Below are 57,671 nucleotides of genomic sequence, written 5' to 3'. Positions count from 1 at the left end.
GGGACATCGACGTGATCGCCAAACAGCTCTGGCGCTTCTCCGCAGCATCCTTCCGCGACGCGCTGGCCGAAAAGCCGGAACTCGCGCCCTTCGCCGACCGCCTCGGCACCGAAAAACAACTCGACCTGCTCGTGGACCTCACCGAACGACTCGACCGGTTGCCCCGCCACATCTCCATGCACCCCTGCGGAGTCATCCTCTCCGACGCCTCCTTGGGAAACCGCACCCCGCTGGAACCCAGCGGCATCGAGTTGCCCATGAGCCAATTCGACAAGCACGACATGGACCCCATGGGCATGCTCAAGCTCGATGTGCTGGGGGTGCGCATGCAATCGGCCATCACCTACACCCTGGAAGAAATCGCCCGCATCCACCCCGATGCGCAGGCGGTGGCACAGGCCGGCGGCCACGGGGGAGGGGCGCCCGGATCCATCCCCGACTACATCGATCCCCGCGGAGCCATCGACCTGGCCCTGGTCCCGCTGGACGACGAACCGACCTTCGAGCTCATCCGCTCCACCCACACCCTGGGCTGCTTCCAAATCGAATCCCCGGGACAACGCGAACTCATCGGCAAACTCGCACCGGCCGAATTCAACGACCTCATCATCGACATCTCCCTCTTCCGCCCCGGACCCATGAAATCCAACATGGTCAAGCCCTACCTGGAAAACCGCCACGGCTTCGCCCCCGAAAAATACCCCCACCCGGATCTGGCACCGGCGCTCGCCGAGACCCACGGGGTCACGGTCTTCCACGAACAGGTCTTGCGGATCTTCGATGTGATGACCGAATGCGGGCTGGCCCAGGCCGATGTGTACCGCAGGCTGCTGGGCAACCCGTTGGCCGAACCACAGGTCGAGGCGCTCTTCCGCTCCCGGGCGCTGAGTCGCGGCTACTCGCTCAGTGTCATCGACGAGGTCTGGGCAACCCTGGCGGCCTTTGGCTCCTTCGGCTTCTGCAAGGCCCACGGGGCGGCATTCGCGGTGCCCACCTACCATTCGGCCTGGCTCAAGGCACACACCCCGAGGCCTTCCTGGCCGGCATCTGGGAACACGATCCGGGCATGTACCCCAAGCGGCTGCTGGTCGCCGAGGCCAGACGCATGGGCATCAAGATCCTGCCGCTGGATATCAACCGCTCCGCACCTGGCTACAAGGTGGAGAAACTCGACGGGTTGCTTCCCCCTGCCCACGTGCCGGTGGTGCCGCGGGCTCCGGGCTCCACGCCCCCGGGGAGGTACGGGATCAGGCTCTCGCTGCGCGGGATCCGCGGGGTTTCCGAACGCGAGGTCACCCGCGTGGCCGCGGGGCAGCCCTACGACTCCATCGCCGATGTGCGGGCTCGTTCGGGGCTCAGCCGCACCTCACTGAACCACTTTGCGGCACTGGGCGCCTTCGATTCGCTACAAGCCCGGACCGGGCGTGGGAACCGGGCAGACCTGATCGAGCACCTGCGGACGCCGGCGGGCAAGGTGCTGCCGCAGCGCTATCGTCCGATCCACGGTCAGCTGGCGTTGCCGCTGGGGGACCTGGACTTTGCCAACATGGCCATCGGGGCGGCACAAACACCCTTGGATGAGGTGGTCCGCACCGAGCTGGATTTGATGTCCATCGATGTCACCGCCCACCTGATGGAATCCCACGCCCCGCTGCTGCGGTCCCTGGGGGTCTCGCACTCCCAGGACCTGCTGGGCATGCGCAACGGCACCGAGGTCCTGGTTGCAGGGGTGCGGGTTGCCACCCAGACCCCGCCGATGCGCGGCGGACGGCGGGTCGTGTTCATCTCGGTGGACGACGGAACCGGCTGCGTGGATGCCACATTCTTCCACGAGGCTCAGCAGCGTTGCGGCCCGCTGCTCTTCTCCACCCGGCTGCTGCTGATCCACGGGCTCACCCGGCGCACCGGACCGCGCGGCATCAGCCTGCAGGCGCTGGATGCCTGGGATCTGTCGGAAAAATCCGCACTGCCTGGACCCGGCTATTTGTCCGACCCCGCACGCGCCCGCAACGAGAGCTTCGGCTCCTCCACCAAGCCCGTGCGGAAAACGGGGCAGTCCCTGGCGGCACGCATGGCCGCCGAGGACCTGGACACCCGCGGCTATCTGGGTGCCTGAGGGACAAGCGGCAGCTGGTGAACAGGCGTGACAGGTATTCATAAACACTTTTCACACCTGTTCACATCGCAACCGGGGACGCGAGCATTGGTTGGCCAGGTTGGCCAGGCAGTGATGGCCGGGAGACGGACATGGATCTGATGGGTGTGCTTCACTTCGCGCTCGTGCTCGTCACCCTCAGGGCCCGGGTTTTGGCCCCCATGATGAGGGACGGGAAGCTGCCGTGCAACGAGCGGATCGGCATCAAGACCCGCCACACCCGGGCCAACGACACGGCCTGGAGCGAAGACCACCACGCCGCGGCACCACAGCTGGTGCGGGCGGGCCGCGCAGGCCAACTGGTCCTCCTCGCTGCCGCGCTGCTCTGCCTCCCGGGATGGTTCACCGTGGCCTTCGCGCTCACTGGTGCCGGCTACCTGGTCGTCCCGACCTTCCTGGTCGTTTCGGGCCAGGATGCCAACCGCGTCGCCAAGCCCTTCGCCAACGAGGCCGAACCCGTGCCCGAACAGGACCAACCTTGCCGGTCCCGTGAGCCCCGAAAGTTCGGGACTTTCGACCTATTGCCGGACGCTATACACGCGAGTAGCGTCCTATACATGAGTGCAGCCCGTGAAGACCTAACCGGTCGGGCCCGGCTGCGCGACGCCGCCATCGAGTGCTTCGCTGCGCACGGGTTCGACGAATCACTGCGCGCCATTGCCGCCCGGGCCGGGGTCAGCGCCGGTCTGGTCCGCCACCACTTCGGATCCAAGGAAGCGTTGCGCGCCGAATGCGACGCCACGGTGCTGGCACGCTACCGCACGCTGAAGAACGAAAGCCTCAAGACGCCGCCACAGCAACTCTTCGCCCGGTTCCCGTCCTCGCGCGAGGGCGGGGTCCTGCTGGTCTACATCCTGCGCTCGGTCCGCGCGGGCGGGGACGCGGGACGGGACTTCATCGAGCACCTGGTCACCGAGAATCTGAAGATCTCCCGCGACGCCGTGGAGCGGGGAATCATCGTTCCCAGCTGCGACGAGGAGGCACGCGTGCGTCTCCTGGTCCAGCAATCGGTCGGCGCCATGGTGGTCAGCTTCGCGATGCGTCCCGAGAGGCCGTTGGACGACTTTGGTGCGGTGATGGATCGCTACTACGCCGAGGCCGTGCTGCCGACCCTCGAGCTGTACACCGAGGGGCTGTTTACCACCCGGGAATACCTCGATGAATACCTGGCTTTCCTGGCCGGAACCAGGAACCCGCCCGCGGGCCTCGCGGGAGACACCGTGACACGGTAAGGAGAAAACCATGTCCACCAACACCCAGGCCATTTCGGTGACCGACTTGCACAAAAGCTTCGGTCGCACCGTTGCCCTGGCGGGACTGGATCTGCAGGTCGAGGCGGGGGAGGTCGCCGGGTTCCTCGGGCCCAACGGTTCGGGCAAGTCGACCACCATCCGCATCCTGCTCGGGCTGCTGCGTGCCGATTCGGGCAGCGTGAAGATGCTCGGCGGGGACCCGTGGGACGACGCCGTCCAGCTGCACCGGCGCATCGCCTACGTCCCGGGCGAGGTGGCCCTGTGGCCCAACCTGACCGGCGGGCAGGCCATCGGCATCCTCTCGGCCCTGCGCGGGTCAGTGGACGCCGCCAAGCGCGACAGCCTGCTCGAACGCTTCGACCTGGACCCCACCAAAAAGGCCCGCAGTTATTCCAAGGGCAATCGGCAGAAGGTTGCCCTGGTCGCGGCCTTGGCCTCCGATGCCGAGCTGTTGCTGCTGGACGAGCCGACATCCGGCCTTGACCCGCTGATGGAACAGGTCTTCACCGCCTGCATCCGCGAGGCCAAGGACGCAGGGCGCTCCGTGCTGCTCTCTAGCCACATCTTCGCCGAAGTGGAAAAGCTCTGCGACACCGTGACCATCATCCGCGAGGGTCGGACCGTGGAGGCCGGGCGCCTTGAGGCGCTGCGCCACCTGCACCGCACCACCGTCTCGGTGCTGCTGACCGGAAACGCCAACGCGCTGGCCTCGGTCCCGGGCATCAACGACTTGGTCCTCGACGGGCCCAAGGCCACCTTCACCGTCGTCGAGGAAGACCTTGGCGGCGTGCTCGAGGCTCTTTCAAGGTACTCGCCGCGCTCCTTGGTGTCGGCCCCGCCGTCGCTCGAGGATCTATTCCTGCGCCACTACGGGGGACTGCCCGCGGAGCCGCGCGAGACCAAGGCCGGGCGCCATGCCCACGCACCAGCGGGCGGCGCGCGATGAGCACCTTGACCTTCCCCGTGCGCGCCGGTGCCGGCGCCTCCGCGGCCACGGGCACCCTGGCCGGACTCGGCAACGCGGTGCGCTTCATCCTGCGCCGCAACTGGCTGCGGCTGCTCATCTGGGCCGCGGTGCTGGCCGTGATGATCCCGATGGTTTACGGCTCCCAGCAGGAGGCCTTCCCGACCCAGGCCGCCCGCGACGCCTACGCCCAGGTGGCCAACACCCCGGCCGTGGCCGCGATGACCGGGCTGCCCTACGCCGCGGGCTCGCTCGGCGGAATCCTGGTCATCAAGATCTGGATGACCCTGGCCGTGGCCCTGGGCTTCGCCTCGATCTTCCTGGTCACCCGCAACGGGCGTGCCGACGAGGAGGCCGGGCGCACCGAGCTGCTGCGTTCGGCCGCTCTGGGACGGCACGCCTACTCGGTGGCCAACTACCTGGTGGCAGGCTCGCTATCGGTGGTCACCGGGTTGCTGATCTCCATGCTCTGCCTGTCCCTGTCGCTCCCGAGCGACGGATCCTGGACCATGGGCGCCTCCATTGCCGGAACCGGATTGGCCTTCGTGGCGGTCTCGGCGATCTGCGGCCAGCTGGCGACCACCAGCCGCGGAGCGAACGCGCTGGGCGTGGGCTTGGTGGGCCTGTTCTATTTCATCCGTGCGGGTGCCGACCTGCAAGCCAACGGCACAAACCCGAGCGCGCTGAGCTGGTTCTCGCCCATTGGCTGGGCGCAAAACATGCGCTCCTTCGGGGAGAACAACTGGTGGCCGCTGCTGGCCCTGCTGGGCCTGGCGGTGCTTGGCTGCGCACTGGCTTTGCGCGTGGAATCCCGCAGGGACCTAGGCGCTGGCGTCCTGCCCGAGCGTGGCGGGCCCGCCACGGCTTCGGCTTTCATCTGCGCCCCGCTGGGGCTGGTGCTGCGCCTGCAGCGCGCCTCGCTGCTGGGCTGGTTCATCGGGGCCGCGGTGGCCGGACTGTTCTTCGGTTCGGTCGCCAAAGTGATGGCCTCGGTACTGGACCCGAACAACCCGTTCGCCAAGTCTTTCGTGGGAACCGGGGACAACATACTTGACGAGGTGATGGGCATCTTCGTGCTCTTCAACGGATTGCTGGCCGGGGCCTTCGCCATCCAGACGCTGGCCGGGGCGCGCAGCGAAGAGGAAAGCGGGAGGTTGGAGAGCCAGCTGGCCGGTTCGCTCTCGCGCTTCGGCTGGCTGTGGGCGCACGTCTTGGTGGCGGGGGTCGGCTCCGTGGTGATGCTGCTGGTTGGAGGCTATCTCTCCGGGGCATCCTCCCAGGGCGCGGCGACCGGCGGTTCCATGGCCGCGGCGTCGTTTGGGTACTGGCCGGCGGTGCTGCTGATGCTCGGGGTATTGCTCTTTTGCCAGGGATCCATTCCGCGGCCCAGCACCGGCATCGTGTGGGTCATCTACGGGCTTTCGGTCATGGCTGCGATGTTCGGCGGATTGTTTTTTCTGTCCGAGGACTTCATCAAGCTCACCCCGTTTGGTGCGGTTCCGCGGATCCCGGCCCAGGACTTCGCCCTGCTGCCCCTGGTGGTCCTGTTCGTCATCGCTTTGGTGCTGGCCACGATCGGGTTCTGGCGTTTCCGGGCCAGGGATCTGATGCCCGAATAGCCGACCGGGAATGTGCAGCTTCCCTCTCCTTACTGGGGTCTGAGCTGCAGCGGAACAGTGGTTGGCGCTAAGCCTTCGTAATTGGCTTAGGTTGGTGCCATGCCAGTTGAATTTCTCAGTGATGACCAAGTAGCGGTGTATGGCCAATTCTCCGGTCCGATTTCACGGGCCGAATTGGAACGGTTCTTCTTTCTTGATGACCGGGATCTGGAGTTGGTTGGTCGCCGCCGTGGCGAGGGTAGCCAGCTTGGCTTTGGTTTGCAGCTGGGGACACTACGTTTTCTGGGGACGTTTCTTGATGACCCGGTGGCGGTACCAAAAGCGGCGGTTGACTTCATGGCATCGCAACTCGGGATCGCCGATGGTTCCGTTTTGGGGAGTTACGCGGAGCGGCCAAAGACCCCCTACGAGCACCGCTGGGAGATAGCCCGAGCGTATGGGTACCGGCGGTTGTCAGAGCCCGAAACGGTCGCCGAATTCAAGGGCTTTCTGACGGCTCGTGCCTGGACGCGGGCCGAGCGGCCGACCCAGCTCTTCGATCAGAGCGTGGCGTGGCTTCGTGCGGAGCGGGTGCTGTTGCCGGGAGTGAGCGTGTTGGCCAGACTCGTCGCGGAGGCCAGAAGCACGGCCGGCGATCGGTTGTATTCGGTGCTGGCGCAACGAGTCTCAACGGAACTTGGTCGTGGTCTTGATGGTTTACTCACGGTGCCGGCTGATACCCGATCCTCGGGGTTGGAGCGGATGCGCCGAGCCCCAACCCGGGCCTCGGGGCCGGAGATGGTCCGGGCTTTGGAGCGCGCTGCGGAGATCGCCGGGATGGGTGTCGGCGACGTTGATCTGGGCGAGATTCCGGCGGGGCGTATCCAGGTGCTGGCACGGCAGGGCCTGTCATCGGATGCTGCGACGCTACGACGTATGCCGGAAAAACGCCGGTGGGCGACATTGTTGGCCACCGCCGGGGCGTTACAGGTATCGGCGGTTGATGATGCCCTTGACTTGTTCTCCGTTCTGATGGCGACCAAGCTCATCGGGCCTGCGGTGCGCGCCTCGGCCAAGGACCGGATGAAGTCCTTGCCTCAGTTGAGGCGGGCGTCGGTGACGTTGGCTGCAGCGGCGAAGGTGATGCTCGAATGTGCCGAGGCCCAGGGCACGGGGCTGGACCCGGCTGAGGCGTGGAACAGGTTGCAAGTAGCCATATCGAGGGAGAAGCTCATGTCCGCAGTGGCGACCGTTCAGGAGCTGGCACCCGACGCCGGGGACGACGCGGACCAAGGGCAGGCAGAACTGGTGAAACGATACGCCACCGTCCGGCCATTTGTCGCGGTGATCGCTAAAGTCTTGCCATTGGCTGCAACACCGGCGGGCACTGCGCTGTTGACCGCGGTGCGGGGCCTGAGGTGCCTGGTTGGACGCAAGCGGGTGACCCGGGCGGAGATTGTGGATGAGGTGGTGGTCGGGTCGTGGCGGCGGCTGGTGTTTCCCTCTCCGGAATCGCCGGATGAGCTGGTGGATCACCGGGCCTACACGCTGTGCGTGCTCGAGGCATTGCATCGGGCGTTGCGTCGCCGGGATGTGTACGCGGTGGATTCCGCCCGGTGGGGCGACCCACGGGCACGCCTCCTGGATGGCGAGGCTTGGGAACAGGCCCGTCCCGATGTCCTCACCGCGCTGCGATTACAGGACCCCGTTGATGCGCACCTTAGTGACCTTGCCGCACGACTGGACACGGCCTACACAGCTCTCGCCGCCCGGATCCGACCCGCTGAAGCGGGCTCGGGCACTGCCCCTCTTCGTTTGGAAACAGGCCCCGATGGTCGCACACGCATCCATCAGTCGCGGTTGGAAGCGGTGCCGGAACCGGATACGCTGACCGCGTTGCGGGACACCGTCGAGCGAATGCTGCCCCGGGTGGATCTTCCTGACGTGCTGCTGGAAGTGAACGCCTGGACCGGCTATTTGAACGATTTCACCCACCTGGGCATGACGGGGCAGGCCTCCGGTTCCAGACTCACCGATCTGGCGACCTCGATGGCCGCGGTACTGGTCGCCGAAGGCTGCAACCTCGGATTCGCGCCGGTGATCAAACACGGACATCCGGCATTGAGCCGTCGCCGGCTCTCACATGAGGCGCAGAATTACCTGCGCAGCGACACCCTGGCCGCCGCCAACGCCCGTCTCATCGATGCCCAGGCCGGTGTGCCGACGGCCCGGGCCTGGGGCGGCGGGCTGGTGGCCTCCGTCGATGGGTTGCGGTTCGTTGTCCCGGTCCGCACCTTAGACGCCGGCCCGAATCCGCATTATTTCGGTCAGGGCCGCGGCGTGACCTGGCTCAACGCCATCAACGACCAGGTGTCCGGCATCGGTGCCGTGGTGGTGACCGGCACGATGCGCGACTCTTTGCATGTCCTGGACGTGATCCTCAACCGTGACGGCGGACCCGCCCCGCAGATGATCGCGACGGATACCGCCTCTTACTCCGACATCGTGTTCGGGCTCTTCCGTCTGCTGGGCTACCAGTTCAGCCCGCGTCTGGCCGATATGCCCGACCAGCGTCTGTGGCGCCTCACCGTGCCCGGCGGGCAGGCTGTTGATTATGGTTCCCTGAACGCCGTCGCAACGAACAAGCTCTCCGCCGGGCGCATCAGGGGCCAATGGGCCGACATGCTGCGCGTGGTGGGGTCCCTGCACAGCGGTTCGGTCGCCGGCTATGACCTGTTGCGGATGCTGAGCCGCGACGGCAACCCCACCCCGCTCGGGGCGGCGTTCGCCGACTATGGGCGTGCCGCAAAGACCCTGCATCTGCTGGCCATGTACGACCCGGACGATGAGAGCTACCGTCGATCGATCCACGTTCAACTCACCGTCCAGGAATCCCGGCACCGCATGGCCCGGAAAATCTTCTATGGCCAGCGTGGGGAACTGCGCCAGCGATACCGTGAGGGCCAGGAGGACCAGCTCGGCGCCCTCGGGCTCGTTTTGAACGCGGTCATCCTGTGGAACACCCGCTACATCGATGCGGCTCTGACGGCCCTGCGGGAGCAGGGACATCCCGTGGATGACGCCGACGTGGCGAGGCTTTCTCCCTTGGGAGACGCGCACATCAATGTCCACGGCAGGTATTCCTTCGCTACCCCCTTCGACGACAATCTCCGGCCATTGCGTAACCCGGCAAATTCTCCCGACGACGAATAGCGATGTCCACAATCGGTCGTTTTCGGACGCCGTGCAGGCTTAGCGTCGGATATTCGGCGAATTCAAGCCGCCCCAGCCTCACGAACTCCAACACCGCGATGAAGAACCGCAAGCGCATCATCGGTGCGGCCCAGCCCAACCGGACCCAGGAAAAGGTGTTGTCCCGATGATGTCGGTCCCGGATGAAGAATTGGTTGACCTTGACGACGCCACGGAGGAACCAGAGGCGCAGGCCGAGCACGCAGGTGAAGGGCAACCCGCCCCGGCACTGTCCTTCACCTACCGGGATTGCGAGCAATAGCTACAGGAGTTGGCGCTGCCGCACTACCTGCGCAGGCTCTACGGCACCAATAAGTGGGCACCCAACTGGTTCGACTACCCGGCACCGGAAGCCGACCCCCCCGGTCCAGGCGCTCTGGGTGACCTGGGAACAGGTGAAGCTGGACGGACCCCAAGCGATCCTGGTGTACTACCGGGACCACTTCTACCCGCTGATGGACCGGCTCACCAGCCCCGACGGGCCATTCCACGCCTTGATGAAACCACGCACCCGCACCCGCCGGAACCATAGCCGATATTTGCGGCTCCCGAGGGACATTCCCCAGGTTGATATTTAGCCATAAAAAAGGCAAAGGGGCGACCCCCCAGTAAACTTTGTCGCACCCCCGCGCGGCTATCTCCAAAGTGCATTGGCCCTGAAGAAAATGTTTAGTGTTGGGCTTAAGTCACCAAGAGTTCTCGGGCGGACTCTGTCCATGCGGCGGCCTCAACCAGAGGCTTGACACCATGAAATTATTCGAGAGGCCAAAAACTCTAGTCTATCTTTCACTGGCAAGCGCTGCGAGTTTGTATAACAGCGAGGATCCTCGCGTCGATGAGAACCGGTTCTTGAGTGCCTTGTTCCGCGCTGCGATGTACTTATGCTGGTCATGAGAGCAGCCGCCGCATGGACAGTGAAAAATAGTGGCAACCTCGAACCTAACGAACTGAGTTTCCTGTTCCTTCAGCGTAATTAAGTTAAAGGTACAAGTGTTTCAGGGATTTTAAATCAAGCCTACACCTGCATGTTTGCCTGCATGCTGTCGACAATCTCGGATAAGCTAATTTAGCTATACAGATCATCCAAGATGTCCAGTAGGTCAAGATTGAATCGTGAGACGAATGAATAAATTAATGCGAAAAACTACAAGATATTGTGCTTTTGTTATGACTATATTGTTCATTTCAAGCTCGCTTCCTGCTTCGGCTTCCGTGACTGATATAGAACCAGTTGCGAACCAAATAAGCAGTACCGATACCCAGCATGAAGAATCAGATTTTGCCATCAAAAAAGATCGCCATGGCAATGTGGAAATTCGAGATGGCGAAAATTTGGTTGATGTGCAAGAGATTGCGTCAGCAGCATTGCCCGATTTCTTCAAAGTAGAAACCGAAGACGGTACAGCACTCCTCAATGGCTCTCTTCTCGAATCTAAGAATCCAGAAGATCGCGCAGCCGCACTTGTCAGCCCAACGAAAGTTGATCTTCTTTGGCCAGATATGGGAGCAGCAAGAACCTACATTTATCGCGATGAAGTGCTTTTGGCGACCTTGAATGGGGAGACTTCATTTGTAGACACGAGTATCAATCCTGGATCGAAATACGAATATACAGTGACTGCTGAAACGCCGCTGAGTAGGGACGAAATGAATGAATTCGTTACTTCAGATGAGGCTGAGCGCATCGATGCAGGCGAGATGGAAGTCCCAAGCGCTGGTACTACGTGGGGCATACCCGCAACGGTACCTAAAGATTCGACTGACGTCGCAGTAGTTGCCGCCGCGCAGGTTGCCGCAAAGGCTGCTGCCGCACGTACGAGCACGGAATTCCGTTATAAGACCTTTATTGCGGGAGCAACAGCACCAGCGCCACAAGGCGCTTGCACTCCGCCAATCGGCAGTTATCGATTTAAGGGAGACAATCGTAGCTGGAGCACAGGGGGATCCAATAGAACCTATGCCAGAGTTACCATGAATTGGAGCAATAAGACCATGACTTTTGGCAAGTCTGTTGGCTCAACTACCCGTCAGAAAAAAGTAAGTGGCGTATGGAAAAACGAGTCCACTAAAACTGCCTCAGCCTCCGGGATCACATTCAAAAATCAGGGCATGTCTTCAACATCAGGTACTGCATACATCAATGTGGTGGTTACCAATCCACTGTGTAACACGGCTGCAACCCTGCCGATTTTTGGCCGAATGACTGTCAACATCACCAAATCAGGTAGCTTCTCGCTCAGAAACGCCATTCGCCGACCTGTTCCGCATCACGAGACCTATATCAAGGCAAATAACCAGTCCAGCTGGAAGACGATCTTCGGTCGTACGAATAAGGGATTTGGGTGCTTGACACGCGTAAACGTCTGCAACTACGAATCGCTGAACTTCGACAATGGCAGGTACTGAATGGCGCAAACACCCGTACAATCAGGTCTAGAGAAATAATCAACTTTCAAAAGGAGATCCCGTGGCAAATCTAGCTCACGAGGTGCCAACAAAAACATTGCCGTCGAAGAGCGGACCTCTAATCGCCTTCGTACTTCTCGCCTTCTCCATCTGGCTAGTATTCATCAACGACAATACTTTTCTGCTCATCCCACCAGTAGTAATCGCGGTTTGGTGTGTCAAGGGCCTGCGAAGGAATAGGTGGTATTGGTTGCCGCTTATTCCGAGCATCGTGGGTATAGCACTTATGATGGTTGCGCTAATTATTGGGTGGACTTCGACTACATAATTTTTGAATGTTTTCAACAGTACGAATGAAGGTCCGGCCCCAGTCCAACGGGGCCGGACCTTCATTCGTACTGTTATGTGAGCCTACAGAACGCCGTCCTTGACAGCGATACCTTCGTAGTACTCCTGGGATTGAACCACATCATCGGCGTAGGGCTTGTACGAGTAGTGCTCCAGCTCGATGAGGCCAGCCGGCATGCCCGAGATGGTCAGGATAGCCCGGCCCAAAGCTTGGCCATGCCCTTCTCCCCGTAGGCTTCCACGCCCTGGTTCTAGGACTGGAAGAACATACTCACGATGATGCCCCGGGACCTGTAGTGGCTATGGGGGCGGCTTACTGGTAATTCGCCGAATATCCGACGCTAAGCCTGCACGGCGTCCGAAAACGACCGGTTCTGAGACGATTCCGGGGTCCAGCGACGCGCCGATCAAAAATCGTCCATAACCCGTCTCATAACATACTCGGTGACAGTAATGTTGTGAGACGGTTGTGAGACAGTTGGTCCATGGCAACCCAGCAATTCAATCTCATCGGTTACGCCCGCGTATCCACCAACGGACAAGACTCCCAGCTCCAGCGCGATGCCCTCGAAACCGCCGGCTGCGGGCGGATCTTCGAAGACAAAATTTCCAGCCGCGCCACCGCCCGCCCGGGGCTCGTTGAAGCGCTCGGCCATCTCCGTCCGACGGACACCTTGTGCGTATGGAAATTGGATCGCCTCGGCCGGTCGGTGAAGGAAGTACTTACCATCGCCGACGGCCTCCACGACCAAGGAGTCGGCCTGCGCATTCTCACCGGAACCCTCACGGGAACCTACAGCCCAACAGGAGAAGGGAAATTCTTCTTCGTCATGATGGCCGCGTTCGCCGAACTCGAGCGCGACATGATCCGTGAACGCACCATGGCCGGCCTCGCCGCAGCCCGAGCCCAGGGCCGCACCGGCGGCCGCCCCACCGTCATGAATGCCGATACCCTCGCCGCCGCCCGAGCCAGGAATGCCAACGGGGAAAGTCCCACCCAGATCGCCAAAGCACTCGGCGTATCCCGGGCATCCATTTACCGCCACCTGCCCATCAGCAACACTTGAACCATGTCACCCCAACAGATTACTTAGCGCCAACCACTGTTCCGCTGCAGTTCAGACCCCTTACTGGAGCTGCACCACCGGGTCGGCATAGCTCCAGTAACCCTTTACGCCGCTACTGCCGCGGCAGTAGCGTGGGCGCCATGGACTGGAAACTAGAACTGGTGTTTGTCCCCGTGTCCGATGTGGACCGTGCCAAGGATTTTTATGTCAACAAGGTTGGCTTCAACGCCGATCACGACGAACGGCCTACCGAGTCGATCCGCTTCGTCCAGCTGACCCCGCCGGGTTCCGCCTGCTCCATCACCATTGGTGAGGGGCTGACCGACGCGGCTCCCGGTTCGGCTCCCATGCTTCAGATGGTGGTCAGTGACATCCAGGTGGCGCACGATGAGCTGAAGGCCAAGGGGGTGGAGGTCAGCGACGTGATGATCCTGGACTGGGGGCACTTCGTGTACTTCGCCGATCCTGACGGGAATAAGTGGGCGGTGCAGTACCTGCCGCAGTGCCCGAACGGATAGCTGCCGAATCGGCAGTAAGTTGCCGGTTGACCCTCTTGTGTTGGATGCAACCAAACCGAGAGCCCGCTTTCGGCAAGATCTTGCCGAAAGCGGGTTTTTCATGGATCATGGGAAGGGGGAGCATCGAGAACGGCAATATTTTGCCGGTAGAGGGAGTGGTATGGAAACCGTATCGGTGTTGGGGCTGGAGATTCGCCGGGCCCGCAAAGACGCCGGGTTGACCCAAGGGGAGCTGGCCGACCTGGCCGAGGTCTCCGAGCGAACCGTGCGCGCACTGGAAACCGCCACAGGTAATCCGTCCCTGCGCGCGGTGGCCTCGGTCCTCAATGTCCTGGGGCTCAAGCTTGGCGTCGGTCGATGACCCCGGACCTCCAACGGCTCAGGTTCATCGAGCGTGCCGACGTCTACAAGAACGGCGTCCACGCGGGGGAGCTGTCCCGGACGGCTGCCGGGGGCATCCGCTTCGGCTATCTGGCCAACTACCTTGCAGAAGGCCATGCGCCGGTGGCCTTCTCCCTGCCGCCGGACACCGCCGCGGTCGAGACGTCCAACGGTGCTCTTCCCGCGTTCTTTGCGGGGTTACTTCCCGAGGGGCACCGCCTGACGGTGCTGAAGAATGCAACTAAGACCAGCTTCGACGACGAATTGACCTTGCTGCTCGCTGTGGGGGCCGATGTCCCGGGCGACGTGCAGGTCGTTCCCGCGGGAGATGTTCCCGCCGAACCCGAGGCGCTGGCCGACACCTCGAATCCGGAGGACCTGGACTTCGCCGTGCTGGCGAACTCTGTGGACCTGCACGCACTTCCAGGTGTGCAAGACAAGGCGAGCGCTTCGATGCTCACCACTCCGTTGGCAACGCGGGGCCAACGCTATCTGCTCAAGCTGGATCCCGCGCAGAACCCCCATCTGGTGGCCAACGAGGCCGCACACCTGGTCGGGGCGAGGAACCTGAATCTCCCGGTGGCGCGCAACCGGCTCATCCATGACAAGAACGGCCTGACCGGCCTGCTGGTCGAGCGGTTCGACCGCCGGAAGGGAACCGATGGCCACTGGCACCGGATGGCCCTCGAGGACGGAACGCAGGTCATGGGCCTGCCCCCGGCCGCGAAGTACGCCGTGGCAGCCGAGGACGTTGCCTTGGCCCTGGCCCGTTTGTGCGTTGCCCCGGTGGTGGCCAGCCGCAACCTCTACCTGCAGTACGCCTTTGCGTGGCTGACCGGCAACGGGGACCTGCATGCCAAGAACCTCTCGGTCCTGGCGCGGGAGGACGGCGGCTTCGAGATCTCGCCCCTCTATGACCTGCCCTGCACGCTGCTCTACGGGGATGAGACCCTGGCCCTTCCGGTCTCCGGGAAACTCAAGAACCTCAAGGCCCGGCATTGGGCGCAATTCGCCGACTCCCTCGGATTGCCGGCCAGGGCAGCGGCTTCGGCAAACCGGCTCGCACTCAAGGCCGCGGCCTCGGTGGACCTGACCGCACTGCCCTTCGCGGGTTCCCCGTTGCGCGGAGCCCAGCGGGAACTGCGCTTCCGCCGGCACGAGATGCAGGGATAGGGCCGCGTCGGCGGATACGTTGTGGCTTTTTTCCGCGCAGCGGGCTGCCCTGTGCTGGGTCGGAAACGGCCATAACCCAGCGGTGCTCCCCATGCACCAACCGCCGTATCGAGGCGCTGACGCTGCGCGAACGCGAGGTGCTGGCGCTGATGGCCGAGGGCCGCGCCAACCTAGGAATTGCCCAACGACTGTGGCTGACCGGATGCACCGTGGAGAGGCATGTGGGCAACATCCTGGCCAAGCTCGAGCTGCCATTGGACCCGCAGGACCACCGCAGGGTCCTGGTGGTCATGTCCTACCTGCAGGCGCAGGGCAGGAGCTAGGGCTTGACCGGGTAGCGGGAAGCGATCGCGACCCGGTTGAACATGTTGATCGCCGCGCTCAGCCAGGCGACGGCCGAGATCTGGTCGTCGGAAAGCACCGCCCTGGCCATGGTGTAAACCCCATGCGGGACGTGGTCCACCGAGACCATGGTGATGGATTCGCACAATGCCAAGGCCGCGCGTTCCACCGCCGTGAAGTACTCGGAGTCGGCCCACGCGGAGACCACGGCCAGTCGATCGGTACTTTCCCCGAGTTCGAGGGCATCACGTGTATGCATGCGCAGGCAATAGGTGCAACCATTGATTTGCGAGGCACGCACCTTGAGCAGCTCGCGAAGCTTGGGATCAATTCCTGCGGCATCGGCAGAATCGCTGGCAGCCTTGTTCATGGCCAACAGCGCCGCATACGCAGCAGGATCGGACTTGCTGAGATTCACCCTGGGTTCCATGACTAGATGCTAGCCCGGCTTGCTGAGAAGTTGCTAGGGGTTGACAGCCGGCCCCCAGAACCCATCAGTCCGCGTTTGGACAGATGGGCCCGCATATTCGGCGTCAACAGGTCCTCGCGATGTTCGCCAATGCGCTGGGCCAGGACTTCTGTCGCATCCGTAGGAGTCAGGTGCCCCGCGCCTGATCGTGGTTGCGACGTGCTCTTGAGATTCGTTGCCCAAGGGTAGGGTCCTACCCTTGGATAAGGGCGTCGCTAACCAAGGTTAAGGCCCTAACCTTGGATGGCGCCCGTGTAGCCGACGGTTCAGAGCGGTACTTTTCCATGACCCTGAGTCAGGCGAAGTCGTGCTCCCGGTGTGGCCCGTAGTGAAAAACGGGGGAAATCCCCCGGGTAAAAGGGCGGGCTGCCCCATGTCGCCACCTGATTTTCCGTAGAATGCTAGAGAGCGTGAACACGACTACGATGGCCTCACGCCCGGATAAAAGCGCCGTTGGCACCATGATGCCAACATTCTCAGTAACCGCACCACCTAGCTCCATATATCAGAGGGATCAGAAATTCGTGCCGGCATTTTTCAAGAGAACCACGTGGCGAGCCTTTGCCTACCACTGGGCCATGCTGTTGCTGGTTCCCTTCGGCTTCACCTATGCCATCCTGACGATTTCCTTGGGGGCATCGCTCCTGGTGACCATCGTCGGACTGAGCGTTGCCGCGGCTATGGTCATGGGTGCACGATCCTGGGGCCGGCTGCAGCGAGCCCTCGCCGGGTCGCTGTTGGAGCAGCACGTCGAGGCCCCACCGCGGCTCGTGAGGCGTCCAGGATTCATGGGCTTCATTCGCTCCGGGCTGGGCGACGCAAGTGGTTGGCGCGCCCTTGCGCACATGCTGGTCAGCTTCGCGACAACCCTGGTTGCCTCCCTGCTCAGCATCACCTTTCTTGTCACGGGCCTGGGCTGCCTGACCTACTGGTACTGGGTTCAGTGGCTTCCCCTGCAGCAAGCAACGGACGGCAGCTGGCACCGGGGGACCAGTATCGGGTCCAACATCTACGCCGAGGGGCCGACCTGGAACCTGGTGTACGTGGCCGTCGGGCTGCTATTCACTTTCCTGTTGTGGCCCGCGATCAACAACGGACTGGCGCGCCTGCAGGGCATGCTGGCCGCCGGGTTGCTGGGACCCACCGAGGCGCAACTACGAGTGAAAAGTGTTGAAGAACGACGCAAACACACGGTGCAGGACGCCGACGCCCGGCTGGCGCAGATCGAACGGGACCTGCACGACGGGACCCAGGCCCAGCTCGTGGCCATCGCCATGAAACTGGGTGATGCCAGGGACCGGTTGGCCGATAAAGACATCGAGGAAAACATCAAGTCGCTGTTGACCAGCGCGCAGGGAACCGCATCCGATGCGTTGAGCGACCTGCGGTCCTTGGCCAGCGGCATCCGGCCCGCGGTCATCAACGATGGACTGGATACGGCGCTGGAATCGCTGGTTGCAGCGGCGCCGATGCCCGTGTCCCTAACCTATTCGTTGGCTTCCCGTCCGGGCCCGGCGATCGAGGCCATCGCCTACTTCTGTGCCGCGGAACTGCTGAACAACGCGGCCAAGCATTCCTCAGGAACGCGCATCACTTTGAAGGTCGCTACGGCCAACCACGGAAAACTCCTGGTGCTCAGCGTGCTTGACGATGGCATCGGAGGAGTGGACCCCACAGCCGGAAGCGGCATCACGGGGCTCAAGGCGCGTGCAGCAAACGTCGACGGGACCTTGGACATTTCCTCGCCGCGCGGTGGCCCCACCGAGATCACTCTCAGCCTGCCGCTTTCGTGAACGGGAACGATCCGGGGGAAACTTGGGCATGAGGATTTCCATTGCCGAGGATTCGGCCCTGCTGCGCGCCGGGCTCACCGAATTGCTGACCGGCCGCGGGCACCAGGTGCTCACCGCCGTGGACAACGCCGATGACCTGCTCGCCTCCGTGGAGATGCAGGCCCCCGACGTGGTGATCATGGATAACCGGATGCCGCCGACCCACACCAACGAAGGTATTCAGGCGGCCCTGGTGCTGCGCAGAACCCACCCCGACGTCGGGGTGCTGGTGCTCTCGCAATATGTGGAGACGCGCTATGCTTCAGCACTCTTTGGCGGGACGCCCTCGGGCACCGGATATTTGCTCAAGGACCGGGTGGCTGATGTTGCCACGTTCATCCAGGCGCTGGTGCGGATTGCCGCCGGGGAAACCGTGCTTGACCCGGAAGTCGTGCGCCAACTCATGAGCGTCTCGAACCGGCCCGCGGGGCTTCAGCGGCTGACCCCGCGGGAACAGTCGGTGATCGAACTCATGGCGCAGGGTCGCACCAACGCGGGGATCTGTGCGGAGCTCTTCCTCTCGGCGGGGGCGGTGGAGAAGAACATCACCGCGATCTTCTCCAAGCTGGGCCTGGAACCATCCGGAGGCGACCACCGACGGGTGCTGGCCGTGCTCAAATACCTGGAGCACGCGTAGCCCGGACCTGCCGGACCCTCGAAACCCCGGGCCTAGGGCCGTGCGCGGTCGCGCGGTTTGGAGCCGTCGGACGGTTGAAACGATGATGTCACGATGACATGCGCGCTTTCCGATTGGTTGGCACCGGTGGGAGTCGGTTAAGCTGGGTGTTGGCTGGCTGTGGCCACCGTACGCCACAAGCCCTGAAGCCGAACCACGAAACGAGGAGCCGTAGTGCTTGAGCAAATCACACTGACCGTCGATGGCGAACAACGCGAGGTGAATGCCGGCACTACCGGGGCCGAGCTGTACTTTGACGACCGCGAGGTCGTCGTCATGCACGTCGATGGCGTACTGCGCGATTTGGCCCGCCCGCTGGAGGCCGGAACCACCGTCGAGCGAGTGACCATTGATTCCCCGGCAGGACTCGAGGTCCTGCGACACTCCACCGCGCACGTGATGGCCCAGGCCGTGCAGCAGCTGCGCCCGGATGCCAAGCTGGGCATCGGCCCGTACATCACCGATGGTTTCTACTTCGACTTCGATGTCGCCGAGCCGTTCACTCCCGAGGATCTGAAGACCCTTGAGAAGATGATGCTCAAGATCGTGAACCAGAACCAGAAGTTCGCCCGCCGGGTTGTCACCGAGGACGAGGCCAAGGTGGCCATGGCCAACGAGCCGTACAAGCTTGAGCTGCTGAATAAGGCCAACGAGGCCGATTCCGCCGGCGAAGGCGTTAACGTCGAGGTCGGTGCGGGCGAGATCACCATCTATGACAACGTCGACCGCAAGACCGGCGACATCGTATGGTGCGATTTGTGCCGCGGCCCGCACCTGCCCAACACCAAGCTGATCTCCAACGCCTTCGCGCTGACCCGTACCTCTGCCGCCTACTGGCTGGGCAACCAGGAGAACCAGCAGCTGCAGCGCATCTACGGCACCGCCTGGCCGACCAAGGCCGATCTGAAGGCCTACCAGGAGCGCATCGCCGAGGCCGAGCGCCGCGACCACCGCAAGCTCGGTGTCGAACTTGACCTCTTCTCCTTCCCCGACGAGCTCGGAAGCGGCTTGCCGGTGTTCCACCCGCGCGGCGGCATCATCCGCAAGGAAATGGAAGATTACTCCCGTGCGCGCCACGTAGAGGCCGGCTACGAGTTCGTCTACACCCCGCACATCACCAAGGGCCACCTCTACGAGGTCTCCGGGCACCTTGACTGGTACAAGGACGGCATGTTCCCGCCGATGCATGTCGATGCGGAGCTCAATGAGGACGGCACCGTGCGCAAGCCCGGCCAGGACTACTACCTCAAGCCGATGAACTGCCCGATGCACAACCTGATCTTCCGCTCCCGCGGACGCTCCTACCGCGAGCTGCCGCTGCGCTTGTTCGAATTCGGCTCGGTCTACCGTTACGAGAAGTCCGGTGTAGTCCACGGCCTGACCCGCGTGCGCGGCATGACACAGGACGACGCCCACATCTACTGCACCAAGGAGCAGATGAAGGACGAGCTCACCGAAACGCTGAACTTCGTGCTGGGTCTGCTCAAGGACTACGGGCTGGATGACTTCTACCTGGAGCTCTCCACCAAGAACCCGGAGAAGTTCGTTGGCGATGACGCCATCTGGGAGGAAGCCACCCGCACCCTCGCCGAGGTCGCCGAGGCCTCGGGCCTGGAACTGGTCCCTGACCCGGGCGGAGCGGCCTTCTACGGACCGAAGATCTCCGTGCAGGCCAAGGACGCGCTGGGCCGCACCTGGCAGATGTCCACCATCCAGCTGGACTTCAACCTGCCCGAGCGCTTCGAGCTCGAGTACCAGGCCGCCGACGGCACCCGCCAGCGCCCGGTGATGATCCACCGCGCCCTGTTCGGTTCCGTGGAGCGCTTCATGGGCGTGCTCACCGAGCACTACGCCGGCGCCTTCCCGGCGTGGCTCTCCCCGGTCCAGGTCGTGGGCATCCCGGTGGCCGAGGCCTTCAACGAGTACATGTTCGACGTGATCGACAAGCTCAAGGCCGCCGGCATCCGCGCCGAGGCGGATATCTCCTCGGACCGGTTCCCGAAGAAGATCCGCACCGCGTCGAAGGAAAAGGTCCCGTTCGTGCTCATCGCCGGCGGCGAGGACGCCGAGGCAGGGGCGGTCTCCTTCCGCTTCCGCGACGGCAGCACCGACAATGGTGTGGCCGTGGACGATGCGGTGGCCCGCATTGTCGCAGCCATCAAGAACCGGGAAGCCTAGAGCCATGGGGGAGTCCACCAACACGGGTGCGGGCGGGGTTTCGCAGCAGGCGGCTGACGCCGCGATCACCGACGACTTCGCGGTAGCAGGCGTGCCCGATTCGTTCCAACGACTGTGGACCCCCTACCGGATGGCGTACATCAAGGCAGGCCAGGGGCAGGTCAAGGACGAGGAGAGCTGTCCTTTCTGCGCCGGTCCGACGCGTGGCGATGAGGAGTCACTGATCATCCACCGCGGCAAGAGTGCCTACGTGATCTTGAACCTCTTCCCGTACAACCCCGGACACCTGCTGATCTGTCCCTACCGGCATGTCCCGGACTACACCGACATCACGGTGGAGGAGACCGCGGAAATGGCGGCGCTGGCGCAAAAATCCATGCGCGTGCTGCGTCATGTCTCGCGTCCCACCGGTTTCAACCTGGGCATGAATCAGGGCGTCACCGGGGGAGCGGGCATTGCCGCGCACCTGCACCAGCATGTGGTCCCGCGTTGGGCGGGGGACGGGAACTTCTTCCCGATCATTGCCGAGACCAAGGCGATCCCGGCGACCCTGGGTGACATCCACACGGAGTTGCGGGTTGGCTGGAGTGAAATCGACTAACTAGGCAGCGTTGTTGCCCGCTGTGGCCCCCGGGGTGTTTGCTTCCCGGGGGCCACCGTCGTCTCTGGGGTGCCAGGGCGTTCAGGATTCCCTATCGAACATGGGTTCCTCGGGAGACGCGGCGGACAGCTGCCCCTGCATCTTGCGGTTGACCATAGCGAGTAATTGGGACCAGCTGGGTGTTCCGTTGCTGCTTGCCGGATCCGGTGTGCGCAGCGCCGCCAGCTGCCGGTCGATCAGGGTCGTTGCCCGTTGGGTCCACAGCAGGTCCCGCAGCAAGGTGGCGGTGCGCCGGCGGTTTTCCGAACGCGCGGCCCGCAGCACCAACGGTGGCACCACCAGCAACGCAAGCCCGATGGCGGCCAGCGCCGCGGCGATCGCGGCCGCGTCACGCGAATCGATGGCCAACAGCAGCATGCCCGCGGCCAAGACGCACAGCAGCCCGATGCGGATCCAGTGTGTGGGGTGCAGCCGCCAGAGCCGGCGGGCAAGTGCGCGCTCGGCGGCGGGATTGCGGGTGTCAGGATGTGAGGAGCGCCAGGCGAGCACGGTTTCCTGCCTCACCTGCTGCCACGGCTCGGCACCGGGCGCGGTTCCCAGCGCGCCGGTGAGCAGGTCCGCATCGGATCGGCGCATCGCCGTGAACGCGTCGGTCATGCTGGAGCGCAGCATCAGCCAATGCTTTTCGTCCATGTGGTCGGCGGCATAGAAGCCGCGTTCCTGGTGCTGGAGCTCGTAGAGGCGTTCCCCGAGGTTGCTCGGCCGCCCGGCGCCAAACCGCGCATAGGCGTTGGCCAGGTAGGCGGCGACCACAAAGACGGCCAGCGAGAGAAGGGCGACGTTGATGTGCCGGGCGCTGGAGGTGAAATCGACCGGATCGAATTCCTCCATCAAGGTGCCGACCGACCACCCCACGATGCCGGAGACGACCAGCCCGACGGTGCCAAAGACGATGACCGGGCCAATGAGTGATTGGCCTGCAAGCCGGTCGTCGATACTGCGCGGCGTGATCCGCAACCGTGCCATTTCCCAGACGGTGGTCAGCGGCGAAAATATCCAGGTCAGGCAGAAGCCCGCCAGGGCAAAAAGGAACACTGCCAGGGCGCTGTGTGCAAGATCCTCGAACATGACTTCTCCCAGGTGTGGTGTCGGTTCCCCACACCATAGCGAGACTTGCGCATGTTAGGGGCGAACGCCGCCCAGCGTCGCGAGCCCGCACATGGAACCGGGTGAAGCGTCGAGGAGCCCCTTGCCGGTCGGCAGGGTCCCGCAGCGCTTTTCGCCACCGGGGTCATCGCCGAAACCAGTCAAGTGTTCGGTCTTAAACCCCTATATTGCGGGTAATTAGGACTAGGATGTAGGTGATAGTGCACCCAGTTTTGGTTTGTGACGACACACCCAAGGGCTTTGTGACGCGGCGGACCTACGATGATTCGCGTACTGCTGAGCTTATTGAGAGGAAACACCAGGTGTCTGAAAACGAAGGCGTCCGTAACCCTGCTGCCACCACAGGTAGCGACCGTGTCAAGCGGGGCATGGCCGACATGCTCAAGGGCGGCGTCATCATGGATGTCGTGACCGCCGAACAAGCCAAGATCGCCGAGGATGCAGGTGCTGTCGCCGTCATGGCACTCGAGCGGGTCCCTGCCGACATCCGTGCCCAGGGCGGGGTTTCGCGCGCCAGCGACCCGGACATGATCGACAGCATCATCGCCTCGGTGTCGATTCCGGTGATGGCCAAGGCACGCATCGGCCACTTCGTCGAAGCCCAGATCCTCCAGTCCCTCGGTGTCGACTACGTCGACGAGTCCGAGGTCCTGTCCCCGGCGGACTACGAGCACCACATCGACAAGTGGAACTTCAAGGTCCCCTTTGTCTGCGGCGCCACCAACCTCGGCGAAGCACTGCGACGCATCAACGAAGGTGCGGCCATGATCCGCTCCAAGGGTGAAGCAGGAACGGGCGATGTTTCCAACGCCACCGGCCACATGCGCAAGATCCGTTCCGAGATCGCCAAGCTTGCCGCCCTTCCCGAAGACGAGCTCTACGTGGCGGCCAAGGAACTGCAAGCCCCGTACCAGCTGGTCAAGGAGGTCGCCAGCACCGGAAAGCTCCCGGTCGTGCTCTTCACCGCCGGAGGCATCGCCACCCCGGCCGACGCCGCGATGATGATGCAGCTTGGCGCCGACGGTGTATTCGTGGGCTCGGGCATCTTCAAGTCCGGCAACCCCGCGCAGCGCGCCGCAGCAGTAGTCAAGGCGACCACCTTCTACAACGATCCCGACCAGCTGGCCAAGATCTCCCGCGGACTGGGCGAAGCCATGGTCGGCATCAACGTCGCAGACATCCCGGCACCGCACCGCCTCTCCGAGCGCGGCTGGTAGGTTCCGGGCAGTAGCTTGGCAAAACGACGGACCGGGTGCACCGGATCCTGCATTCCCCTTCATCAAACGGGCGAGCGCGGATCTGGGAATCGCTCGGTCCGTTGGTCGTTGGCTGCCGGGGTATGGCCCCGGGCGTGGCTGATCAGCGCATCGAATATTCGGTCGCCAAGCTCTCGGCGCCGCAGGATTCGCGAACTTGGTCCCAACCTCGACGATGCACAGGGTCTTCGGGCCGCGCGAGTACTAACGCAGCAACAGGTGGCGGCCGCGGCCCAACAGCCGCATGCCATTGGCCTCGAAGAATGGTGCCGAGCCAGGAGTTGCGGCGGCAATGAGCTCGATCTCCGTATCCTCGTCCAGGCCGAGGGGATTAACCATGCCGCGGGCCAAGCCGTTAAGCAGCGCCGAGCCAACGCCGTGGCGGCGCAGCGAGGGTGAGACGGCCAAGCCGTGTATGGCCAGCTGTCCACCGAAGGCCTGTTGGGCGAAGGCCCGGCCCACCAGATCGCCCTCCATGGTGCGTGCGGTGGCCTGTTCGATACGGCGCAATGCCGGGTGCCCTGCACTGAGCCCGGCTGCCACCGGATCCCGCCACAAGTTGGCGACTTGCAGCTCGCGCGCATCGGCACCCTTGGCCTCGGGGATCTCGGTGCCCAGACGGACTCTGCCTTCCCATGCCTCGGCTCGGGGCCGCAATTCCCCGGCATGCCAGGAAATCTGCGAGGTATCCGAGAACCCGGCCGATTCCAACGGACCAGAGGGGGCGCCGGAATTAACCCAGGCTTCCACCCGGCGGGCACCCAAACGGGTGCCCTCGGCAAGGCCAGGACGCAACCCGGCTTCCTGCGCGTGGGCCGGGAAAAGCAATACCAACCGGGCACGCGCCGGCTGCCAGGCCCATGAACAACCATGGGTGGTGAAAAGCTTCCCGCCCGTGGACATGGCCACGGCCTGGTGCCAGTGGGTCAATGCCTCTTGGGCGAAACTAATGGTTGTCACGCCGTCTTGCCTCTTTCTAAGCCGCGACGCTTGAGCAGTGGTTCGATGCGGGCAGGAGCACCGCGGAAGATCTCGTAGGACTGCAATGGATCGCGGGTGTTGCCACGCGAGAGCAGTTCGGTACGGAACCTCTCCCCATTCTCCCGCGTCAGCCCACCGTTCTCGGTGAACCACTCAACGGTGTCGGCATCCAAAACCTCGGACCAGATGTAGGAGTAATACCCCGCAGAATACCCGCCGTCGAAGATGTGCTTGAAATATCCGGTGCGGTAGCGCGAGGGGACCATCTCGGGGATCAGCCCGGCCTCGGTGAGCACCCGCTGCTCAAAGGCCAGTGGGTCATCGATAGTTTCCCCGTCACCGAGCGAATGCCAGGCCAGATCCAAGACGGCGGCGGTGAGGTATTCGGTCGTGGAGAAACCCTCGCCCCAGAGAGCGGCCGCCTCCAAGGTCTCAACGATGCTTGCCGGCATTTGTTCCCCGGTGCGGGTGTGCCGGGCGTACCCCGGCAGGACCTCGGGGTGCAACGCCCACATCTCGTTGACCTGCGAAGGATATTCTACGAAGTCGCGCGGAACGCTGGTCCCGGAGAGCGAGGGGTAGATGCCAGCGGAGAACAAACCGTGCAAGGCGTGCCCGAATTCGTGGAAGAGCGTGTTGACCTCGTCCAAGCTCACCAAGGCGGGCTCGCCGGCAGCGGGCTTGGGGATATTGAGGGTATTGGTGACCACGGGGCGTTCTTCCAACAGCGAGGAAGATTCCCGAATCGAATTCATCCAAGCACCGCCAGCCTTGGTGGGCCGGGCAAAGAAGTCACCGAGAAACAATCCCAGCGTTGACCCGTCCTCGTTGAAGACCTCCCAGGTGCGCACATCGGGGTGGTACTTCGGGAAATCGAATCGCTCGGTGAACGAGATGCCATACAGACGGCCGGCGGCGGAGAACACACCGTGCTCAAGCACCGCATCCAATTCGAAGTATTCACGCAACGACCCGCGATCGAGGGTGTAACGCTCACGGGCCACGGCAGCGGAATAGTAGGCCCAATCCCACGGCTGGATCGGGGAACCGGAAATCTTTTCCAGCTCCACGGCCTCGGCGCGCGCGTTGGCGACGGCAGCGGGAATCAATTCGGCCAAACGAGCCTGCACCGCGGCAAGATCCGGGGCAGTGGCTTCCTGCAGCACCACATCGGCGTGCGTGGCAAAGCCGAGCAAAGCGGCTCGCGTGGCACGCAGAGCGGCCATCTGGGCGCCCAACTCCAGGTTCTTGTTTTCACCGACCTGGCCACGATTCACCGAGGCCTCGAAGAGCCGGCGGCGGGACTCGGAAAGCTCGAGACGCTCCAGCAACGGCTGCCCGGTGGGAAGCACCAGTGTCAAAAGGTATCCGTCCGAGTGCCCGGCGGCGCGTGCTGCGTCGGCGGCAGCTGCCACTTGGCCCTCGCCCAGGCCCGCGAGTTCGGCAGCATCGGTGAAAAGGACTGCCGACTCGTTCATGGAACCCAGCAGCTTGCGTGAATACTCGCTGGAAAGGTCGGTGATTTCGCTGTTCAGCGCACGCAACTTGTCCTTGGCCTCAGGCTCAAGCTCGGCACCGGCAGCACGGAAGGTGCGCAGTGTCTCGGAGACCAGACGGGCCTCCTCGCCGGCGAGCTGCGCGGCATCGACGGAGGCCAAACGCGCATACAGGTCCCCGTCCAAGTGGATGGCGTCCTGGTGGCCGGAGACCATCGACTGGATCTCCGGATCGATCTCGCGCAGGTCCTCGGTGCCGTGGGCGGAGAACACCGTCCAATACGCCATCACTGCCCGACGCAGCAACTGGCCGCTGCGCTCCAAGGCTTCGAAGGTGTTGGTGAAGTCGGCGGGCCGTACATCTTGTGCGATGGCCTTCAACTCGACGAGATGTTCATCGACGCCTTGCCTGACGGCATCCAGATAATATGATGCGTTCAGGGCCGAATAATCGGGGAACTCGAAAGGCAAGGTGCTTAGCTGAAGCAACGGATTATGCATGGTCTTAACCCTGTCATATGCCCGGGTCCCAGCGAGTTTCCCGCGCCGCAGTTCACGCAGCAAGGTTAGGCTCTTAGCTATGTTTGATCGCTTTGCCGGCAAGATTCCGGCGTCCAGGGGCGCAGCCCTCGCTGCAGCCCTCCTGATGGGCTGTTCCCTTGCCGCTTGCGCACCAACACCGCCGACACCACAGGCATCGACACCGCAGACATCGACGGCGCCGTCTTCCGCCTCCTCGGCAGGCACAGCGGCCCCCAGCCAAACCGGCCAGCCACCGGCTCCTGCAAGCAGCAACTCCGCTGCGGCTACACCTCAAGACACGTCCTGCCCGGGGGATGAATGCCTTGAGGTTGCCGTGGCCGGAGACATCCTGTTGCACCCAGCGCTGTGGGAACAAGCTGAAAAGGACGGCGACGGGAAGCTCGATTTCGAACCGATCCTGGCCGGAATCGCCCCGTACCTGGCACAAAGCGACCTGGCCCTATGCAACCTTGAGACCCCCGTCGCCGCAGCTAAGGGACCTTTCAGTGGCTACCCGATGTTCATCGTCCCGCCACAAATCATCCCGGCGTTGAAAGAAGTCGGCTATGACGGTTGCACCACCGCGAGCAACCACTCGATGGATGCCGGGGTCCCGGGAATCAAGCGCACCTTGGATGCGCTCGATGCCGCCGGACTGATATCCACCGGTTCATACCGCAGCAAGGCCGAAGCCAAGAAACCGTTGCTCACCGAGGTCGGTAACGCAAAGATCTCCGTAATCGCCGGCACCTACTCACTAAACGGGGTCAAGGAAGACGCTCCGTGGCGTGTAGATGACATCGACAAGGACTCGATGATCGATCGGGCCCAGGAAGCCCGTGCCGCAGGCGCCGACATCGTCATGGCAGCGATCCACGACGGAGCCGAATACACCAATACGCCGACCGATTCGCAGCTGGTTTTGTACCGGGCATTGGCGGACAGCGGCGAATTCGATTTCATCTACTCGCACCACACCCACTCGGTGCTGCCCATCGAAAAGCGCAACGGCACCTGGATCGTCTACGGGCTGGGAAATTCCGTGGCCAAACACGCCACCAAGACGGTGCTGAACAAAGAAGGGCTGACGGTGAAGATGCAGTTCGTGCGCACCGGCGATTCCTGGGCGCCGGGAGAACTGGTTTGGGCGCCACACATCATGAAACCGTCACCCTTGCGTTGGTGCGCACTGCCCGCCGCAGGTGACCCCTGCACGACCATGGGCCAGGACGCCGCGTCCCTCAAACGCACCACCGGGACAGTGAACGCCATGAATGCCAAGGACAGCGGGGCAAAAATGTGGACACTGGACGACCAATAGGACTCGGCGCGGCCCGTCGTGTCGTCATAAAAATATCGAGCCGGGGGTCGACGGGTTTATTCTGAGCTGTCCACGTACTTCATCGCGGTGCGCGGCACCTACCCCACCCGCGCACTACGAGAAAGCGATTGGCCCCTGGTGCTAAGAATTGGAGTCCTTGGCCTGCAAGGTGATGTGCGCGAACACCTCGAGGCCTTGGAATCGCTTGGCGTGGCGGCATTGCCGGTGAAGTCCCCGGATGAGTTGTCGGGTCTCGATGGGTTGGTGCTGCCCGGCGGTGAATCAACGGTGATCGACAAGCTCTCGCGCCTGTACGGTCTGGCCGCGGTGCTCAAAGCCAAGATCGCCGACGGTTTCCCTGTCTACGGATCGTGCGCCGGCATGATCTTGTTGGCCGACACGATTGCCGATCCTACGATGAACCTGCGGGGTGAACCCCAGCAAAGTTTCGGGGGAATCGACATGGTGGTCAAACGCAACGCCTTCGGCCGGCAAGTCGACTCCTTCGAAGTTGACCTTGAGATCAAGGGGCTCGATGGGCTTGCAGGGAGCACTCCGGGCGGTGCACAACCCCCGGTACGTGCTGCATTCATCCGCGCTCCCTGGGTTCAAAGCGTCGGCGATACCGTGGAGGTATTGGCATCAATACCCGCCGAGAACACGCCAAAAGGCGTGGACGGGACAAGGACGGCTAGAATTGTTGCAGTACGTTCTGGAAAATTGTTGGCGACTTCCTTCCACCCTGAGGTGGCGGGGGAGCGCCGGATCCACGAACTTTTTATTCACATGATCAGAGGAGACGCGTAAGCATGGCCGGCCACTCCAAATGGGCAACCACCAAACACAAGAAGGCAATCCTCGACAGCAGGCGCGCCAAGGCGTTCGCCAAGCTGATCAAGAACATCGAGGTAGCAGCGCGCGCCGGCGGTGCAGATATGGCCGGAAACCCGGGTCTGGAAGTCGCCGTCGCCAAGGCCAAGAAAACCTCGGTTCCCAACGACAACATCGACCGTGCCGTGAAGCGTGGCGCTGGTCTGACCGGCGAGGTCATCGACTACACCGAGATCATCTACGAGGCCCGCGGCCCGCAGGGTTCGGCGCTGCTCATTGAGTGCCTGACCGACAACAAGAACCGTGCGGCCTCCGAGGTCCGCCTGGGGATCACCCGCAATGGCGGCACCGTCGCTGACCCCGGGTCGGTGGCCTACCTCTTCTCCCGCCAGGGGGTCGTCGGTCTGCCGAAGAATGACCTGACCGAAGATGACCTGCTCATGGCCGTGCTTGATGCCGGGGCAGACGAAGTCAAGGAATCAGGGGAGCACTTCGAGATCCTTTCCGATCCCGCAGACCTGCGTGCGGTAGTCACGGCTCTCGAAGAAGCAGGCATCGAATACGAAACCGACGAAGTTGAATTCGTCCCCTCGATGCAGGTCCAGCTCGACGCGGACTCGGCGCGCAAGTTCCTGAAGCTTGCCGACGCCCTTGAAGAGCTTGATGACGTGCAGAACGTCTACTCCAACGCGGACATCACCGCCGAGGTCATGGCAGAACTCGAAGAGGACTAGTCCCTATATGTCCCTGCGAGTGGTCGGCGTCGACCCCGGACTGACCCGTTGCGGCCTGGCCGTGGTCGACGTCGAACCCAACCGCCGCGCCACGCTTATCGATGTCACGGTGGTGGGCACCCCGGCAGGAACCCCGTTGGATCAGCGACTGCTGGCCATCGCCGATGGCATCGATGCGTGGCTCGATGAGTACAAACCCGATGTCGTGGCACTGGAACGGGTGTTCAGCCAATTGAACGTCAGCACCGTGATGGGCACAGCCCAGGCCTCCGGCGTGGTGATTGTTTCGGCTGCCCGACGCAATATTCCTGTCGCGCTGCATACCCCGACCGAGGTCAAGGCGGCGGTGACCGGATCGGGCCGCGCCGACAAACAGTCGGTGGGCAAGATGGTTGCCAAGATCCTGAGGTTGGATGCCCCGCCGCAACCTGCCGATGCGGCCGACGCCGCTGCCCTGGCGATCACCCACGGGTGGCGTGGGGCGGCTTTCGGTGCCGCGGGTGCTGCGGCCTCGGCCTCGGCACCGCGCCCGGCCGGCGGATCCTCGGGATTGACCCCGGCCCAGCGGGCCTGGATTGCCGCCGAGGCCAAGGCGCGCTCGGTCAAAGCGCGGTAGCTGCGCGGGCCGGGCCGCCGCGGTCCCATCTGCGGAAGGTGGCCGTGGAAGCTGTAAGCTGTTCGTAGATATATTCGTATGGCTTGCGTGTTCGAAGAACCTTGTGCGCGGCCCGTCACCCCGGAGGAAACCCCCAGATGATCGCCACGCTGCGCGGAACACCCCAACAGGTCAACCTGAATTCCGCCATCATCGAGGTCGGCGGCTTCGGCATGCTGATCCAGGCAACTCCGCAGACACTGGCCACCTTGCAGGTGGGCCGCGAAGCCCTCGTCCATACCTCCATGGTGGTCCGCGAGGATGCCATGACGCTCTTTGGCTTCGCCTCCGGGGAGGAACGTGAGGTCTTCGAGATCCTCACCGGGGTTTCGGGTATCGGCCCGCGCACCGGCCTGGCCATCCTCTCGGTTCACACCCCGGAAGAAGTGCGCATCGCCGCCACCACAAAGGACACCAAGGCCTTCACCAAAGTTTCGGGCATCGGACCCAAGGGCGCCCAGCGCATTGTGCTGGAGCTCAGCGGAAAGCTCGCCCCCACCGGGGCTCCGGTGGGCTCCGGCGCCACCGCGAGCGCTCCGGCCTGGGAGCCGCAGGTCCTCGAGGCCCTCACCGGGCTGGGCTGGATCGAGCGCGATGCCACCAAGGCACTGGATGCCCTGGCCAAAAACGAACCGGAGATCGTTGCCACCGGCAGCGTCCCGGAGATCCTGCGGGCGGTGCTGCGCTCCCTGGGACGCGGCAACCGGCCGGGAAACTAGGAGTAGCAGATGTCCGAAACAGGTGCACTGACCGACTCCGGCTCCGAGCCCGAGGAGCGGGTCCTCGAAGCGGCGCTGCGACCGAAAAACCTTGACGACTTCGTGGGGCAAGCGCGCGTACGCCAACAGCTCTCCTTGGTTCTGGAAGCCTCCAAGATCCGTGAACGCACCGCGGACCACGTGCTGCTCTCGGGTCCGCCGGGCCTGGGCAAGACCACGCTGTCGATGATCATTGCCGCGGAAATGAATGCGCCGCTGCGCATCAGCTCCGGACCGGCCATCCAACACGCCGGGGATCTGGCCGCGATCCTCTCCTCACTTTCCGAAGGTGAAGTGCTCTTCCTGGATGAGATCCACCGGATGAGCCGCCCGGCCGAAGAAATGCTGTACATGGCCATGGAAGACTTCCGGGTCGACATCATCGTGGGCAAGGGTGCGGGAGCCACCGCCATCCCGCTGGAGATCCCGCCCTTTACCTTGGTCGGGGCCACCACCCGCGCCGGCCTGCTGCCCGGACCGTTGCGCGACAGGTTCGGGTTCACCGGGCACCTGGAGTTCTACTCGGTGGCGGAACTCGAACTGGTCTTGCGCCGTTCGGCGATGATGCTCTCGCTCTCGGTCAACTCCGCCGCCTTTTCCCAGATCGCTTCCCGCTCGCGAGGCACCCCACGTATCGCCAACCGGCTGCTGCGTCGCGTGCGCGACTGGGCGCTGGTGAACCGGCAGGAAACCATCGACGAACGAGCCGCCTGTGCCGCCCTTGATATGTATGAGGTCGATGAGCGGGGTCTGGACCGCCTGGACCGTGCTGTGCTCTTCGCCTTGTGCAGCAAGTTCGGTGGGGGACCGGTGGGCCTCTCCACCCTAGCCATCGCCGTGGGTGAGGAAACCGAGACCGTGGAAACCGTCGCCGAGCCGTTCTTGGTTCGCGAGGGCCTGCTGGGTCGCACCCCGCGCGGCCGCATTGCCACCGCCGCGGCCTGGGCCCACTTGGGCTTGAGCATGCCGGCCGACGCGATCTTCGCCGGGCAGGGCGGCATCGAGCTCGACAGCGAAAGCGACGATTAGCGCCCGCAGCGAACAACGATTCGGCGCACCGCGCCGGATTCCTAGGACATTGGCAGGCCACATCGGCCCGAAGGTCGGGGATTGTGCCGAAACTCCCTATAGTATGGGATGGCCCACCGGTGCACCCGAGTACTATCCGTGCGCCGCTGACAATGACTTAGGAACAGGTATCCCCACGTGACCGAAAACGTTTTGGCCCAAGCCGCTGAAGGCGGAAAAGCCGCTTTCGACCCGACGATGCTGATCATGCTTGCCGCCTTCGGCCTGCTGATCTTCATGATGATGCGTGGCCGCAAGAAGGCCGCCAAGGCACAGGAGCAGCTGCGCTCCAACCTTGCCGTCGGCGCCGAAGTAATGACCCAGTTCGGTCTCTTTGGCACCGTCCACAGCATCGACACCGATGAAAACAAGATCGTCCTGGAGGTTGCCCCGGGCAGCTTCGTCACGGTCCACTCGCAGGTCGTCGCCAAGGTAGTCGCCGCCGAGGAAGCCCCGTCGGTGGAAATCCCCGACGACGCGTCGTCGCTGACCTCGGCCGCAAGCGCCGATGAGGCCGCCGGCTCCGAGAACGAAACCCCCGAAGAGACCCTGCGCCGCCTGAACAACGAGGGCAACGGCCCCAAGGCCTGATCCTTTCGGTGCCCTCGGGCAGCTCAACCCAGGAGTGAACGTCGGGCGGATTACCGTGTCCCCGTAGGGACTCGGGTGAGCGATCCGTCCTTCGAACGACCTTCACCATGCGGCCCGGAGCGGAACCCCTGACCCACACCCTTGCGGGTGCGTCGAAAAGGGGAGCCTAACTCCGGGTTTTCCGCGGAATCTTCGACCCCCGCCGCAGGGGCGCCGAACAATCAGAAAGCCTCACGATGTCATCTACTGGTCCGATCAAGCAGGCGCGAAAATCCCTGCTCTGGCTCGGCGTTATCTTCCTTATCTCGGCAGCCATCTTGATTACCGGCGTGCTCAGCGGGAAGGCAGCACTCGCCCCCAAGCTTGCCCTCGACCTTGAGGGTGGCACGCAAATGATTCTCGCGCCACGAGTGGCAGGCGGTGACGCCGCCACGCAGGAACAACTGGACCAGGCGGTGGAAATCATCCGCCAGCGTGTGGATGGTACGGGCGTCTCCGAAGCGGAGATCACCACCCAATCCGGGCGCAACGTCGTGGTCTCGATGCCCGGCATTCCCGATACCCGTACCCGTGAACTGATCCAGGCCTCGGCCAATATGGAGTTCCGTGCGGTGATCCTCGCAGGTTCCTTCACTGCGGTTCCCGAGGACCAGCGGCTGGCCAAGGCCGATCTGCCTAAGCCGACCGCCAAGCCGGAAAACGGCTCGGATGTGAACTGGGTCGACGCGGCGCTGTACCAGAAGTTCGAGAAGTTTGACTGCCCGACCGAACTCGGCCAGCGCTCGGACGAAGAACATGAGGCCGACGAGCCGATGATCTCCTGCGACCCGGATGTGGGCCAGAAATACATCCTGGGTCCGGTCGAGGTCCCGGGCGCCGACATTTCCGATTCATCCTTTTCCATGGCCCGCGGCCAGCAGGGTGCAGTCACCGGCCAGTGGGCAGTGAACCTGGAATTCAACGCCGACGGCACCAAGAAGTTCGCCGAAGTCACCCAGCGCCTCACCGCGCTGGAAGGCGCGCAGAACCAGTTCGCGATCGTGCTCGATGGAACCGTCATCTCCGCACCGCGGTCCAACGCGGTGATCCCCGATGGAAAAGCACAGATTACCGGCAACTTCACCGAAGAAAGCTCGAAGGCCCTGGCCGACCAGCTGAAGTTCGGTGCGCTGCCGATCAGCTTCGAGATCCAGTCCGAACAGCAGATCTCCGCAACCCTGGGCTCCGACCAGCTGCGCAGCGGTCTCATCGCCGGCATTATCGGCCTGATCCTGGTTGCCATCTATTCCATCTTCCAGTACCGCCTGCTGGGCGTGGTGACCATCGTGTCACTGCTGGTCTCGGGCGTACTGACCTACCTGGCGCTGGTGCTGTTGGGCTGGTCAATGAACTACAGATTGTCGCTGGCAGGTGTTGCGGGCCTGATTGTCGCCATCGGCCTGATCGCCGACTCCTTCATCGTCTACTTCGAACGCATCCGTGACGAACTACGTGATGGGCGCCCCCTGCCCTCCGCCGTGGAGATCGGTTGGAAGCGCGCCAAGCGCACCATCCTGGCCTCCAAGGCCGTGAACATCCTGGCCGCTGTGGTGCTCTACATCGTTGCCGTGGGCAACGTGCGCGGCTTCGCCTTCACCCTGGGCCTGACCGCCGTGGTTGACATCATCGTGGTCTTCCTGCTCACCCACCCGATCCTGCAGCTGCTGGGCAAGACCAAGTTCTTCGGTGAAGGACACCGCTTCTCGGGCCTGGATCCCTCGCTGCTCGGCGTTGTTCCGCTGTACCGCGGTGCGGGCAAGGTCCGCAGCTTCAGCCCCGAGGCAGAAGGCGCCCGCGGCAAGAAGAACGCCAAGGCAGCTTCCGAGGCCACTCGCCGGCAGACCATCGCCGAACGCCGCAAGGCCGCGACCAGTGTTTCGGCGCCCACCACACAGGACGATAGCGCCGATAAGGATTCAACAAATGGGTAATCTCGCAACATGGGGCAATGAGCTCTACACCGGCAAACGGTCCTACCCGTTCACGGGCAAGCGCAAACTCTGGCTGTCCATCTCGGCGGTCCTGGTGCTGCTGGCCATCCTGGTTCCGGTCGTCAAGGGCGGCTTCACCCTGGGCATCGAGTTCCGTGGTGGCTCCGAATTCACCATTTCGCAGGTCGAGCACACCGAGGTGCCCATCGGGGAAGAAGCGGTGCTGGCCATCGCTCCGGACCACCAACCCCGGGTGACCAACATTGCGCCGAACACCATGCGTGTGCAGACCGATAAGCTCACCGACGACCAGACCCTTGAGGTCGCCGAAGCCCTGTCCGGGGCTTACGGTGTCACCAAGTCCGAAGTGACCTCGACGTTCGTCGGCCCAACCTGGGGTGCTGACATCTCCAAGCAGGCGTTGATCGGCCTGGTGGTGTTCGTGCTGTTGGTGGCGCTGCTGATGGCCGTGTACTTCCGCACCTGGAAGATGTCCCTCGCCGCGATCATCGGCCTGCTGCAGGTGGTGGTGATCACCGCCGGGATCTATGCGCTCTCCGGCTTCGAAGTCACCCCTTCGGCGATCATCGGTTTCCTCACGATCCTGAGCTACTCGCTATATGACACGGTGGTGGTCTTCGACAAGGTCCGCGAGAACACCGCCGGGTACGAGGGGCAGGTTAAACGCAACTTCGAGGAACTGGTGAACCTGGGCGTCAACCAGACCCTGGTGCGTTCGATCAACACCTCGGTGGTTGCCGTGCTGCCGGTGGCCTCGATCCTGTTCATCGGTTCCTACCTGCTGGGAGCCGGTACGCTGAAGGACCTGTCGCTGGCGCTGTTCATCGGCATCATCGTCTCGGCGCTGTCGACGCTGTTTGTGCAGGCTCCGCTGTACTCGTGGCTGCGCGACGGGGAGCCGGAAATCATGCGTCACAACAAGAAGATCGATGAGCACCGGTTGGCTCACGCGTAGTCACCGAGCTCTCGCCGGGTTTCCCGGTTGACTCGACGGCGGGGGTCTGGAGCACTGCTCCGGGCCCCCGCCGTCCGTCATGGGCCCCGAAGTGCTATAACCTAGCAAGAAGGAAGTTGGAATCGGTCTTCGGCCCGCAAGGCCCGTGAGGCACTGGGGGTTGGAGCGAATCCACCAGCGACGATTTTTGCCGTGCCAGCGCCAAGGCGACGGACCCCGATCGAAAAGGAGGCACCCCGATGGCCGAGAACCATGGTGTCATGATGCCAGGGTCCCCGAATCCCGCACCCCGACGTTCAACGATTTCCCGGCTGGTCAGGCTGACCGGGCGCGGTTCCACCGCCACCCCGCCGACCCTTGAGCCGTTGCTGCGCACGGTACGTGCGCAGAACCCGCGGGCCGACCTCGATTTGCTCTCGCGCGCCTACACCGTGGCCGAGCACCACCACGAGGGCCAGAAGCGCAAGAGCGGGGATCCGTACATCACCCACCCGGTGGCAGTGGCCACCATCCTGGCCGAGATGGGTATGACCGGGTCCATCCTGGCCGCAGCGCTGCTGCACGACACCGTCGAGGACACCGAATACTCTCTGGAGCAGTTGACCCGCGAGTTTGGCGAGGAGATCGCCAAGCTCGTCGACGGGGTCACCAAGTTGGACAAGGTCCAATTCGGGGATGCGGCGCAGGCCGAAACGGTGCGCAAGATGGTCATCGCGATGTCCAAGGACATCAGGGTGCTGCTGATCAAGCTCGCCGACCGCCTGCACAACGCCCGCACCTGGCGCTATGTCTCCCCGGAATCCAGTGCCAAGAAGGCCCGCGAAACCCTGGAGATCTTCGCTCCGCTGGCCCACCGGCTGGGCATGAACACCGTCAAGTGGGAACTCGAGGACCTTTCCTTCGCCGCCCTGCACCCCAAGGTGTACGAGGAAATCGTGCGGATGGTCGGGGAACGGACCCCGGAACGCGAAAAGTACCTGACCACGGTGCGCGGGGCCATCGCCGAGGACATCACCGCTGCGCGGCTCAAGGCCACCATCAGCGGCCGCCCCAAGCACTACTACTCGATCTACCAAAAGATGATCGTGCGCGGCAAGGACTTCGACGACATCCACGACCTGATGGGCGTGCGCGTGCTGGTGGACACCGTCAAGGACTGTTACGCGGTGCTGGGGCTGATGCATGCGCGCTGGACCCCGCTGCCGGGTCGATTCAAGGACTACATTGCGCTGCCCAAGTTCAACTTGTACCAGTCGCTGCACACCACCGTGATCGGGCCCGCCGGCAAGCCGGTGGAGATCCAGATCCGCACCAACGACATGCATCAGCGCGCAGAATACGGGGTGGCGGCGCACTTCAAGTACAAGCACGGCGCCGGATCCGGGAACCGGAGCGTCGAAGAACAGGACATGGACTGGCTGCGCAGCCTCATGGACTGGCAGAAAGAGACCAGCGACTCCAACGAATTCCTGGACTCGCTGCGCTACGAGATCAACACCGCAGAGGTCTTCGTCTTCACCCCCAAGGGGCAGATCATCTCGCTGCCGGTGGGCGCCACCCCGGTGGACTTCGCCTATTCGGTGCACACCGACGTCGGACACCGCACCATCGGGGCGCGGGTCAACGGCAAATTGGTCCCGCTGAACTCCGAGCTGCACCACGGGGACATGGTGGAGGTCTTCACCTCCAAGGCCGAGAACGCCGGACCCTCGCAGGACTGGCAGGGCTTTGTGAAGTCCGCCCGAGCGCGGAACAAGATCCGCCAGTGGTTCACCAAGGAACGCCGCGAAGAGGCGATCGAAAAGGGCAAGGAGCAGCTGACCAAGGCGCTGCGCAAGAACAACTTGCCGTTGCAGAAGCTGATGACCCACGATGTGCTCTCGGCCGTCGCCCAGGAACTGCGCCACCACGACATCTCCGCGCTCTACGCGGCGGTCGGCGACGGACACACCAGCGCGCAAAACGTCATCGAGCACCTCACCGCCCTGGTCGGCGGGGAAAACGGTTCGGTCGCCGAGGTGTTGGAGGAGACTCCGATCTTCGCCACCGCGGCCAAGGCCACCGAGTCCGACGCCGGGGTCATCGTCCCGGGCGCGGGGGAGGTGCTGGCCAAGCTGGCCCGCTGCTGCACCCCGGTGCCGCCGGATCCGATCTGCGGGTTTGTCACCCGGGGCTCGGGGGTCTCGGTGCACCGCACCGACTGCGTGAACCTCAAGGAACTCGAAAACCAGCCCGACCGGCTGGTGGAGGTGCAGTGGGCACCGACCAAGTCCAGTGTCTTCCTGGTGGAGATCCTGGTCGAGGCGCTGGATCGCAAGTCCCTGCTCTCGGATGTGACCCGGGTGCTTTCGGAGAACCACGTGAACATTCTGGCCGCCAGCGTCTCCACCTCCAGGGACCGGGTCGCCTTCTCCCGCTTCGCCTTCGAGATGGGGGACCCGAAGTATTTGAACCACGTGCTGAACGCTGTCCGCCGGATCGACGGGGTCTACGACGTGTACCGGACCTCCGGGGGCTCCCGGCGTAGTTGAGGCCGGTAGTGGAGCGTATGTAGCTGCCCGTGGCAGGCCTGGTTCAGGCCGCTGCGGGCAGCCGTGTTTCCATCAAGCGACTCAGGGCCATCAAGGCCCGGCGACGTCCGGGCCGACGTACCTGGCCGGTGATCGATTCGAACATCTGGGTATAGTTGCAGCGCAGCCTCCCCGTGGCATTGATGGCTGCAAGCACCGGCATCGAGTCGATGATCTCGAGGTTGAAGGCGATGTCCATGGCGGTGCGCAGCGGGGCAGTGACAGCGATTCCGCCGACGGTACAGATCTGCTCGTCGTCGATGACACCCTCACTGAGCCGTAGCACCATCCCGGCACGCGGGGCACAGGGCCGGTGGTAGCGAGGCAGCACGATGTCCAGTTTCGTCGGCATCGGGGCGCACCCGTAGATCCAGGCCGCGGTGCCTTTGCACAGGGCCCGGCCTGGCACATACTGCTCGCCTGCCACCGCCGCTGCCACATGCGCGCGGATCCAGGGTGCATCTGGCTGCCCCGCGGGGACATAGGCGCCGGGCAGCACCTCGCGTACCGAGCCGCGCAGCCGCATGGCCGCCAGCTCATTGCGCGTGAAGGGGTCGCCGACCTGCAAGACAATCAGTGCCGCCGGTTTCGCGTCGCTCAGGTTCTCGGAGTGCTGGGTGTTCTCCATCCATCCACTCTCACAGCATCGAGGGCCCCGCGACAGGGGGGATACCCAGATTGTGGATAACCTCAGTGGGCATAAAAAACGCCGGGCGGGATGCACCTCAAATAGATGCGCATCCCGCCCGGCGTCTAGCAGCGGCTGCTACTGGAAGTCGGCGGAGGACTTCTGCAGGGTCTCGAGCCAGAGGCGACGGGCGTCCAGGGCTTCCTGGGCATCCTTGATCTTCGACTCGACGCCCTTGGCCTGTGCCTTGGCGAGGTCTGCCTCGAGGCCGGCGATGGCGTCTTCGAGCTGGGTCAGCATCGAGTTGGAACGGGCTTTGGTCTCCGGGTTGGAACGACGCCACTGGTCGTCTTCGGCGGAGCGCACAGCATCTTCGACCTGGCGCAGCGAGGACTCGACGCGCTGCATGTCGGCGCGCGGGACCTTGCCCGCTGCTTCCCAGCGGTCGCGGATCGAATCGAGCAGCTTCTTGGTGGCGGCCAAATCCTTGATCGGCAACAGGGCCTTGGCTTCAACGAGCAGGGCCTCCTTGACGATCAGGTTCGCACCGAATTCCTCGTCGATGGCCGCGTTGGTTGCTGCGCGGGCCTCGAAGAATACGTCCTGGGCGGCGCGGAAGCGTGCCCACAGGGCGTCGTCGTCCTTGCGCGAGGCGCGCTTGGAAGCCTTCCACTCATCCATCAGGCGGCGGTACTCACCGGCGGTTGCACCCCAGTCGGTGGAGTTTGAGAGCTCCTGGGCGCGGACGATCAACGCTTCCTTGGCGGCCTTGGCCTCGGCGTTGGTGGCGTCCAGCTGGGAGAAGTACGCACGGCGGTGGCGGTCAAAGGTGGTCCGTGCCCCGCGGAAACGCTTCCAGAGCGTGTCTTCGGTGTTGCGGCCCAAACGCACGCCCGACTTCTGTGCCTTTTTCCAGGCGTCGAAGAGGTCGTTCATCCGGTTACTGCCCTGTTTCCACTGCACGGTGGTCGGATCAAGGGCTGCCAGGGCCTCGGCCTCGGCCACGATGGCTTCGCGGACCGCCAGCTCGGAGACGCGCAGTTCCTCATTGGCCTTGCGTTCGACGGCGGCCAGCTCGTTGACCAAGGTGCGTGCGGCCTCGATGCGTGTTTCCAAGGCGGCGATGTCCCCGACCATGGCACGTTCGGCAACCGTGGCGGCCAGGTGGTCAAGGGTCTTGTTCATGTCCGAGCTCGGGGCCTTGGCGGCGACGCGCTGCTCCAGGAGCATCAGCGAGGACACCACCTCGTCGTGCTTGCGCACGAAGTAGGCCAGCGCCTCTTCGGTGCTGGCATCCGGGTACTGGCCCACGGGATGCTCGGTGCCGTCGATGATGACAAAGACATGGCCGTCCTCTGACACGCGGCTGATTTTTGCTGCTTCGGCGAGATCAGAGGTGAAGGTCGGGGGAGCGGCAACCGGGGCCGTGACCTTGGCAGCGTGCTTTCCGGCCGGGCGCGGTGCGCCGGGAACAGGAACGACTGCAGCAGGGGTCGGCACTGCAGACGGAGTAGGAGCCGGGGCCGGGGTTGGCACGGCTGCGGGTGTAGCCGCTTCGGCCGGTGCGGTGGCAGACTCTTCGGCCGGGGCTTCCTGGGCAGGGGGCCTCTTCGGCCGGGGCTTCCGGAGCAGGAGCTGCTTCGGAGGCTGCTTCAGCTACCGGGGCTTCCTGGGCAGGGGTCTCTTCGGCGGCTGCTTCCGCTACCGGGGCCTGCTCGGCCTCGGTCACCGGCGCGGCTTCGGCCGTCTGGGAGGGCGCATCGGTGCCTACTGGTTGCTGCTCCTCGGCCGATGCTGCTGGCTGGAGATTGTCGTCGGATTGCTGACTGGTGGTCACCGCTGAAACTCTTTCGCTAAGGTTCGGCCCCGGGAATTGGCGCCCGGGACTCAACTGTCTCCGCCACTTTACCTGCCGGGACCCGGGCATTGGAACTTTGCAACCCCGTTGGGCCGACGTAATCGCGTCGTTTCGCCCTCGGCGCAGTGCCACCCCAGTAGACTTGTTCAGCCACCTGCCATTTTGACGCGCCCTCGGCGCGGGCCGAGAAGGGTCCTGACCTGCGGCAGTCACGGCATGTGGCAACCACCTAACGCTTTCCCCCTTTTACTAGGAGTACAGACTTCATGGCACGCAAGGCCTCACTATCCGGTTTCCCCGAATGGCTCCCGCAGGAGCGTGCGGTGGAGCAGCACGTACTGGACACGCTGCGCCGGATCTTCGAGTTGCATGGGTTCGCGAATATCGAGACCCGCGCCGTGGAAACCGTCGGCCAACTGTTGCGCAAGGGCGAGATCGACAAAGAGGTCTATGGCCTGTCCCGTCTGGCCGCCGAGGAAACGACCAAGTCGGATCCCAATGCGCTGGCACTGCACTTCGACCTCACCGTTCCCTTCGCCCGCTACGTGGTGGAAAACGCCGGACACCTGGCCTTCCCGTTCCGTCGCTACCAGATGCAGAAGGTCTGGCGCGGTGAGCGCCCGCAGGACGGACGTTTCCGCGAATTCACCCAGGCCGACATCGACGTGGTCGGAGATGGCACCCTGCCCTTCCGTTACGACGTGGAGCTCGCCCTGGTGATCGCCGAGGCGCTTTCGGCCCTGCCCATCGGAGACTTCCGGCTGCGCGTGAACAACCGCAAGCTCGCCGAGGGCTTCTACCTGGGTCTGGGTCTTCAAGACACCGCCGGGGTGCTGCGCTGCATCGACAAGCTGGAAAAGATCGGTGCCGACAAGGTCGCCGAACTGCTCAAGACCGAACTTGGCGCCACCGACGAACAGGTGGCCGCAGCCCTGGCCCTGGCACAGATCTGCACCGAGGACACTTCCTTCGTTCAGCAGGTCCGCGCGCTGGGCATCACCCACCCGCTGCTTGAGGAGGGTCTGGACGAACTGGCCCAGGTCATCGAGGCCGCGGTGCGCCGCGCCCCGGGCAAGGTCGTGGCCGATATGTCCATCGCCCGCGGCCTGGACTACTACACCGGGACGGTCTACGAAACCGTGCTGGTGGGTCACGAATCCCTCGGTTCGATCTGCTCCGGTGGACGCTACGAATCACTGGCCTCCACGGGCAAGAAGAATTACCCGGGCGTCGGACTGTCCATCGGTGTCACCCGCCTGGTCTCGCGCATGCTCGGCGAAGAAACTGCCACGGCCGCTCGCTCGGTGCCCTCCGCGGTGCTGGTCACCCTGGCCAATGACGAGTCCTGGCACGAGGCGCAGGATGTTGCCGCCGCGCTGCGCTCGCGCGGTATCGCCTGCGAGGTGGCGGCCAAGGCGGAAAAGTTTGGCAAGCAGATCAAGTACGCCGACAAGCGCGGCATCCCCTTTGTCTGGTTCACCGCCGAGGACGGGACCCACGAGGTTAAGGACATCCGCAGTGGCGAACAGGCCAGCGCGGATCCGGCCATCTGGCTTCCCGCCGCCGCGGATTTGACCAACCAGGTCACTGCCGCCGGTTAAAGAACCGTTTCGAAGCCCCGGAACCGCACCTCGCAGCACGCTCTAAACGTGAGTCAGCGCACAGCCGGGGCGGTTCCGGTGCGCCCGGTGCGCCGCTGCCGGTAAACTCGCACATAGATTCTCGTTTTCCGCACCACACCAGCACCCTTTGCACGCGCCACCGGCGTGGGCGCGGGAACGCCGGTGCAGGGCGGAATGCACCCACCTTCTGGAAAGGAATGCAGTGCTACGCACTCATCAGCTCGGCACCTTGAACGCCGAGCACATCGGAGAAACCGTCACCCTCACCGGTTGGGTGGCACGCCGCCGCGACCATGGTGGGGTCGCCTTCCTGGACTTGCGTGACGCCTCGGGCTTCGCCCAGGTCGTGGTGCGCGAGGAGGAAGTCTTCCACCCGCTGCGCAACGAATTCGTCCTGCAGATCACCGGCACCGTCGAACGACGCCCCGAGGGCAACGAGAACCCGGCGCTGGCCACCGGTCAGATCGAGGTCATCGCCGAAACGGTCGTCGTTTTGAACACCTCGGCACCGCTGCCCTTCCAGATCGACGAGCACGTGGAGGTCGGCGAGGAAGCTCGCCTGCGCCACCGCTACCTGGATTTGCGTCGCCCCACCCCGAACCGCAACATCCGTTTGCGTTCAGAGGCCAACAGGATCGCCCGCAACCTGTTGCACGACGATGGTTTTGTAGAAATCGAAACCCCGACGCTGACCCGCTCCACCCCCGAAGGTGCCCGCGATTTCCTGGTCCCGGCCCGCCTGGCCCCCGGATCTTGGTACGCGCTGCCGCAGTCCCCGCAGCTGTTCAAGCAGCTGTTGCAGGTCGGCGGGTTCGAGAAGTACTACCAGATCGCCCGTTGCTACCGTGACGAAGACTTCCGTGCCGATCGCCAGCCGGAGTTCACCCAGCTGGACATCGAGGCCTCCTTCGTTGAGCAGGATGACATCATCGCGCTCGGCGAATCGTTGGTGAAGGAACTGTGGAAGCTGATCGACGTTGAAATCCCGACGCCGATCGCCCGCATCACCTACCACGAGGCCATGGCCAAGTACGGTTCGGACAAGCCGGACCTGCGCTTCGGCCTGGAACTGACCGACATGACGGAGTTCTTCAAGGACACCGGCTTCGGCGTCTTCAAGGCCCCGCACGTCGGTGCCGTGGTCATGCCCGGCGGGGCCACCCAGCCTCGCCGCACCCTGGATGGCTGGCAGGAATTTGCCAAGCAGCGCGGCGCCAAGGGCCTGGCCTATGTGCTCTACAAGGAAGACGGCGAGCTCGCCGGCCCGGTGGCCAAGAACCTGAACGATGTTGAGCGTGCAGGCCTGGCCGAGGCCACCGGCGCCAAGCCCGGAGACTGCATCTTCTTCGCAGCGGGTTCCAAAAACGAGGCACGCTCCCTGTTGGGCGCAGCCCGCGTGGAAATCGGTCACCGCACCGGCCTGATCAAGGAAGGCGACTGGGCCTTCGTGTGGGTTGTCGACGCCCCGATGTTTGAGCCCGCCGCGGCAGCGGTTGCTTCGGGCGATGTGGCTGTGGGCACCGGCGCCTGGACCGCAGTGCACCACGCATTCACCTCCCCGAAGCCCGAATTCATGGATACCTTCGACACGGATCCAGAAAACGCGTTGGCCTACGCCTACGACATCGTGTGCAACGGCAACGAGATTGGTGGCGGCTCGATCCGTATCCACCAGGCCGAGCTGCAGCAGCGTGTGTTCAAGATGATGGGTATCGACGAGGAATCCGCGCAGGAGAAGTTCGGCTTCTTGCTCGAGGGCTTCAAGTACGGCGCCCCGCCGCACGGCGGAATCGCCCTGGGTTGGGACCGTGTGCTGCAGCTGCTCACCGGTTCGGACTCGATCCGCGACGTCATCGCCTTCCCGAAGACCGGCGGCGGATTCGACCCGCTGACTTCCGCCCCTGCTCCGATCACGTCGCAGCAGCGCAAGGAAGCCGGAGTCGATTCGAAGCCGGAGCCCAAGAAAGCCGAGTCCAACGAGGCGGCTACGGCCGACGCCAAGTAGTCTCTTCTTTGCCCCTTTGAGGGGCCTGCTGTGGGGGCGTCCACCTTTCGAGGTGGACGCCCCCACAGCTATGTCCGGGGAGGTGCCGTCCAAGTCTGCGGCGGACGGGGGATCATCTGCCCGGGGGAGCGGCCAGGTCTGAGGGGGTGGATGCCGAGTGTGTCGGCGCCTGCTGGCGTGCGCGGCTTGCGGTCTTCTGCCGGTCGGGGCGCATGCGGGATTTTGGGTCACTGCCGGGCGCAACTTCTCTTTTCGTCGCGTGAAACCACCCAGAGTGTGCACAACACTGCTATTGTTTTAAATCTAGATCAGTTTTTGACTTAGTCCGGATTTTCGCGGCGTGCGGTTCCCACGATACGCACCCTCCAGGGAAAGGCCACGACATGACGACCTCAAACGCCCGGCACGACGACAAAAGCAGCCGTGCCGGAAACAGCCCTTGGTGCCGGTCCTCGGGGGAGCGAGCATGCTAGGCGGGGGCAAAGAGTTCCCCGGGACCTGGCAGCGCGCCCTGCTGCCCATGAGCCTGCTCGACGCCCTGGAAGCCGGCCCCAACCACGGCTACGCCCTCGGCCAGATCCTCGAGGCCCGCGGATTCTCGCCGATCAAGGGCGCCACGCTCTACCCGGCACTGGTCAAGCTAGAAGCAGCCGGATACATGGACAGCACGTGGGAAGACGGCGACGGTGCCCCCGGGCGCAAGGTCTACACGCTGACCGGCATCGGCCGCGGGCACCTGGCCGCCCAACGTGAACTCTGGTCCTTCTTCCAAAACGCGGTGCTGCGACCATGACACGCAGCGCACACACCCACACCGCCGAACGCCCCACGATCACCGGAGGGACAGCATGAAACGCGACGACCGCAAGAAGAGCGTCTTGGACACGGAAGCCGAGAAATGGCCCGAGCCACAGCGCGAATGGGCCAAATTAGCTGCAGGTGCCATGATCTTCGCCGGGGCCCCCAACGAGGCACTCGCCCCGGTGCTGGACGAGGTCCGCGAATCCGTTGCCGCCAGCGGACAAACACCGAGCGAACTCTTCGGAGAACCCGTGGCATTCGGACGCAAGCGCGGCAAACAGTCCCGGCCAGCTGCCCAGATACTGGAGGGTTCCTTGCCCTTCCACAGCGCCGCCGGGGCCTTCACCGTCATGCTCGCGAGCCTCGGCTGCCTGCTGCTGGTCTTGGGGATCTGGATCGGATTCTCCGACGGTTGGATGGCACGCACATTCGCCGGCCCGGTCATGCTGCTCTTCCCGCTGATGTTCGGCCTGTGCGGATTCGCCGCATGGGGTTGGGTACTGCGCACCCGAGGCCGATTGCGCGCTCCGCTGGCCATCTGGGTGGGGACCCTGGCCGGTTTTGCTGGGACCGTTGCGCTGATGACGGCGTTGGGCGGGTTCGAGGCTCCGGGTCCGCCGAACTGGGCCATGCCCCCGATCGGCATCGTGCTGATCGTCCTCGCGTTCAAACTGCCCGAACCGGCGACACGACCGCTGGTCGACGACTCAGCGTGGGACGACGAACACTACTTTGACCACGCCGAGAACCTGCTCCGCGGCCGCTATCTCTTCACCAAGAAGCAGGCAGTGGCGGCCCTGGCCGAATCTCGCGAACACCGTCAACACCCCGGGGCACACGGCACCGCGGCCGCCGACTTCGGAAACGTTGAACGATTCGCCGCCCACCTCGCCGCGGCAACGCGCACACCGCTGAAACGCGGCATTATCCTGCGACGTGCAGGATTCAGCTTGATCGTGGTCTTCTTCGGCATCACGATCATCAGCGAGCTCATCGAGGGGCCCACCACTGCGTGGCTTATCATCCAGTCGGTGATGGTCCTCGCCCTGGCGGCCTATCTCGTCATGGCGTGGCGACCCTCCCGGATTTCCTCCGATGCCAAGGAAGTACAGGCCGAACGACGTCGTACCGCACGGTTGTTGGCCGACGCAGAGGAGAAATGATCTCGCCTTAGCTGTGTGGACCGGCGCCCCTGTAGGTGAAAAATCCGCTTAGCCGGGCAGATCGTCGGTATCAACGATGAGCGTATAGGGTCCTGAATTCACCAGCGAAACATCCATCAGCGCACCAAAGACACCCGATTCCACGTGTGCACCCAAGGCCCGCAGCTGCGCCATGAACTCCTCGTAGAGCGGTTCGCTGACCGCTCCGGGCGCGGCATTCGTCCATCCCGGCCGGCGTCCCTTGCGCACATCTCCGTAAAGCGTGAATTGGCTGATGACCAGCAGGGGAGCGGCGAGGTCTTCGCAGGACTTTTCACCGGCCAGCATCCGTAGCCGCCAGATCTTCGCCGCCAACTTCGCGGCCAGTGCCGGAGTGTCTCCGTGGGTCACGCCGAGTAACACCACCAGTCCGGGGCCCTCGATCTTCCCCACCACGGAACCCTGGACCTCAACCGAGGCCCGCGAGACGACTTGTACTACTGCCTTCATATATCCACCTTCGAATCTTGTCCGCGGCCGCGGACCTCTTCCTGGCCTCCGGTCCGTGCGTCGGACGTATCGACTCTACCTACTACGCACAGGTCCTCGCGCCAGTCCACCCGGTGGATGACGGATGGTGCGCGCAGCTGTACTTCCCCACACAATCGGTACTTTAGCCGTTCAGATCCACCACCCGGGGTCCATGCTCTTAGGCATGGGCACATTTTTATCGGCATCCCACTCGGGGCCGGCAAACACCGCGGAACTCGGCCAGGAGCTGGCTGCTACATCGCTTGCCCTGTCTGCTGCCACCGGGTCGCTGGCGCAGATGTCCCTGGATGGGGCCAGCGCCGCCACGGTGATGGGCCTGCTCGAGCGGGTTTTTCGTACCGTCGCCTACGCCCAGCTGGTGATCACCCGGCGAGCCGCCGCCGTCGAGGTGCACAGGTTGGACCCGGTCACCGCCCAGCAGATCGATGAGCTCGTCGCCGCACCCGAACACCTGGCAGCGGGAAGCGCCGCGATCCCCGCCGAAGCGCTGCGCCAGGGTATGGCACCGCACCGCAACATCCAGGCCTACATGCAGGCCCACCTGCACATTTCCGCCGCTGACGCACGACGGCGCATCACCGGCGGAAAACTCCTAGTTGCCCCGGTTCCCCCGATTGATCCCCATGGCACCATCGCCGAACCCAGCTATCCCGTCCTAGCCCGGGCCGCGGCCGACGGCAGCGCCGACGTCGCAAACCTCGCATCTGCCGCCGGGCGCCTGCAGTCCATGCAACCGCGCATTCAAACCCGGCCCGACGCAGGGGAGATCAATACTGCCATCGAGGAATCCGTGGCCCAAGAGGCACGCACAGCAGAACCGAAAATGTGCGATGCGGCATTACGTGATTGGGGTGGCTTCCTGGCAGAGAACGGCACTCCGCTGAGCGATGAGGAGATTCGGGCTCGGCGCGGCATGTTCTTCCGAGGGTTCCGCGACGGCAGTGACGAGTACACCCTGCGTTGCGACCCCATGGATTCCGAGGTGATCCTCTCCTTCGGTGAGGCCTGGACCAACCCCAGGTCGGCCAAGACCCCGCCGCGCTCCATCAGTAACACATCCCGTCCCGGGGAACCTGCGGCGCCGCCGTCCACTCCTGCAGCGAGTCCGCCCCGCGAAACCGAAGATGAATCGTTCGCACCCACACCGACCTCCGCCTCGGGCACCCCGACGTTTTCGCCGGCAGGTGTTCCCGCCCCGGAATGGGCCATACCCGCAGGCACCACCGGAGATGCCGTTCCGCTCAGCGAATTGGCGTGCGGTCTGCCGCCCGAAGGCTACGGCCCAGACGGTATCGAAGATGAATCCGCACGCACCAGTCCTCAACTCCTACTTGATGCGGTGATTGCCGCCATGGCGGGAGTGCTCAACGCCACCGAGGTCAGTGAAACCGGCGGGTTGCGGCCACGGATCGGTCTACTGATCGACTATCGAAGCTTGCTGGGCCTATGCGAGCAGGCGGGACTCACGGACCACAACCAACCCATCTCCGCAGCCAGCGTGCGCAGATATGCGTGCGACGCCGATATCCTTCCGGCCGTCATGGGGGAGGAGGGCCAAGTGCTCGACCTCGGCCGCGAAGTCCGTGGCTTCACCAAGGCCCAGCGCAGAGCCATCGCCATCCGAGACCGCGGGTGCATCATTCCCGCCTGCAAACATCCCGCAGCCACCTGTGAATGCCATCATGTCCTTCCCTGGCAGAAAGGTGGAGCCACCAGCGTGGCAAACTCGGCACTTTTGTGTGAATACCACCACACCCAAGTGCATGCCGGGTTGATCACGCTCAAATCGTTCAAGGGAATCCCCTACGTCGTTGAAATGGCGGGAAAACCCTGCAATCCACCGCAACGCAACCTCTTATGGCATCCCGAGCTTCGCACCCTCGGATACCAGCCCCGACTCTTCGAAGGGCCTCCCGGCACCGACACCGGATGACGCACTGGCCACAACCCCGAAGGATCCCATCAACGCGCCAACGTTCGGGTCCTCCACTGGAATGGCCGATCGCAGCAGATGATTGACCTTCGCCCCTTTCAGTGTTGTTGGTGAATCGTCACCCCAGACGTGCGCCGCTGCGTGTAAGCAGGGGACCGGCACCGGCACCGGCACCATGAGAGCATCGGATTCTGTGACTGCTCGTCTGAACTAGGCTGGTGGGGTGAACGATTTGCTCAGTGCCTTGGGTGACGACGAGGAAAACGAAAAAGACTACGTCCGGCCGCGTGCGCCGCTGGCGGTACTCATGCGACCGCGCACGGTGGAGGAGCTGGTTGGCCAGCAGCATCTACTTAAGGCCGGTTCGCCGCTGCGCCAGCTTGCCGGAATTGACGGCCCTGGACCATCGGGTCCTTCCAGCATCATCCTCTGGGGGCCTCCGGGCACCGGCAAGACCACCATTGCGCACGTGATCGCCCGTGCTCCGGGCCGCCGATTTGTCGAACTCAGCGCCATCACCGCCGGGGTGAAGGACGTTCGGCGGGTCATGGACCAGGCCCTTGAAGACCGCGACCTGCGCGGCTTCACCACTGTGCTCTTTCTGGATGAGATTCACCGCTTCAACAAGGCCCAGCAGGACGCCCTGCTGCCCGGGGTGGAGAACCGCTGGGTAGTGCTGGTCGCCGCCACCACCGAAAACCCGTCTTTCTCGGTCAATTCCCCCTTGCTGTCTCGTTCGCTACTGCTCACGCTGCGCCCGCTCGAGTCCGGCGACATCAGCGCGTTGATCACCCGCGCTCTGGAGGATGAACGTGGTTTCAACAACGAAATGGTCCTGGATCCGGCGGCATTTGACCACCTCATCCGCATGGCCGGCGGAGACGCGCGTCGCGCCCTCACCGCCTTAGAAGCTGCGGCAGGCGTTGCCTGGAGCGCCGCTGAATCTCGGGGACTGCTGGAAGCACGCGCCACTATGCAGACGGCCGCCGACGCGAACGAACGCCCCGCCGATGGATCCGATGAGGGACTCTCGACATCTTCCGAGACTGTCACCTTGGCGTCGGATGTTGAAGCTGACAGTCCGTCCGACGAACCCGCCACGGTCTCCTCCCTCAAGAGTGCAGAGGACGATGAAGTCGAGGATCCACTGGAGCCCCCGATCCCTGCGCAACCCGAGGGATTGAGCCCCACCGGGCAAATCGTCATCACCATCGAACACACCGAACGTGCCATGGACGCGGCGGTTCAGCGTTATGACAAAGCCGGTGACCAGCACTACGACATCATCAGCGCCTTCATCAAATCGGTCCGCGGATCCGACGTGGACGCTGCCTTGCACTATTTGGCCAAGATGCTCGAAGCCGGCGAAGACCCGAGGTTCATCGCCCGACGCATCATGATCAGCGCTTCCGAGGACATTGGGATGGCCGATCCCACCGCACTGCAGACCGCCGTAGCCGCGGCGCAAGCCGTCCAGCTCATCGGCATGCCGGAGGCGCGCCTGATCTTGGGGCACGCAGTGGTGCACCTGGCTACCGCCCCCAAATCCAACGCCGCGTATAACGCCATCAACGCGGCCGTAGCCGATGTCCGGGCCGGTCGCGGCAGGGGAGTTCCGATGCACCTGCGCGACTCCCACTATCCCGGTGCCCAACAGTTGGGCCATGGCAAGGGCTACCAGTATTCGCACGACTCCCCGCATTCGATCGCTACCCAGCAATACGCGCCAGATGACTTACTCGGCGTGAACTACTACAAGCCCACGGCCAATGGGGCTGAGCGCACCCTGGGCGAACGTGTGGAACGGGTTCGCGGCATCATTCGAGCCAAGGACCGCGGCCGCCGGTGATTCGCCGCCGTCCACCGGCGCAACTCACACGCGACTATGGCTTTCCACGTGCACTTTGAGTTGGTGCGCGGTGGTAGGATTGTTCCTTGGCTGGCAAGCTGCCCAACTGCAAACCTCACGGAACTTCGGTCTCGTGTCGTGCGCGTTACGGGCAGTTGCAGTGAATAGGGATGCGACTTCCCACAACTCTCCACCATGGAGGCCAGATCCAATAACAGTCGCTCACAACAGAAAAGGACACTCGTGGCTAACAACACTCGTGCCCGCCGCAAGGTTCGCCTCTCGCGAGCCCTCGGCCTTGCTCTGACTCCTAAAGCTGAAAAGTACATGGAGCGTCGTCCGTACGGCCCCGGCCAGCACGGACGTGCCCGCAAGAAGCAGGACAGCGACTACGCAGTACGTCTGCGCGAAAAGCAGCGTCTGCGCGCCCAGTACGGCATCCGCGAAGCACAGATGACCCGTGCCTTCGAAGAAGCCAAGCGCACCGCAGGCCAGACCGGTGAAAACCTGGTCACCCTGCTGGAAATGCGTCTGGACGCCTTGGTTCTGCGTGCAGGCTTCGCCCGCACCATCGCTCAGGCCCGCCAGCTGGTTGTGCACCGTCACATCATGGTCAACGGTGCCCGCGTGGACCGTCCCTCGTTCCGCGTGTCCGAGGGTCAGCTGATCCACGTTCACGAGCGTAGCGAAAAGATGGGCCCGTTCCAGATTGCTGCTGCAGGCGCCCACCGCGATGTTCTGCCCGCCGTTCCGGCCTACTTGGACGTCAAGCTTGAAGCCCTCCAGGCCAAGCTCGTTCGCAAGCCGAAGCGCTCCGAGGTTCCTGTAACCTGCGAAGAGAACCTCGTCGTCGAGTACTACGCACGCTAAATCCGTCGGGTTCACACCCAACGAATACAGCTTGCAACACGAAGCCCGTGGCACCCGTGCCACGGGCTTCGTGTTATCCAGAACATTTCGGTTCTGTGCTACCGCCATCGGTTCGGTAAGGTGGAAAAGCACACGTCATCAACGGTAGAGGAAAAGCACATGACAGGGTCGGACATCGCCGGACTTATCGCGGCGGGCGTCTTCGCCGTACTGGTGGCACTGCTTGCCATCCCCATCTGGAAACTTGGCAAGGTGTTTGATGAGCTGCGCGCCGCAGTGAAGGACGTCTCCGACGGCACCACACCGCTGCTGAGCGAGGTCACCAACACCGTGGCCACCACCAACGACCAGATGCTCAAGGTGGATGGGATCACCACCAACGTCTCCGACGCGACGGCGAACATCAGCGCGCTTTCGTCGTTGACCGCAGCCACCGTTGGACGCCCACTGATCAAGGTCGCCGCGTTCTCCGCCGGCGTCCGCTCGGTATTGGCCACCAAGCCGACCGGCAAGGGTCGACGCTCGCGCTAGCGGCAGCTACCCGGCCGTACCCACAGACTCCACGCAACGCCTGCTGGCCCTTGAGGGACCCAGGCGCTGACCACGGAGCGTGAACGCAGCCGGCAGACATTCGATCCACCCATCCATGAAACGAGGAAACCGTAGATGAAGAAACTATTCTGGGTCGGCATCGGTATTGGTGTCGGTGTCTTGGCCGCCCGTAAGCTCTCCGAAGCTAAGGACCTGGCCAGTGCCGATGGAATGAACCGCACCGTGGCCCGCTTGAGCGACTCGCTGCACGAAGTGGCCGAGGCTTTCCGCACCGGCATGAACGAACGCGAAACCGAACTCCGCCAGGCACTGGGCCTGGATGAAACATCCGGCACAAGCCACCACTAAACTTGTTTTGTGGCACCGGTACGCCCGCCATTCGTGGCGGACCCGCGAAAATCCGCTGCCACAGCTGAACCACAGCGCCCATAAGCTCGAAGGGATCGAAGAAAAACGATGAAATCGCAGGAAATTGCACGCCGGTGGGTCGACTACTTTGAGTCGAAGGGCCACACTGCTGTACCCAGCGCCTCACTGGTCTCCTCCGACCCGTCGCTTTTGTTCACCGTTGCCGGGATGGTGCCGTTCATCCCTTACCTCACTGCACGTGAAGATCCGCCCTACAGCCGTGCCACGTCCGTCCAGAAGTGCATCCGCACCGGCGACATCGAAGAAGTCGGCAAGACGGTGCGCCACGGAACCTTCTTCCAGATGTGCGGCAACTTCTCGTTTGGTGACTACTTCAAAGAAGAGGCCATCGCCTACGCGTGGGAGCTGCTGACCAGTTCTCTCGAAGCCGGCGGGTACGGCCTCGACGCCGAGCGTTTGTGGATCACTGTCTACCACGAAGACAACGAGGCCCTGGAGATCTGGCGCGACAAGATCGGCATTCCGGTCGAGCGCATCCAGAAGATGGGTATGGAGGACAACTACTGGTCCACCGGCCAGCCAGGCCCGGCCGGCCCCTGCTCGGAAATCTTCTACGACCGCGGCCCGGAGTACGGGATCGAGGGCGGCCCCGAAGCCGACGACACCCGATACATCGAAATCTGGAACCTCGTGTTCATGCAGTACCAGCGCGGTGCAGGTACCGGCAAGGACAGCTTCGAAATTCTGGGTGAACTGCCCAAGAAGAACATCGACACAGGTCTGGGACTCGAGCGCCTGGCAATGATCCTGCAGGGTGTCGAGAACATGTACGAGACCGATCAGGTCCGTCCCGTGCTGGATAAGGCAGCCGAGCTTGCGGGCAAGGCCTACAGCTCCACCGAGGACCCCACGGACCCAAACCACGCCAACGATGTGCGCATGCGCATGGTCGCTGATCACATCCGCTCCTCGCTGATGCTGATTTCCGACGGCGTTTCCCCGGGCAACGAGGGCCGTGGCTATGTGCTGCGCCGCCTGATCCGCCGTGCCGTGCGCGCCATGCGGCTGATGGGTGTGGAGACCGCGGTTCTTCCCGAGCTGCTTCCGGCCTCCCGCGACGCCATGAAGGGCGTCTACCCGATCGTGGAGACCGACTTCGAGCGCATCGCCCGGATCGCCTATGCCGAGGAACGTGCCTTCCTGCGCACCATTGCCTCGGGAACCACACGCTTGGAGGAGGCCCTGCAGGTTTCCAAGTCCAAGGGTGGCTCGCTTTCGGGCGAAGACGCCTTCGCACTGCACGATACCTATGGCTTCCCGATCGACTTGACTCTGGAAATCGCCGCCGAGGCGGGTCTGGCTGTTGACGAGCCCAAATTCCGTGAGCTGATGAATGAACAGCGCACCCGTGCCCAAAAGGACGCGAAGTCCAAGAAGGCCGGTCACGCCGACCTGGCAGTCTTCACGCAGCTGCACGATGCCGGGGACGTGATCTTCACTGGCTACGAGGAACTCACCAGCGAATCCACCGTTCGCGGTATGGTGCACAACGGTGCACTCATCGAGGTGGCCGAACAGGGCCAGCAGATCGAATTGGTGCTCAACGAGACGCCGTTCTACGCCGAGGCCGGCGGACAAGCGGGCGATGTCGGATTGATCACCGGTGACGGTTTCGTGCTTGAGGTTCTGGACGTGCAAGCTCCGGTCCGCGGCCTGAACGTGCACCAGGTGATCGTGCGTGAAGGTGAACTGCCGGCCGGCGCCACGGTGCTGGCCGAGGTTGATAGGGCACGTCGCCACTCCGGTGAACAGGCGCACTCCGCCACCCACCTGGTCCACGCTGCCCTCCACGAAATTCTGGGCCCCGATGCTTTGCAGTCCGGTTCCTTCAACAAGGCCGGTTACCTGCGCTTTGACTTCTCCTGGTCCGAGGCGCTCTCCGCCGCGGCCCGGAACGAGGTCGAAGAAGTGGTGAACCTGGCCATCCGCAACAACCACCAGGTCAGCACCAACGTGATGCCGCTGGCCGAGGCACGCGCCATGGGTGCGATGAGCCTGTTCGGTGAGAAGTACGGCAACACCGTGCGCATGGTGGAAATCAACGATGCCTGGAGCCGCGAGCTCTGCGGCGGTACCCACGTGGGCGCCACCGCGCAGATCGGCTCCCTGACGCTGTTGGGCGAGGCCTCGGTCGGCTCGGGCAACCGTCGTGTTGAGGCGCTGGTAGGTATGGAAGCCTTCCGTCACGGTGCTGCAGAACGCGCCTTGGTCTCCGAGCTTTCCTCCATGTTCAAGGTCCCCTCCGCCCAGTTGAACGAACGCATCAGCGAGACGGTCGCGAAGCTGCGCACCGCGGAACGCGAAATCGAGAAGTTGCGCTCCGCACAGCTGGCTGGGCAGGCCGGCTCCCTGGTGGCCAAGGCCGTCGAGGTAGGCGGAATCAAGGTCCTGGCACATGATGTGGGAGACGTTCCTTCCGCTGACGCCTTGCGCGCCCTGGCCCTGGACCTGCGCGACCGCTTGGGTTCTGCCGCATCCACCGTGGCACTGACCGGTTCGGCCAACGGTCGTCCGTTAGTTCTGGTGGCTACCAACGAGGAGGCCCGCGCCAAGGGTGCGAAGGCTGGTGCCTTGGTGCGCACCGCGGCCAAGATCCTTGGCGGCGGCGGTGGCGGCAAGGACGATGTGGCCCAGGGCGGAGGCCAGGACGTTTCCAAGACCTCCGAGGCACTCGAAGCCATGGTCCGGGCGATGCAGGAGTTGTCATAACCTCCCCGTCCGAGACCCTGGTGCCGAGGCCCGGGGTGCTGCTCGGCGTCGACGTGGGCATGGCCCGCGTCGGCGTCGCGGCCAGCGACCGTCACGGTGTCTTGGCCACTCCGGTCAAGACGCTTAAGCGGGACCTCAAGAAATCCAGCGATATTTCGATGCTGGTCAAGCTTGTCCAGGAACGCGAAGTCGCACAAATATTCGTGGGGCTGCCGCGTTCCATGTCCGGGGGCGAAACTGCGTCCACCACCATGGCCCGTGATTATGCTCGTGACTTGGCTAAAGCCTTGGCTCGCACAGACGTTGTGGCTGAAGTCCGGCTGGTTGATGAGCGCCTGACCACTGTCAGTGCCCACCGCGCTCTACATCAGGCCGGTCTTGACGGGCGGAAGCACCGTGCAGTGGTCGATCAGGTCGCCGCTGTCGAAATCCTCCAACAAGTGCTTGAAATGCGCAGGAATGGGCAGATTGACCCGGGACAGCTGGCTAAGGCGCACGAGTATGGGTCTGGCGATGGCAGCTGAGCCCAGAGGGGCCGTCGAGCTTGGGCAGCGGAATTCCCGAGCGAAACGGCCCGGGAGCGCTGCCTGTTATCAATCGTTTAGGTTACGATCGCATGACATCTCATTCGGCTGATGAAGTGGGCCTGCGTCGCCCCTCGGCTACTACGTTGCCTGCGGGCAAGGGAGAAAACCGTATGACAAAAGAATCGTCCAACGATTCATCGCGCCACGAATCGGGGATATCACCCCGACGTGCCGCCCGCGCCGCGCGCGAGAATGCAGAGCGCGAGCGTCTCGTGGAGCAGCAAAGCAACGGAGACCCCGTTGCCGGTCAAACTGCGCAGTCTGATGGAGCCCCGGCCCGACACGGAAACGCCGAACACCATGCAGCCGCCAACTCTGTGGAATCCGCCAAGGTAGCCAAGACTTTGACGGCTGCCGACCCCGCGGAGGAAACCGAAGCGCCCGATGCGGCCGAGAAAGAACGCGTAGCCCTCGCCGATGCCGAATCGGCAGCCGAGGCGAAACGTATCCACGAGGTTGCTCTCGAACGCGCCAAGTCCCGGGAAGCGGCCCAACGCGTTCGCACCCAAAGTGCACTGCGCGCCCGTCAGGAAGCCATCGAGGCCCAACGCGCCGCCGCCGAACGCGTGCGCCAGACATTGCGAGCCAATGCCGCACCCTTACGGGATCGTTCCGCCAGCGCCCGCGGCACAGCCGGCACGAGTGCAACTGAAGCCTCGAGCCTGGCCAGCAAACATGAATCGGCCCAGAAGTCCCCAAAAACACCCTTCGACCAGGACGCCGGGCAACAGCGCCCGGTGGCAGCGGAGGAAACGCCGACAACGGAACCGGCGCCTCATGACAATCGTGTAGCCGAGGTCCCGCACAAACCTGCCGTTGTTCATCCACCCCGCCCTACCTCGGCCCCGATCAGTCCACCGGCAGCCGCCCCGTCACCCACGGTTGAAGCACAGTCATCGCCAAGCGCCTCCGGTTCCGAATCAGATTCCGAACACGGTGAGCCAATCGTCGCCGATGAGGTTGCCGACGATTTCACAGCGACACAGCCGTCCGAGGACGCGCCCGAAGATCTCGATGGACTCCCACTTGGCGAGGACATCGATGGGCACCTGGTGTCCGGGACCGACGAGTTCGAACATTCAGAGGACTACCAAGACCCCGAGCCCATCTATGCAGCTGAGCCCCGCGATCCGGAACCTGAAGGCCCGATGAGGCGCGAGAATCTGTTCCTGACCTCAGGAAAGTCCGGTCGCGAGGTGCGCAAGGCCCGTCGTCGCCGCCGCAACTGGGTTGTCATGGCCGTGTTGGCGGGTTTCTGCGCCGTAGTTTTCGGCGTTGGGCTGTTCCTGCAGGGCTTGCTGTCCAAGCTGAACCCCGAGGATTATCCCGCGCCCGGAGGCGAGGAGATCGCCTTCGAAGTTAAGCCCGGCTGGGGCCAGCGGCAAATCAGTCGCGAACTGGAAACCCGAGACATTGTCTCCAACGACAAACTGTTCCTGGAATCGGTCCAGTTGGTGGAGGCTGAAAGCCGGGAGATCCACCCCGGGACGTATCACCTGCGCCTGCAGATGCCGGCCCTTGATGCCGCTACGATCCTGATCGGTGAACCCGCGGAGAAGGTTTCCTACGTCGCCATCAAGCAGAACGTTCGCATGAGCCAGGTCCTCGAGGAGATTGAAAAAGGCACCGGAATTCCGGTTGCCGAGCTCAGCGCCTTGGCCAAGGATCCCGGCGCCTTCGGTATCAAGTCCGAGGCCAAAAATCTCGAAGGCTACCTGCACCCGGGGGAGTACCGCTTCCCCTTGGACGCCGATGCCAAGACGGTGCTCCAGAGTATGGTCGACGCGACGACTAAGAAGTTGAGCGAGAACGGCGTTACCGAGGCGGACAAGCAGTATCACGTGCTGAAGGTCGCCTCGATTCTGCAAGCCGAGGCACGCAAGGACGACTACGGCACGGTGGCAGGAGCACTGGAGAACCGGTTGCACCCGAAGAACACCGAGACCGGCGGTCTGCTGCAGGTCGACTCGAGTGTGATCTATGGGTTGGACCGGTACACCCTGCAGATCACTAAGGACGAAAAAG

Annotated in this window: 48 protein-coding genes and 1 pseudogene (2 of these 49 running past the window's edge); 40 read left to right on the top strand and 9 right to left on the bottom strand. The window is 63.6% G+C overall.

The features are described 5' to 3' along the window. The 8 genes and pseudogenes from ADIAG_RS14850 to ADIAG_RS21450 all read left to right on the top strand — a co-directional run. Nucleotides 1-2,116, top strand: a pseudogene (locus tag ADIAG_RS14850) (DNA polymerase III subunit alpha); it begins 1,450 nt to the left of the window's first position. 131 nt (nt 2,117-2,247) lie between these two features. Further along, the gene (locus ADIAG_RS20420) at nt 2,248-3,387 is read left to right on the top strand and encodes a TetR family transcriptional regulator (RefSeq protein WP_007272227.1); all 1,140 of its coding nucleotides are present in this window, start codon (nt 2,248-2,250) and stop codon (nt 3,385-3,387) included. Nucleotides 3,388-3,397: 10 nt separating this feature from the next. Further along, complete coding sequence (locus ADIAG_RS14840) at nt 3,398-4,354, top strand: ABC transporter ATP-binding protein (protein ID WP_007272226.1); 957 nt, start codon at nt 3,398-3,400, stop codon at nt 4,352-4,354. After that, nucleotides 4,351-5,991, top strand: a complete 1,641-nt coding sequence (locus ADIAG_RS14835) for an ABC transporter permease (RefSeq protein ID WP_007272225.1) — start codon at nt 4,351-4,353, stop codon at nt 5,989-5,991. Before ADIAG_RS14840 ends, ADIAG_RS14835 begins: the two co-directional genes overlap by 4 nt. 99 nt (nt 5,992-6,090) lie before the next feature. Beyond that, on the top strand, nt 6,091-9,183 hold the full coding sequence (locus ADIAG_RS14830; protein WP_007272224.1) for a Tn3 family transposase: 3,093 nt from the start codon (nt 6,091-6,093) through the stop codon (nt 9,181-9,183). 166 nt (nt 9,184-9,349) lie between these two features. Then, complete coding sequence (locus ADIAG_RS22445) at nt 9,350-9,484, top strand: hypothetical protein (RefSeq protein ID WP_007272223.1); 135 nt, start codon at nt 9,350-9,352, stop codon at nt 9,482-9,484. After that, a complete protein-coding gene (locus tag ADIAG_RS22440) occupies nt 9,429-9,800 on the top strand; it encodes a DUF4913 domain-containing protein (protein ID WP_268744251.1) in 372 nt (123 codons plus the stop codon). The genes ADIAG_RS22445 and ADIAG_RS22440 overlap by 56 nt, the downstream gene beginning before the upstream one ends. A gap of 556 nt (nt 9,801-10,356) precedes the next feature. Next, entirely contained in the window at nt 10,357-11,628 is a 1,272-nt protein-coding gene (locus tag ADIAG_RS21450; RefSeq protein ID WP_152426178.1) for a fibronectin type III domain-containing protein, read from the top strand. A gap of 411 nt (nt 11,629-12,039) precedes the next feature. Here the strand turns inward: ADIAG_RS21450 and ADIAG_RS21905 are convergent, their stop codons facing one another. Next, nucleotides 12,040-12,183: a hypothetical protein gene (locus tag ADIAG_RS21905; RefSeq protein ID WP_200859402.1), complete on the bottom strand. Its 144-nt coding sequence runs from the start codon at nt 12,181-12,183 to the stop codon at nt 12,040-12,042. 278 nt (nt 12,184-12,461) lie between these two features. Between ADIAG_RS21905 and ADIAG_RS14820 the strand changes: the two genes are divergently transcribed. The 5 genes from ADIAG_RS14820 to ADIAG_RS22435 all read left to right on the top strand — a co-directional run bounded on the left by ADIAG_RS14820 (nt 12,462) and on the right by ADIAG_RS22435 (nt 15,438). Then, nucleotides 12,462-13,043, top strand: a complete 582-nt coding sequence (locus tag ADIAG_RS14820; protein WP_007272219.1) for a recombinase family protein — start codon at nt 12,462-12,464, stop codon at nt 13,041-13,043. Nucleotides 13,044-13,183: 140 nt separating this feature from the next. Then, a complete protein-coding gene (locus ADIAG_RS14815; RefSeq protein WP_007272218.1) occupies nt 13,184-13,561 on the top strand; it encodes a glyoxalase superfamily protein in 378 nt (125 codons plus the stop codon). Between the two features lie 160 nt (nt 13,562-13,721). Further along, on the top strand, nt 13,722-13,922 hold the full coding sequence (locus ADIAG_RS14810; RefSeq protein WP_007272217.1) for a helix-turn-helix transcriptional regulator: 201 nt from the start codon (nt 13,722-13,724) through the stop codon (nt 13,920-13,922). Further along, on the top strand, nt 13,919-15,115 hold the full coding sequence (locus tag ADIAG_RS14805; protein ID WP_007272216.1) for a type II toxin-antitoxin system HipA family toxin: 1,197 nt from the start codon (nt 13,919-13,921) through the stop codon (nt 15,113-15,115). Before ADIAG_RS14810 ends, ADIAG_RS14805 begins: the two co-directional genes overlap by 4 nt. Then, nucleotides 15,112-15,438, top strand: coding sequence for a helix-turn-helix domain-containing protein (locus ADIAG_RS22435; RefSeq protein WP_268744252.1), 327 nt, complete (start codon nt 15,112-15,114; stop codon nt 15,436-15,438). Before ADIAG_RS14805 ends, ADIAG_RS22435 begins: the two co-directional genes overlap by 4 nt. Here the strand turns inward: ADIAG_RS22435 and ADIAG_RS14795 are convergent. After that, nucleotides 15,435-15,875, bottom strand: coding sequence for a carboxymuconolactone decarboxylase family protein (locus ADIAG_RS14795; RefSeq protein WP_235045922.1), 441 nt, complete (start codon nt 15,873-15,875; stop codon nt 15,435-15,437). The genes ADIAG_RS22435 and ADIAG_RS14795 overlap by 4 nt on opposite strands. A gap of 575 nt (nt 15,876-16,450) precedes the next feature. On the opposite strand from ADIAG_RS14795, the gene ADIAG_RS14790 reads away from it, so the two are divergent. From ADIAG_RS14790 to ADIAG_RS14775, 4 genes are all read left to right on the top strand, one after another. After that, nucleotides 16,451-17,719: a sensor histidine kinase gene (locus tag ADIAG_RS14790; RefSeq protein WP_007272213.1), complete on the top strand. Its 1,269-nt coding sequence runs from the start codon at nt 16,451-16,453 to the stop codon at nt 17,717-17,719. 28 nt (nt 17,720-17,747) lie between these two features. Next, nucleotides 17,748-18,395: a response regulator transcription factor gene (locus ADIAG_RS14785; RefSeq protein WP_007272212.1), complete on the top strand. Its 648-nt coding sequence runs from the start codon at nt 17,748-17,750 to the stop codon at nt 18,393-18,395. Between the two features lie 213 nt (nt 18,396-18,608). Further along, entirely contained in the window at nt 18,609-20,612 is a 2,004-nt protein-coding gene (gene thrS, locus ADIAG_RS14780; RefSeq protein WP_007272211.1) for a threonine--tRNA ligase, read from the top strand. Nucleotides 20,613-20,616: 4 nt separating this feature from the next. Then, nucleotides 20,617-21,213, top strand: a complete 597-nt coding sequence (locus ADIAG_RS14775; RefSeq protein WP_007272210.1) for an HIT family protein — start codon at nt 20,617-20,619, stop codon at nt 21,211-21,213. Nucleotides 21,214-21,294: 81 nt separating this feature from the next. Here ADIAG_RS14775 and ADIAG_RS14770 read toward each other — a convergent pair whose 3' ends face one another. After that, a complete protein-coding gene (locus ADIAG_RS14770) occupies nt 21,295-22,341 on the bottom strand; it encodes a hypothetical protein (RefSeq protein ID WP_007272209.1) in 1,047 nt (348 codons plus the stop codon). A 341-nt stretch (nt 22,342-22,682) separates the two neighbouring features. Here ADIAG_RS14770 and pdxS point away from each other — a divergent pair, with 341 nt between their 5' ends. Then, nucleotides 22,683-23,597 (top strand): pyridoxal 5'-phosphate synthase lyase subunit PdxS, encoded by a 915-nt coding sequence (gene pdxS / locus ADIAG_RS14765; protein ID WP_043475224.1) that lies wholly within the window; start codon nt 22,683-22,685, stop codon nt 23,595-23,597. Between the two features lie 243 nt (nt 23,598-23,840). On the opposite strand, the gene ADIAG_RS14760 is transcribed toward pdxS, so the two are convergent. Then, the gene (locus ADIAG_RS14760) at nt 23,841-24,596 is read right to left on the bottom strand and encodes a GNAT family N-acetyltransferase (protein ID WP_007272207.1); all 756 of its coding nucleotides are present in this window, start codon (nt 24,594-24,596) and stop codon (nt 23,841-23,843) included. Then, nucleotides 24,593-26,614 carry a M3 family metallopeptidase gene (locus ADIAG_RS14755; protein ID WP_007272206.1) on the bottom strand — a complete coding sequence of 674 codons (2,022 nt, stop codon included), beginning with the start codon at nt 26,612-26,614 and terminating at the stop codon, nt 24,593-24,595. The genes ADIAG_RS14760 and ADIAG_RS14755 overlap by 4 nt, the downstream gene beginning before the upstream one ends. A 355-nt stretch (nt 26,615-26,969) precedes the next feature. Between ADIAG_RS14755 and ADIAG_RS14750 the strand changes: the two genes are divergently transcribed. The 10 genes from ADIAG_RS14750 to ADIAG_RS14705 all read left to right on the top strand — a co-directional run bounded on the left by ADIAG_RS14750 (nt 26,970) and on the right by ADIAG_RS14705 (nt 38,070). Continuing rightward, nucleotides 26,970-27,956: a CapA family protein gene (locus ADIAG_RS14750; protein WP_007272205.1), complete on the top strand. Its 987-nt coding sequence runs from the start codon at nt 26,970-26,972 to the stop codon at nt 27,954-27,956. Between the two features lie 87 nt (nt 27,957-28,043). Further along, nucleotides 28,044-28,763, top strand: coding sequence for a pyridoxal 5'-phosphate synthase glutaminase subunit PdxT (gene pdxT, locus ADIAG_RS14745; protein ID WP_007272204.1), 720 nt, complete (start codon nt 28,044-28,046; stop codon nt 28,761-28,763). 2 nt (nt 28,764-28,765) lie between these two features. Beyond that, on the top strand, nt 28,766-29,521 hold the full coding sequence (locus tag ADIAG_RS14740; RefSeq protein ID WP_007272203.1) for a YebC/PmpR family DNA-binding transcriptional regulator: 756 nt from the start codon (nt 28,766-28,768) through the stop codon (nt 29,519-29,521). Nucleotides 29,522-29,528: 7 nt separating this feature from the next. After that, a complete protein-coding gene (gene ruvC / locus ADIAG_RS14735) occupies nt 29,529-30,137 on the top strand; it encodes a crossover junction endodeoxyribonuclease RuvC (RefSeq protein WP_007272202.1) in 609 nt (202 codons plus the stop codon). A 137-nt stretch (nt 30,138-30,274) separates the two neighbouring features. Beyond that, entirely contained in the window at nt 30,275-30,895 is a 621-nt protein-coding gene (ruvA, locus tag ADIAG_RS14730; protein ID WP_007272201.1) for a Holliday junction branch migration protein RuvA, read from the top strand. A 9-nt stretch (nt 30,896-30,904) separates the two neighbouring features. Next, nucleotides 30,905-31,963, top strand: a complete 1,059-nt coding sequence (gene ruvB, locus ADIAG_RS14725; protein ID WP_007272200.1) for a Holliday junction branch migration DNA helicase RuvB — start codon at nt 30,905-30,907, stop codon at nt 31,961-31,963. A gap of 177 nt (nt 31,964-32,140) precedes the next feature. Beyond that, complete coding sequence (gene yajC / locus ADIAG_RS14720) at nt 32,141-32,593, top strand: preprotein translocase subunit YajC (protein WP_007272199.1); 453 nt, start codon at nt 32,141-32,143, stop codon at nt 32,591-32,593. Between the two features lie 236 nt (nt 32,594-32,829). Then, nucleotides 32,830-34,563, top strand: a complete 1,734-nt coding sequence (secD, locus tag ADIAG_RS14715; protein WP_007272198.1) for a protein translocase subunit SecD — start codon at nt 32,830-32,832, stop codon at nt 34,561-34,563. Next, nucleotides 34,556-35,539 (top strand): protein translocase subunit SecF, encoded by a 984-nt coding sequence (gene secF / locus ADIAG_RS14710; RefSeq protein ID WP_007272197.1) that lies wholly within the window; start codon nt 34,556-34,558, stop codon nt 35,537-35,539. Before secD ends, secF begins: the two co-directional genes overlap by 8 nt. 239 nt (nt 35,540-35,778) lie before the next feature. Beyond that, nucleotides 35,779-38,070 (top strand): RelA/SpoT family protein, encoded by a 2,292-nt coding sequence (locus ADIAG_RS14705; RefSeq protein WP_007272196.1) that lies wholly within the window; start codon nt 35,779-35,781, stop codon nt 38,068-38,070. 43 nt (nt 38,071-38,113) lie between these two features. Here the strand turns inward: ADIAG_RS14705 and ADIAG_RS20415 are convergent, their stop codons facing one another. The 3 genes from ADIAG_RS20415 to ADIAG_RS22545 all read right to left on the bottom strand — a co-directional run bounded on the left by ADIAG_RS20415 (nt 38,114) and on the right by ADIAG_RS22545 (nt 40,574). Next, nucleotides 38,114-38,737 (bottom strand): type IV toxin-antitoxin system AbiEi family antitoxin, encoded by a 624-nt coding sequence (locus tag ADIAG_RS20415; RefSeq protein ID WP_007272195.1) that lies wholly within the window; start codon nt 38,735-38,737, stop codon nt 38,114-38,116. Nucleotides 38,738-38,875: 138 nt separating this feature from the next. Beyond that, nucleotides 38,876-40,099 carry a DUF349 domain-containing protein gene (locus ADIAG_RS14695; protein ID WP_007272194.1) on the bottom strand — a complete coding sequence of 408 codons (1,224 nt, stop codon included), beginning with the start codon at nt 40,097-40,099 and terminating at the stop codon, nt 38,876-38,878. Nucleotides 40,100-40,127: 28 nt separating this feature from the next. Then, nucleotides 40,128-40,574 carry a hypothetical protein gene (locus ADIAG_RS22545; RefSeq protein WP_043475221.1) on the bottom strand — a complete coding sequence of 149 codons (447 nt, stop codon included), beginning with the start codon at nt 40,572-40,574 and terminating at the stop codon, nt 40,128-40,130. 287 nt (nt 40,575-40,861) lie between these two features. On the opposite strand from ADIAG_RS22545, the gene hisS reads away from it, so the two are divergent. From hisS to ADIAG_RS14670, 4 genes are all read left to right on the top strand, one after another. After that, entirely contained in the window at nt 40,862-42,196 is a 1,335-nt protein-coding gene (gene hisS / locus ADIAG_RS14685) for a histidine--tRNA ligase (RefSeq protein WP_007272192.1), read from the top strand. A 223-nt stretch (nt 42,197-42,419) separates the two neighbouring features. Continuing rightward, nucleotides 42,420-44,222: an aspartate--tRNA ligase gene (gene aspS, locus ADIAG_RS14680; RefSeq protein ID WP_007272191.1), complete on the top strand. Its 1,803-nt coding sequence runs from the start codon at nt 42,420-42,422 to the stop codon at nt 44,220-44,222. 466 nt (nt 44,223-44,688) lie between these two features. Next, nucleotides 44,689-45,015: a PadR family transcriptional regulator gene (locus ADIAG_RS14675; RefSeq protein ID WP_007272190.1), complete on the top strand. Its 327-nt coding sequence runs from the start codon at nt 44,689-44,691 to the stop codon at nt 45,013-45,015. A 55-nt stretch (nt 45,016-45,070) separates the two neighbouring features. Continuing rightward, nucleotides 45,071-46,186, top strand: coding sequence for a hypothetical protein (locus tag ADIAG_RS14670; RefSeq protein ID WP_007272189.1), 1,116 nt, complete (start codon nt 45,071-45,073; stop codon nt 46,184-46,186). Nucleotides 46,187-46,234: 48 nt separating this feature from the next. On the opposite strand, the gene dtd is transcribed toward ADIAG_RS14670, so the two are convergent. Further along, complete coding sequence (gene dtd / locus ADIAG_RS14665; protein ID WP_007272188.1) at nt 46,235-46,675, bottom strand: D-aminoacyl-tRNA deacylase; 441 nt, start codon at nt 46,673-46,675, stop codon at nt 46,235-46,237. Nucleotides 46,676-46,880: 205 nt separating this feature from the next. Here dtd and ADIAG_RS14660 point away from each other — a divergent pair, with 205 nt between their 5' ends. The 8 genes from ADIAG_RS14660 to mltG form a co-directional block, all read left to right on the top strand. After that, nucleotides 46,881-48,650, top strand: coding sequence for an HNH endonuclease signature motif containing protein (locus tag ADIAG_RS14660; RefSeq protein WP_043475217.1), 1,770 nt, complete (start codon nt 46,881-46,883; stop codon nt 48,648-48,650). Between the two features lie 223 nt (nt 48,651-48,873). Further along, nucleotides 48,874-50,499: a replication-associated recombination protein A gene (locus ADIAG_RS14655; protein ID WP_007272185.1), complete on the top strand. Its 1,626-nt coding sequence runs from the start codon at nt 48,874-48,876 to the stop codon at nt 50,497-50,499. A 243-nt stretch (nt 50,500-50,742) separates the two neighbouring features. Beyond that, complete coding sequence (gene rpsD, locus ADIAG_RS14650; protein ID WP_007272184.1) at nt 50,743-51,369, top strand: 30S ribosomal protein S4; 627 nt, start codon at nt 50,743-50,745, stop codon at nt 51,367-51,369. 159 nt (nt 51,370-51,528) lie between these two features. Then, nucleotides 51,529-51,900, top strand: a complete 372-nt coding sequence (locus ADIAG_RS14645; protein ID WP_007272183.1) for a DUF948 domain-containing protein — start codon at nt 51,529-51,531, stop codon at nt 51,898-51,900. A 135-nt stretch (nt 51,901-52,035) separates the two neighbouring features. Next, nucleotides 52,036-52,269, top strand: coding sequence for a hypothetical protein (locus ADIAG_RS14640; protein WP_007272182.1), 234 nt, complete (start codon nt 52,036-52,038; stop codon nt 52,267-52,269). A gap of 108 nt (nt 52,270-52,377) precedes the next feature. After that, a complete protein-coding gene (alaS, locus tag ADIAG_RS14635) occupies nt 52,378-55,059 on the top strand; it encodes an alanine--tRNA ligase (protein ID WP_007272180.1) in 2,682 nt (893 codons plus the stop codon). A 20-nt stretch (nt 55,060-55,079) separates the two neighbouring features. Continuing rightward, nucleotides 55,080-55,583, top strand: a complete 504-nt coding sequence (gene ruvX, locus ADIAG_RS14630) for a Holliday junction resolvase RuvX (protein ID WP_235045921.1) — start codon at nt 55,080-55,082, stop codon at nt 55,581-55,583. 173 nt (nt 55,584-55,756) lie between these two features. Next, on the top strand, nt 55,757-57,671 hold the 5' portion of the coding sequence (gene mltG / locus ADIAG_RS20410; protein ID WP_007272178.1) for an endolytic transglycosylase MltG. It continues 239 nt past the right edge of the window; 1,915 of the gene's 2,154 nt are visible here — the first part of the coding sequence; the start codon lies at nt 55,757-55,759; the stop codon falls past the right edge of the window.

Origin of the sequence: Paeniglutamicibacter gangotriensis Lz1y, assembly GCF_000348945.1 — a bacterium.
Lineage (GTDB): Bacteria > Actinomycetota > Actinomycetes > Actinomycetales > Micrococcaceae > Paeniglutamicibacter > Paeniglutamicibacter gangotriensis.
Note: the sequence above shows the minus strand (reverse complement) of the source record. Positions and strands in the feature narration are given on the sequence as shown.

Bases quoted from the DNA above. Each gene is read 5' to 3' on its own strand.
- dtd (WP_007272188.1), bottom strand. From the start codon at position 46,675: ATGAAGGCAGTAGTACAAGTCGTCTCGCGGGCCTCGGTTGAGGTCCAG.
- ruvA (WP_007272201.1), top strand. From the start codon at position 30,275: ATGATCGCCACGCTGCGCGGAACACCCCAACAGGTCAACCTGAATTCC.
- ADIAG_RS14755 (WP_007272206.1), bottom strand. From the start codon at position 26,614: ATGCATAATCCGTTGCTTCAGCTAAGCACCTTGCCTTTCGAGTTCCCC.
- ADIAG_RS21450 (WP_152426178.1), top strand. From the start codon at position 10,357: ATGCGAAAAACTACAAGATATTGTGCTTTTGTTATGACTATATTGTTC.
- ADIAG_RS20420 (WP_007272227.1), top strand. From the start codon at position 2,248: ATGGATCTGATGGGTGTGCTTCACTTCGCGCTCGTGCTCGTCACCCTC.
- ADIAG_RS20415 (WP_007272195.1), bottom strand. From the start codon at position 38,737: ATGGAGAACACCCAGCACTCCGAGAACCTGAGCGACGCGAAACCGGCG.
- ruvB (WP_007272200.1), top strand. From the start codon at position 30,905: ATGTCCGAAACAGGTGCACTGACCGACTCCGGCTCCGAGCCCGAGGAG.
- secD (WP_007272198.1), top strand. From the start codon at position 32,830: ATGTCATCTACTGGTCCGATCAAGCAGGCGCGAAAATCCCTGCTCTGG.
- ADIAG_RS14835 (WP_007272225.1), top strand. From the start codon at position 4,351: ATGAGCACCTTGACCTTCCCCGTGCGCGCCGGTGCCGGCGCCTCCGCG.
- ADIAG_RS14805 (WP_007272216.1), top strand. From the start codon at position 13,919: ATGACCCCGGACCTCCAACGGCTCAGGTTCATCGAGCGTGCCGACGTC.
- ruvC (WP_007272202.1), top strand. From the start codon at position 29,529: ATGTCCCTGCGAGTGGTCGGCGTCGACCCCGGACTGACCCGTTGCGGC.
- secF (WP_007272197.1), top strand. From the start codon at position 34,556: ATGGGTAATCTCGCAACATGGGGCAATGAGCTCTACACCGGCAAACGG.
- ADIAG_RS14740 (WP_007272203.1), top strand. From the start codon at position 28,766: ATGGCCGGCCACTCCAAATGGGCAACCACCAAACACAAGAAGGCAATC.
- ADIAG_RS14645 (WP_007272183.1), top strand. From the start codon at position 51,529: ATGACAGGGTCGGACATCGCCGGACTTATCGCGGCGGGCGTCTTCGCC.
- ADIAG_RS14840 (WP_007272226.1), top strand. From the start codon at position 3,398: ATGTCCACCAACACCCAGGCCATTTCGGTGACCGACTTGCACAAAAGC.
- ADIAG_RS14830 (WP_007272224.1), top strand. From the start codon at position 6,091: ATGCCAGTTGAATTTCTCAGTGATGACCAAGTAGCGGTGTATGGCCAA.
- ADIAG_RS14670 (WP_007272189.1), top strand. From the start codon at position 45,071: ATGAAACGCGACGACCGCAAGAAGAGCGTCTTGGACACGGAAGCCGAG.
- ADIAG_RS14705 (WP_007272196.1), top strand. From the start codon at position 35,779: ATGGCCGAGAACCATGGTGTCATGATGCCAGGGTCCCCGAATCCCGCA.
- ADIAG_RS14775 (WP_007272210.1), top strand. From the start codon at position 20,617: ATGGGGGAGTCCACCAACACGGGTGCGGGCGGGGTTTCGCAGCAGGCG.
- alaS (WP_007272180.1), top strand. From the start codon at position 52,378: ATGAAATCGCAGGAAATTGCACGCCGGTGGGTCGACTACTTTGAGTCG.
- ADIAG_RS14815 (WP_007272218.1), top strand. From the start codon at position 13,184: ATGGACTGGAAACTAGAACTGGTGTTTGTCCCCGTGTCCGATGTGGAC.
- ADIAG_RS14675 (WP_007272190.1), top strand. From the start codon at position 44,689: ATGCTAGGCGGGGGCAAAGAGTTCCCCGGGACCTGGCAGCGCGCCCTG.
- ADIAG_RS14770 (WP_007272209.1), bottom strand. From the start codon at position 22,341: ATGTTCGAGGATCTTGCACACAGCGCCCTGGCAGTGTTCCTTTTTGCC.
- ADIAG_RS14810 (WP_007272217.1), top strand. From the start codon at position 13,722: ATGGAAACCGTATCGGTGTTGGGGCTGGAGATTCGCCGGGCCCGCAAA.
- ADIAG_RS14660 (WP_043475217.1), top strand. From the start codon at position 46,881: ATGGGCACATTTTTATCGGCATCCCACTCGGGGCCGGCAAACACCGCG.
- ADIAG_RS14820 (WP_007272219.1), top strand. From the start codon at position 12,462: ATGGCAACCCAGCAATTCAATCTCATCGGTTACGCCCGCGTATCCACC.
- ADIAG_RS14785 (WP_007272212.1), top strand. From the start codon at position 17,748: ATGAGGATTTCCATTGCCGAGGATTCGGCCCTGCTGCGCGCCGGGCTC.
- ADIAG_RS14640 (WP_007272182.1), top strand. From the start codon at position 52,036: ATGAAGAAACTATTCTGGGTCGGCATCGGTATTGGTGTCGGTGTCTTG.
- hisS (WP_007272192.1), top strand. From the start codon at position 40,862: ATGGCACGCAAGGCCTCACTATCCGGTTTCCCCGAATGGCTCCCGCAG.
- ADIAG_RS22445 (WP_007272223.1), top strand. From the start codon at position 9,350: ATGATGTCGGTCCCGGATGAAGAATTGGTTGACCTTGACGACGCCACG.